The following is a 57,671-nucleotide window of genomic DNA, read 5'->3' on the forward strand; positions in this document are numbered from 1 at the left end:
TCGCACTCGGATTTGTGACCTGGTTGAACTATGAAAATCCCTATCTCTCGCCATTTGAAGAAATGCAGCGGTGGAAGCAACATCCGGAAGTTCGCAAGATCCTCGAAGGTGGCAAGCGCGTTTCCTATGGCGCGCGGGCGATCAATGACGGTGGTTTCCAGGCTGTTCCGAAATTATATTTCCCTGGTGGCGCCCTGATCGGCTGTTCTGCCGGCTTCGTGAATGTGCCGCGGATCAAGGGCACGCATACTGCGATGAAAACCGGCATGATGGCGGCTGAGGCTGCCTATGAAGCGATCGTCGCGGAGCGTGCAAATGACGAGCTCACTGCTTACGGAACCGCTTATGAGAACAGCTGGGTCCGCGAAGAATTGCGCGTTGTCCGCAACGTCCTGCCAGCAGTTGAGAAATATGGGGATTTCCTGGGTACCATATTGTCCGGAATTACGATGTGGGCAGAGCATCTCAAGATCAAAATGCCGTTCACGATGAAACTGCATCCAGACTGGTCGCGCCTGAGACGGGCCGAACATTGCGTGAAGATCGAATATCCGAAACCGGATGGCGTCATCAGCTTTGATCGCCTGTCATCGGTTTTCCTGTCGAACACCAACCATGAAGAAGACCAGCCGGTACATTTGCAGTTGAAAGACCCCAATATTCCGGTCGATGTCAATCTGCCGGTCTTCGCCGGTCCCTCGGCCCGCTATTGTCCAGCGGGTGTTTACGAATTTGTCGAAGACGAGGCTGGCAATCCGAAATTCCAGATCAACGCGCAAAATTGCGTGCATTGCAAAACCTGTGATATCAAGGACCCGTCCCAGAATATCAATTGGGTCGTGCCGGAAGGTGGCGGAGGTCCAAATTATCCGAATATGTAACCTCGGTTTAAGCGCGCTGCTTGTCGCAGGGCTGGCCGTATCTCCGGCTCTGGCCAGCCGCGGCGACAGTGCCTCAGCCTTGAATCGCTTCGTAGCGGCACGGCTCGCCGAATCGTCCAATGAATTGCAGGTCGCTGCCGCGATCTACGCCGAAGGCCTGAAAGAGCAGCCGGACAATGAACTGCTGGCCGGGAGAGCCTATATCAGTGCCATTGAAGTCGGTGATTTCGGTCTGGCGTTGAAAGCCGCCCAGGCCATGCAGTTGCGCGGCAAGGCGAACCCGGAAATGCCGCTATTGTCCTACGCGGACGCCTTTGCCTTGCGCGACTGGAGCGGAGCCGGTCTGGCGATTATAGAGCTTGAAGCGCTCAGGAATTTTTCTTTTCTGACACCGATTCTCGAAGCTTGGATGGAAAGCGCAAAAGGGGCTGATTCGACGGCTACGCTCTCGCGGATAATGGCAAATGAAACCGCCAAATATTATCTGGAAGAACAGCTCATATTGAGCAAGCTGGCGAGCCGTGAAGAAAGCGAGGCGATCGCTCTGCTTGCCGGACTGGTCGAACGCAACGAAGCCCGCATGGCGCCGCTGCGTGTTATCGCGGCGCAGCATTTCTGGGCGAAGAACGATGCGAAAACGGCAAAGGAAATTTTGAAATTCCAGTCGTCCGGACCCGAGCAAATTTTGCTGCGACTCATTGAGAGCGGCCAGAGGAAGGGCGTTGCGCAAAAAGTGACTCCAACCATCGGGCTGGCGTTTCTTTTTCAAAGACTCTCCAGCGATCTGAGAGAGCAGCAGGCCGACTTCCTGTCTCAGGTGATGGCGCAGGCCGGCGCAAGGGTCGCGGGCAAATCGGACTACGCAAGCCTGACGACTGGCCGAGCATATGCTGCCTCGGAAAACCACGACCTTGCAGCCGCTGAATTTGCGCGAATTCCGGTCGGGAGCCCCTATTTTCTGGTTGCACTGAGCTCGCACATTTCCAGTCTCGTTTCCAATGAACAATATGATCAGGCCATCGCGCGGCTCGATATCGCCCTTGAACATAATCCGGATGCACCGGAATTGCACATTTTGAAGGGCCAGTCCCTCCAGGCCCAGGGCGAAAACGGATCTGCCGTCAGTTCTTTTGAAGCTGCGATCGTGCTGGCTGAAAAGCTCGATCGCCCTGATGCGTTGCTGGCCAATTACTGGCTTGCCTTGGGCGGTGCCCAGGAGCAGGCCGGGCTCTGGCCGGCAGGTCTGAAGTCTTTGCAAAAGGCCAATGAATTGCAGCCAAACTCACCATCCATTCTCAATTATCTGGGTTATGCCCAGCTTGAGCGGCGCGAGAATCAGGCAGAAGCCGTCGCAGCAATCAAGCAAGCGCATGAGCTGCGCTCAGACTCACCTGCGATCACCGATTCGCTCGGATGGGCCTATTTCATTACCGGCGAGCATGACCGTGCCATAATCTATCTGGAAAGCGCACTCGACGCCCAGCCACAGGATCCCACGATTAACGAACATCTTGGCGACGCTTATTGGGCCGTAGGCCGTCTCTATGAAGCGCGTTACGCATGGAAATCGGCAAAATTATTTGCGGAGGGAGATGATGTGCAACGCCTTTCCAGCAAGATCGACCTGGGTCTCCGGCCCGATCTCATATCGCCCTGATGTCTGATCCAGATTTCGGCGAGACCGACAGTGAAACGGCTTTTGCAAAAATAAATCTGGCCCTTCATGTCCGCAAGCGACTTGCAAATGGCTATCATGAGCTTGAAACGATATTCGCCTTTCTCGATGCCGGCGATCTGATTTCGGTGCAGCCCGGTGACGGCGTTGCGCTGGAAATCAGCGGTCCTTTTGCACATGGGCTGAGCACGAGCGACAATCTGATCATGCAGGCGGCCAAACGGCTCGCAGAATTGTCAGACGTAAAACAGGGCGCACGCCTCCATCTCGACAAGCGGCTCCCGGTCGCATCGGGGATCGGCGGCGGCTCGGCTGATGCCGCGGCAACACTGCGTCTGCTCAACCGTTTCTGGGGGCTGGATCATTCGCTCGCCGAGCTAGCGGATATCGCAAAGCCGCTGGGGGCGGATGTCCCCGCCTGTGTGGCCAGCAACACCTGCCGCGGCACCGGTATCGGTCAGGACCTCGCCGCGATTCCAGATGATGATTTGCTGGGCCGCGCTGCACTTCTGATCAATCCGCTAATTCCGGTATCGACAGCGGACATATTCGCCGCCTGGGATGGTGTCGATCGCGGTCCGCTGGAGAATAGCCCGGTCATCACAGCCGCCCGGAACGGAAGAAACGACCTTCAGAAACCCGCCGTTGCCCTGGTCCCGATATTGACAGATCTGCTGCAACTGCTGGAAAATTGCCAGCCGATCATTGCCCGTATGTCCGGGTCCGGCGCGACATGTTTCGCGCTGTTTGAAACGATGGCAGAAGCCGAAAAAGCTGAACGCAACTGTCGGCAGGCAATGGAAAATGTGTGGACGATGACTGGGAAAATTAGATGACCGAAGCTTTTGAAATATCTGGCGTGCCCTCGGAAGGCGGCGTGCTGATCGTCGTCGATCATGCGTCCAGCCATGTCCCTGATGACATTGATCTTGGTATCTCTCCGCAATATCAGCAGGATCATATCGCTTATGATCCCGGCATCGCGCCGATTGCGCGCCTGATGACGGAGCATGGCGGCTATCTTGCCATTCTCAGCACCGCTTCCCGGCTGATCGTCGATCTCAATCGCTATCCCGATGAAGCAGCAGTTATTGTGGAATGCAGCGATGGCGTGGAAATTCCGGGCAACCATCTGTCGGCCGAAGGCAGACAAGCCAGGCTCGATCGCTTCTTCACCCCCTATCACAACCGGGTAGCGGCGTTGATCGCCGATTTGAAACCAGTGCTCGTGGCGTCGCTGCACAGCTTCTCGCCGACGCTACGTTCCAAGCCGGAGATGCAACGTCCGTGGGACATGGGTATCATGTATAACCAACATCAGACCGCCCCGCGACTGGCGCTGCAGTTTCTCGGCGAGGAGGATGGATTGATCATTGGCGATCAGCTGCCTTATTCGGGCAAGGATCTGAACGCGACGATGAACCGCCAGTGCGAAGCCATTGGCCAGCCCTATATCGGCGTCGAGGTCCGTCAGGATCTGATCCGCGAAGAGGCAGGACAACGTCGTTTCGCTGATATTTTATTGCGTAGTTGCGATAAAATAAGAACGGCTCTTGCTTAACCGGTAGAGTTTTGGAAGGACGATCCGGAAATTGCCATATTGGAAGCCAGAATGACCCAGAGATTCGACAAGTCCCACCTGCCCAGCCGTCACGTCAGCGTCGGACCGGAGCGCGCACCGCAGCGCAGCTATTATTATGCGATGGGGATGACCGAAGAGGATATTGCAAAACCTTTCGTCGGTATCGCCTCTGCCGGCAATGACAGCGCGCCGTGCAACACTTTGCTCGATGGCCAGGCCGATATCGCGCGCGAAGGCGTGATCGAGGCGGGCGGTACGCCGCGCCGGTTCAACACGATCACCGTCACCGACGGTATTGCCATGGGCCATCAGGGCATGAAAGCCTCGCTGGTGTCCCGCGAAGTCATCGCCGACAGCGTCGAACTCAGCGTCCGTGGCCACTGCTATGACGCGGTCATCGGCTATGCCGGCTGCGACAAGAGTCTGCCCGGCATGATGATGGCAATGCTCCGTCTCAATGTCCCGTCGATCTTTGTCTATGGCGGCTCGATTCTTCCCGGACGCTTCCACGGCCATGATGTCACCGTCGTCGACGTGTTCGAGGCCGTCGGCCAGCACAGCGCCGGCAATTGCCCGCTCCAGGAACTGATCGAACTGGAAAAAGTCGCCTGTCCGGGCCACGGCGCCTGCGGCGGCCAGTTTACCGCCAACACCATGGCCTGCGTCGCCGAAGCGATCGGCCTGTCGCTGCCGAACAGCAACATGGCTCCGGCACCTTATGAAACTCGCGATGACATGGCGCGGGCAGCGGGCCGTCAGATCATGAACCTGATCGAGCTCAATCTGCGGCCGCGCGATATCTGCACGCGGGATGCCTTCATCAACGCCGCCCGGGTGGTCGCCGCCACCGGTGGTTCGACCAACGCCGCCTTGCACTTGCCAGCCATGGCCAGCGAAGCAGGGATCGAATTCGACCTGTTCGACGTCGCCGAAATCTTCAAGACCACACCCTATCTGGCCGATCTGAAACCGGGCGGCAAATATGTCGCCAAGGATATGCACGACGCCGGCGGTGTCTACATGCTGATGAAGACGATGATGGACAACGGCCTGATCAACGGCGACTGCATCACCGTTACCGGCAAGACGCTGGGCGAGAATATCGAGGAAATCGTCTGGAACCCGGACCAGAAGGTCATATACGATGTCCAGCACGCGATTACCGCAACCGGCGGCGTTGTCGGCCTGCGCGGTTCGCTGGCGCCAGAAGGCGCGATCGTCAAAGTGGCGGGCATGGCCCGCCTGCAGTTCCGCGGCCCCGCTCAGGTTTTCGAATGCGAGGAAGACGCGTTCGAAGCCGTCGAAAAACGTGAAATCAAGGAAGGTGCTGTTGTCGTCATCCGTAACGAAGGACCAAAAGGCGGCCCCGGCATGCGCGAGATGCTGGCCACCACCGCTGCGCTCTACGGTCAGGGCATGGGCGAGAAAGTCGCACTGATCACCGATGGCCGTTTCTCTGGTGCAACCCGCGGATTCTGCATCGGTCATGTCGGGCCGGAAGCGGCTGATGGCGGTCCCATCGGTCTGATCGAGGAAGGCGACATGATCAATATCGATGCCGAGAAGGGCATCATCGATCTTGAGGTCGACGAGGCGATATTGGCCGAACGGCGGAAAAAATTTACACGACGCGAAACCGATTATGGTTCAGGAGCATTGTGGCGCTATGCGCAAAATGTGGGCCCGGCCTATCAGGGGGCGGTGACCCATCCGGGAGCCAAGGCTGAAAAACATGTCTATGCGGATATCTAGAGTTGTTGCCTGTACCTTGTTGCTGACCGCCTGCGAAAACAGGCCGGACAATGCTGTGCTCGCGGAAGCGGAACAGCGGGCAGCAGCACAGGCAGGTGGCGATGGAAAGATAGAATGCGCAATCAACGGTGACAGCAATTTCACCCGTGACTGTTTCACCGAACGGTTGAGCGGCGAAGGCAGGGTGACGATGATCATTCGCCATCCTGACGGAGGCTTTCGCCGGTTCAATATATTGACCGACGGTCACGGCCTGGAAGCTGCCGACGGCTTCGACAAGGCGCAGGTCTCGATCGTCGAGGATGGCAAGATCCTGGTCAGCGTAGGTCCCGACAAATATCTGCTGCCGGCACAGATCAAGGCCGGTGCCAATGCAAGCGCCGCATCCGCTGTTCAAAAAGATCCGGCACCAGCCGGAAACTAGAGGCGCGCATGATAAATCATGGGAATATACTGACCGCCGCTGAAATGAAGCTGGCGGAACAGTCGCTAATCGACAGCGGCGTGTCGGTGGAGCAACTGATGCACCGGGCCGGGCAGGGTGCCGCTCAGATGATCTGGCGGATAGCGGCCGATATGCCGACTCTGGTGCTCTGCGGCCCCGGCAATAATGGCGGTGACGGCTATGTCATCGCCCAGTGGCTGCTCGAAAAAGGTGTCGATGTCAGCGTTGTCGCGCCGCTTGACCCGACAACCGGGGCGGCGCAAAATGCAAAATCACTGTGGCGGGGCAAAACGGTCGCACTGGCCGATGCTCAGCCCGCTGCGCAATTTGTCGATTGCCTTTTTGGCACCGGACTGGCGCGCCCGGTCGGCGACCAATGGTTCGGCCATTTTACACGCCTGTTTATGGGAGCAAAGCGACGGGTCGCGATCGATCTGCCAAGCGGCGTCGAATCCGATCATGGCAAGCTGCTCAACGATATTCCGCAATTTGATACAACCATTGCGCTTGGCGCCTTCAAGCCGTCCCATTTTCTAGAACCGGCGCGATCGAAAATGGGCAATCTGGTCGGGATCGATATCGGGGTCACGGCGGACAGCGATCTCGCAATTCTGTCCAAGCCGCGGATTGCCGCTCCTACTTCACGAGATCACAAATATAGCCGCGGCCTAGTTGCGGTGGTCGCGGGTGCGATGCCCGGAGCCGCGCAACTCACGGCTATGGCGGCCCAGAAATCGGGGGCGGGCTATGTCAAAATCTTTGCATCCCCCGGATTCCCGTCTCCGCACCCCAGTATCGTGGTCGAGAATGTGCAGGACATGGCCGACCTGCAACAGAGGCTTTCCGACAACCGCATCTCCGCCATCATTGTCGGCCCTGGCCTGGGCCGGGACGACCGGGCGAAAGATCTTTTGACGACCGCATTGTCAGCGGATGCGCCACTGGTGATCGATGCCGATGCGCTCACCGTCGCGGGCTTACAATTTGCCGATCTTGTGAAAGTTCGATCTGCCGAGACCGTTGCCACGCCCCATGCCGGAGAATTTGCCGGTCTCACGCCGGATGCTCTGCAATATAAGCTCGATGATAGCCGCCAACTGGCGAGAGAGGCGGAATGCAATATTTTGCTGAAGGGCTCCGACACCGTGATCTTCAGTCCCGACGGTAAGGCATCGATATCGGCGCAAACCTGTCCATGGCTTTCTACAGCCGGCACCGGTGATATATTGGCCGGGATTATTGCAAGTCGCTTGGCAACGGGCATCAGTGCTTATAAGGCGGCGTGCGAAGGCCAATGGCTGCACAGCCGGGCCGGACAATTGGCCGGCCCTGCTTTCACGCCGGAAATGCTTATCGACCAACTCCCCACCACCTTGCAGGAATGTTTATGACCGCGACTGCCGATCCTGACCTGATCATTCGCGTTGCCGCGAAGGGCGATGGTGTGACCGCTGACGGGCGCCATATCGCCTTTTCCGCTCCGCTGGACCGGTTGAATGACGAAGGCGGCCTGATCAAGGGACCGCATCATGTCGAGCCTCCGTGCCAGCATTTTCAGTCCTGTGGCGGCTGCAGCCTGCAACATCTGGATGACGAGAGCTACACCCGGTTCCTCACCGAGCGCGTGGCCTACGCGCTGGAAGGACAGGGGCTGGAAGCAGAATTGCTGCATCCTCCCCAGGTCTCCAAACCGAAAACCCGGATCCGCGCCAGCCTGCGCGCGGCCAAGCTCGGCGACCAGTTCAAGCTCGGATTCAGCGGCGCCGGCAGTCACCGCATCGTCGATCTCCAGCAATGCGAGATCATGGCACCCCAACTGTTCGCTCTTCTCGCACCCTTGCGGGCATTTCTCAAAAAAGCATCGCGCCGCAAGCATGACATGAATATCGAAATGACGCTGGTCGATCAGGGCATTGATCTGCTGATCAGCAATTATGAGCCGGAGGGGCTGGAGCAGCGCGAAGCCCTGTCGGCCTTTGCCAAGGCCAACGGACTGGCGCGCCTGTCTGTAGACGGCGGCTATGGCCCGGAGACCCAGTGGGAACCGGAACCGCTGACGGTCACTTTCAGTGGAACCGCAGTCTCGTTCCCGCATAGCGCCTTTTTACAGCCCACCCGCGATGGCCAGCAAGTGCTGGTTGCGGCGATGCTGGAAGCCGTTGGTGACGCGCGGCTTGTCGCCGATCTGTTCGCCGGATTGGGAACTTTTACTTTGGCCTTGGGTGAAGACCAGAAAGTCTATGCCGCGGAAGGCGCTCGCGACACCATCGGCGCGCTTAAAATGGCGGCCAATCATTCCACCCGACAGATTTTCTGCGAGCATCGGGACCTTTTTCGGCGGCCGTTGAGCGTCGAGGAACTCAATCGCTTTGATGCCGTCATCCTCGACCCGCCAAGGGCGGGCGCGCGCGAACAGATTTTGCAGCTGGCACAATCGGATGTCGATAAGATCTGCTATATCAGCTGCAATCCGGCCAGTTTCGCGCGGGACGCCAAGCAGCTTTGCGACGCTGGATACAAGCTCCGGCAAGTCTGGCCGGTAGGGCAGTTCCTATGGTCGACCCATGTCGAGATCGTATCCAGCTTCAGCCGCTAGTCGGTTTCGGACTAATGGAATACGGCAATCGCCGCATGAATGGCCAAGGCTATGATGCACAGGCTCGACAGAGCGAATAGCGCAAATCGATAGAGCACCCGGTTGACTGTAACCTGGATCAGGCTGTGCAGGACGCGCAGACCAACATAGGCCCAGGCGATGGTCAGATTCAGTCCATAATCCTGTCCGGAAAGGATCAAAACGACACAGATTGCGTAAAAAAGCGTCGGTTCTGCAAGCAAATGGTTATAATTGTGCGCCTTCCACTGGACTTGCGGCGGAAGCAGTTCATCCAGATCACCGCCCTTGCTGCCGACCAGATTGGCGGAGTCGATCTTGGCCTTGTTCATTGCCGGGATCCGCGTGACATACATCCACAGCCAGATCAGCATGGTCCATAAAATGAGCGCAACCATCGGTTGCAGCAATGGGCTGTTATCCATCGTTATTAGTCCCCCTATATTGGCATGATTTTGGTAAAATGTGACCTTAAAAAAGCGTGACCCACAGGGCGTTGATCGCCATGATCAGCAGGCAGATGGTTGATGCTATGAAAAGCAGAAAGCGGACGTTGACCAGATTGACGGTCGCCTGCCAGATGCTGTGAATGATCCGGATGATCGCATAGGCCCAGGCAAGATAGAGGTTCAGTCCGTGCCCTGCACCGGCAAGCGCAAGGATCACCACCGTGGCGTAAAATAGCGTCGGCTGTTCCATCAAATGGGTGTAATTGTGGGATTTCCAGTTCACCTTGTCGGGGATCACCCCTTCCAGGTCGCTGCCACGCCCGCCGGGAGGCGCCTTGGAAAGGTCCGCTCCTGATTTTGCCATGGCCGGGAATCTGGTGGCGGCCATCCAGAACAACATGATCAGTGACCACAGGACAAGCACCGATGCGGGTGCCAAAATAGTAATATCCATGATTTTGTTCTCCCCAAAACTCGGGGGAAACTGCGTCAACTGTAAACGATTGTCAATTGCAACCTAGATTACGGCTCAGGCGCTCGGGAAAGACACCACATTGTCCCGGTCGGACCGGTCGAGATTGTCACCGACATAAAGGCTGGCCATCGGTTCGTCGGCAACATCATATTCGTCGCTGCTGCCATAGCCGTTGAACTTGGTCCGCATCGCCGAACCATAAGCTCCGATCATGCCGATCTCGATATAGTCACCGGCCTTGATGCTGTCGGGCAGGGCAAAGGGACCAGCCATGAAATCCATGTCGTCACAGGTCGGGCCGTAGAAGCTGAACCCGGTGGTGGGGCCCTCTTCCGAATCCGTACCAACCTGGCGCACCGGAAAGCGCCATCCGATATGCGCGGCGTCAAACAAGGTGCCATAGGCGCCGTCGTTGATGAACAGTTCGTTGCCACGCCGGCGTTCGACCTTGACCACCAGCGAGCTATATTCAGCCGACAGGGCGCGGCCCGGTTCGCACCATAGTTCGGCGGAATAGCTGATTGGCAAATCCTCGAACGTGCGGTCGATGGCAGAGAAATAATGGTTGAGCGAAACTGGTTCCAGATCCGGATAGATGGAAGGAAAACCGCCGCCGACATTGACGATGTCAACGGTCACCGACGCGCCGACAATCGCCGTACGAACCCGTTCCAGAGCGTGGACATAGGCAAGCGGGGTCATCGCCTGGCTGCCGACGTGGAAGCAGATGCCGAGGCAATCTGCCCGTTGCCGTGCACGCTGCAGCAATTCGGCCGATTCATCGACATCGACACCAAATTTCGAAGCGAGGCTGATTTCCGCAAATTCCGAAGCAACCCGGATCCGAACGCAAAGCGTCAGATCTTCGGCAAGCTCGGTTCCCAGCTCGATTTTTTCCAGTTCTTCAAGACTGTCGAGCGAGAAAATCCGCACACCATGGTCGCGATAGGCTTCTCGTACCGATGCCAGCTGCTTGACCGGATTCATGTAGCAGAGGGTCGCGTCCGGCAATGCCGCGCGAACGATGCGGACTTCGTCGATCGAAGCCACGTCAAAATGGGTTACGCCTTCTTCCCACAGCAGCTGCAGCAATGCAGGCGAAGGATTCGCTTTGACAGCGTAAAGTGATTTGCCGGGGAATTGCTCGACGAAATAACGCGCAGCGCGTCGGGCTGCATGTGGCCGGTTAAGCAAGACTGGAATATCGGGGCTGAGAGCCCTCGTTAGCTCCTCAGCATCATGGTAATAGTGCAACTCAAGGGACCCCCTATCGGCTAAGATCGATTGAGCTGCCTTGCGGATTCGCAAGCGGCCATGGGGCAGCGAAGCGCGGATATATGGCCGCTTTCCTGTTCTGTAAAGACCTGCAGTCACAGAAATTGTCGCAATCGGTCAATTTTCTAGCTCAACCGGTCTCTAAATGCCGTCCAATCGAAGTTTTTGACGCATTTTAGCGCGTCGCTTTCGCTGTTCCAGAGCCAGATTGAAGGCAGGGGAACACCGTTGAATGTGTTGGTCTTTACCATTGAATAATGCGCCTGATCAAGGAATGCGATGCGCTGACCGATATGCGGTTTGTCGGGCAGGATATAATCCCCGATAATATCCCCGGCGAGGCAGCTAGGACCGCCGAGACGAATGGCGGTGCCTTCGCTGCGCTCTCCCAGCATGGCCGGGCGATAGGGCGCCTCGATAACGTCGGGCATATGGCAGGTCGCGGAGATATCGGTAATCCCGACCGCCATGCCATTGTCGAAGACATCCAGTATCTCGCCGACCAAAATCCCCGCATCCAGCGCCACGGCTTCACCCGGCTCGAGATAGATTTCGCATCCCGATCTGGCTTTCAGCTGCTTCAGAAAAGCGACCAGCGCCTCGCGATCATAATCCTCACGCGTGATATGATGCCCGCCACCAAGATTGATCCATTTGAGCGAGCCGAAATGCGGCGCGATAACCGGTTCGACCTCTGCCCAAGTCTCCGCCAGCGCGTCAAAGCCCTGTTCGCACAAATTGTGGAAGTGGATTCCGGACAGATGCTCAAAATGTTCCGGCCGCAGCTGACTGAGCGGAAAACCGAGGCGGCTGTGGGGCTGGCTGGGATCATATTTTTCCGTTTCACCGAGCGCGATTTGCGGATTTATTCTTAAGCCAATTTCCGAACTATCGAGAGCAAATTTATGATTAGAATCATTTTTCCATCGCTCAATCTGCGCCGGATTGTTGAACGTGATATGCCCGGAAATCTCACTAATTTCGGCCAGATCGCCAGCTTTATAGGCCGGAGAATAGGTGCTGATCGGACCACGAAAATGCTCCCTGGCAAGCCGCGCCTCCCACAGCCCCGACGCACAATAGCCATCGAGATATTCGTCGATCAGCGGGGCAAGGGACCACATGGAAAAGGCCTTGAGCGCCAGCAGGACCTTCGCCCCGCTACGCTCCTTGATATCGGCCAGAATCTGCAGATTCCGGCGCACTGCCACTTCATCCACGACGAAGGCAGGCGAGGGCACCCGGCCCAGGTCAAATTGCGCAAAAGCGCCGGGATCGCCTGCCTTGGTCTCCATCCTAGAAGGCCAAAGGTGCTTCCAATTCTTCCAATGTCCACGGCAGGCCGTGCTCGTTCAGCATTGCCATGAACGGATCGGGATCGAATTCTTCCATGTTGAACACGCCGTCGCCCTTCCACTGGCCGGACAGCATCATAGCAGCGCCGATCATCGCCGGAACGCCGGTGGTATAGCTCACGCCCTGATTGCCGGTTTCCTCGAACGCCGCTTCATGACTGCAGATATTCTTGACGTATAGAGTCTTCTGAACGCCGTCTTTTACACCGGTCGCAATCACCCCGATATTGGTATTACCCTTGGTCGTTTCGCCAAGGCTCGCAGGCTCCGGCAATACGGCTTTCAGGAACTGCAGCGGAATGATCTCGCGGCCTTCGTACATCACCGGATCGATCCGGGTCATGCCGACATTTTGCAGCACTTCGAGATGGGTCAGATAGGCATCGCCAAAGGTCATCCAGAAGCGAATTCGTTGGATTTCCGGGAGATGCGTCTTCAGCGACTCGATTTCCTCGTGATACATCAGATACATATTCTTAGGGCCAACCGCCTCGAAATCGAATTCCTGCTTCTGCGTCAGCGGCGGACCTTCCACCCAGTCGCCATTTTCCCAGTGCCGCGAATTGGCGGTAACTTCCCGGATGTTGATCTCGGGATTGAAATTGGTGGCAAAATGCTGGCCATGATCGCCGCCGTTGCAATCGAGGATGTCGAGCGTATCGATCCGGTCGAAATGATGCTTCTTCAGCCAGCAGGTGAAGACGCTGGTCACGCCCGGATCAAAGCCGGAGCCGAGCAGCGCCATGATGCCAGCATCCTTGAACCGGTCCTGATAATCCCACTGCCATTTATACTCGAACTTGGCTTCGTCGCGCGGTTCGTAATTGGCCGTGTCTAGATAGTCGGTTCCGGTCGCAAGGCAGGCGTCCATGATCGGCAAATCTTGGTAAGGCAGAGCGAGGTTCACCACCAGATCAGGCTTTTCCTGCTTGATCAGGGCGATTAGCGCCGGAACATCATCAGCATCAATCTGCGCAGTCATGATCGCGACGTCGGTACGCTGCTTGACCGAATCCGCAATCGCTTCGCATTTCGACAAAGTGCGGCTGGCCAATAATATCTCGGTAAAAGGCCCGCTGCCCGCCGCTATCAGCTGCGCCATTTTATGCACCGCTACCGAACTGACGCCGCCTGCGCCGATCACCAATATTTTACCCATGATTTTCACTCTAAATGTTGGAGAAATTAGAAACCCGCATATAGGGAGAGACTATGACAGAGCAAGACCTGATAGACCCCGACCGGCAACCCACTTTGGCCGGAGTGGAGCGAGCAGCGCAAAAAATAGCAGCTATCTTGCCCCCCACGCCGCTGTTGCCTTTACAAATTGACGACACGACGATCTGGTGCAAGGCGGAATGCCTGCAACCGGTCGGCGCGTTCAAGATCCGCGGTGGCTGGCACCGTCTGACCGATCTGACCGAGGATCAGCGCAAGCGTGGTGTCATCGCATTTTCCAGCGGTAATCACGCTCAGGGCGTGGCATGGGCTGCCCGCAGGCTGCGCGTGCCGGCGACGATCATCATGCCGGAGGACGCCCCCAGAGCGAAACTGGAGAATACCAGAGCATTGGGTGCCAGGGTGATCACCTATGACCGGATGAGCGGCAATCGCGAGCAACTGGCCGCTGATATGGCGCAGGAAACCGGCGCCGTGGTGGTCCCCAGTTTCGATGATCCGTGGATCGTCGAAGGGCAGGGCAGTTGCGGAGTAGAAATACGCGAGCAAATGCTGGCGCGAACCGGATACCAGCCGGATCAATTGGTCATCTGTTGCGGCGGTGGCGGTCTTGCGAGCGGCACGGCTCTCGCCAATCCCGATGCAAAAATCATGGTCGTCGAACCGGAAGGCTGGGACGACATGAAACGTTCGCTGGAAGGCGGCGCGATCGTGCCGGTAGGGAACAACCCGCCCGCCACCGATTGTGACGCGCTGCAGACACTGACTGTCGCTCCAATCACGTTCAACATTTTGAAAGACCGCAACGCGACAGGGGTCGCCGTGTCCGCCGCCGAGGTGGATCACGCGATGCGGGTCGCATTTGAGAAATTGCGTCTGGTCGTCGAACCGGGCGGCGCCGTTGCGCTGGCTGCCATTCTTGCCGGTAAGGTTGGGCTGACCGATCGGACCGCCATCACCCTGTCCGGTGGCAATGTCGACCGTCAGCGGTTCGCGGACATCATCGCGGATGGCTAGGGGCTGATTCTTCTTTCCTACACCGAACCTGATGACATATCTTCTGGAGTTTCTGATTCAGGCTCTTTGACAATTTGGATAGATGATAGCGGCGCAGCCCGTCCGCGCGCGAAGCCATCCGAATTTTGATGCAGATCTGGAAGGTTACACTCGACAACAAGCGCCGAAACAAAAATGGCAGGAATTCTGCGGACTGGGGCCAAAGGTCACAGAAAAGAAAAGCGCGCGCTTGTGTAAAGTTCTGGCGGATTTTTATCGCGCGGCGAAAACAGTGAACATCAATCGGGAAATTGGCTCGATAATTTAACTGAAATGCGGAAAACCGATCCGGAAATTAGGCGGCGATCGCCCGTTCGAGATCCATCCGGCTCCAGATTTCCACCAGCGCCTTGGTCAGGTCAACCATCATCGCCTCGCTATGCGCCGGTCCGGGCGTGAAGCGCAGGCGTTCAGTGCCGCGCGGTACGGTCGGATAATTAATAGGTTGCACATAGACGCCATATTCGGCGAGCAATATGTCGCTGATTTTCTTGGCCTTGACCGGATCGCCCACCTGTAGCGGCACGATATGTGTCGAGGAGTCCATCACTGGCAGGCCCGCCTCGGCAAACAGGTCCTTGAGCTTCTGCGCAGCGGCCTGTTGACCATCGCGTTCCGCGCTCGACTGCTTAAGGTGACGAATGCTGGCCAGTGCGCCCGCTACAAGCACGGGAGACAGGCTGGTGGTGAAGATGAAACCGGGGGCATAGGACCGGATAACGTCGACGATCTTCTGGTCAGCGGTGATATAGCCACCCATGACGCCAACGGCCTTGGCCAATGTTCCCTCGATGATCGTGATCCGCTCGGCGGCCTTGTCACGTTCGGAAATACCGCCACCGCGCTTGCCGTACATGCCGACGGCGTGAACTTCGTCGCAATAGGTGAGGGCGTTATATTTGTCGGCGAGATCGCAAATGGCGTGCAATGGCGCGACATCCCCGTCCATCGAGTAGATGCTCTCAAAGGCGATGAGCTTGGGCACTTCCGGATCTTCGGCGGCGAGCAATTCCTCCAAATGTTCCAGGTCATTGTGCCGGAAAACCCGTTTCTCGCAGCCGCTGTTCTTGATCCCGGCAATCATCGAGGCATGGTTGAGCTCGTCGGAAAAAATGATGCAGCCCGGCAGAATCTTGGTCAGCGTTGATAGCGTCGCTTCGTTCGATACATAGCCCGACGTGAACAGCAATGCACCGGATTTGCCGTGCCAGTCGGCCAGCTCCCGTTCCAGCTGAATGTGATAGTGGGTGTTGCCGCCAATATTGCGCGTTCCGCCAGAACCGGCGCCGACATCGTGCAAGGCATCTTCCATCGCAGCGATAACATCGGGATGCTGGCCCATCGCCAGATAGTCGTTCGAGCACCACACAGTAACAGGTTGCGGACCATTATGATGCGCGAAACAGCGGGCATTCGGGAACGAACCCTTGTTGCGCAAAATATCGATGAATACCCGATAGCGGCCTTCGGCATGAAGCCGGTCAATCGCTTGCGAAAAAATCTTATCGTAGTCCACTATGCACCAAATCCTGCGTCAAATCTGTTTCAGCTGTTTTCTGAAAATGGCCTTTAGCGGCCTTTTCTCACAATTTCCAGCGCGAACCACTCGCAATAAGAGTTGTTCGCCATAGACTTACAGCTTTTCGAACCGTCTGATGCCATATTCCGCAAAGGCTGGGCGATAGGGTTCGATATCGGCAATATCGCCTGTTGTAACAAATATGCCGTCTCGTCTTTCGCTGGGCCAAATTGTGTTTTTTGTCAGATAGGCGATCCGGCGAGCGATGCCCTGGGCGCCGTCGATAAACTGAACAGGTCGTTGTGCCGCTGCGGCCAGTTCGTCCCGAAGCAGCGGGAAATGGGTGCAGGCCATAATGACCGTGTCCATATTTTTGCCTCCGGCCTGATCGATAAGTCCGAACATGGCTTCTTCGATAACCTGAACGTCTGGTTTTTCTCCGCGCAGCTTGGCCTCAGCGGCATAGACAAGTCCGGGAGCGGCGTGACGCAGCAAAATCTTATCGGCGGCAAAATCGGAGGCGAGTCGGTCAACATAGGGCTGGCGGATAGTTGCCTTCGTACCGAGAAGACCGATGACGCCGGTATTGGTCATCTCGCTCGCCGGCTTGATCGCGGGCACGGTTCCGACGACCGGGATATCCAGGGCGGAGCGGACGTGATCGAGAGCGATTGTCGACGCCGTGTTGCAGGCAATGGTAACCAATTGCGGTTTGTAACGTTCGACCAGACGGCCGAGAAGCGCCGGAACGCGGGCCGCCAATTCGGCTTCGGACTTCATGCCATAAGGCAGGCCAGCATAATCTGCAGCATAGACGATCGGTGCGTTGGGCAGCAATTTTATCGTCTCGCCCAATACCGACAGGCCCCCAACGCCGGTATCGAAAAATAACAAGGGAGGGCATTCGCCATTCTGCGCTTCGGTCATGATTTGCCCATAGCCAGAATAGCATGGCAACGGCAACCGCTTCGGTTCGTCTGACAAGCGTTTGGCCTTGGCCGTTTTTTCGGGCGAGATACTTGCTCATCATCCATGGTGAATATAGCGCGAACCGAAATAGGGGTATTTTTAGTGCAATCTATGTGGATAGAACCAATATTGGCGTTGTTGCTCGGTTATTTGCTGGGCTCGGTCCCGTTTGGGCTTGTGTTGACCCGCCTGTCTGGCGGCGGTGATTTGCGCCAGACGGGGTCCGGCAACATCGGCGCCACGAACGTATTGCGAACCGGCAACAAGGGACTGGCCGCGCTGACCCTGTTGCTCGACATGGGCAAAGGATATGCTGCGGTATTCATTGCATTGCAGATTTCTGGCGGATTGGGTGTTTTGGCTGGGCTGGGTGCCTTTCTGGGTCATCTCTACCCTGTCTGGCTAAAATTCAATGGTGGCAAAGGCGTTGCGACCCTGCTGGGTGTTGTTACAGCCTTGATCCCCACGGCGGGATTGATATTTGCGGTCACCTGGCTTGGCTCACTCGCGCTGTGGCGCTATTCATCAGTTAGCGGAATGCTTGCTGCCATTTCGGTGCCAATAGCGGCCTTCGTATTGGGAGAATATGCAATCATGCCGATGTTCATCGGTCTGGCTCTGCTGGTATTGTGGAAACACCGCTCCAATATTGAACGATTGATTGCCGGTGAAGAACCGAAAGTCGGAGCGTCAAAAAAGGCTTGAAGTGAATGGGAGAAAGCCAGGAAGCGTTTGACCGGCTCCGGCTTATCCGATCCGAGAATATCGGACCCGTTACCTACCGTCAGTTGATCCGAAGATTTGGTTCTGCAGCGCGCGCGCTGGAAGCTATTCCCGATTTGGCGGCGCGTGGCGGCGGACGCTCGCCGCGAATTGCCGGAGCGAGCCAAATTGCATCCGAAATGAAGGCGATCCAGGATCTTGGCGCGGGACTGCTCTTTATCGGCGACCCCGCTTATCCGGATTTGCTGGCCGAGCTGGGAAATCCGCCGCCGATATTGCTCTGGCAGGGGCGACTGGAACTGCTGCAACAGCCGATGGTCGCGATGGTCGGCGCGCGAAATGCGTCCGCTGCTGCCTGCCGCTTTGCCCGTGACCTGGCCAATAATCTGGTGGAGGCCGGCGTCTCGGTGGTTTCCGGGCTTGCCAGGGGCATCGACACTTCAGCGCACCAAGGCTCGCTGAAAAGGTCAACGATCGCAGTCATTGCAGGCGGATTGGATGTTTTTTATCCGCCGGAGAATGAAGATATCCAGCGGACAATAGCCGAACACGGATTGTTGCTGGCAGAACAGGCTCCGGGAACGGAACCGCGCGCGCGCCATTTCCCCTATCGCAACCGGATCATCGCCGGGCTCGCCAGAGGCACGGTGGTCATCGAGGCTGCGCCGCGTTCCGGGTCATTGATCACGGCAAGACTGGCCGCGGAGGCAGGCCGACAGGTAATGGCGGTTCCCGGCTCTCCACTTGATCCGCGATCCAGGGGTTGCAACATGCTTATCCGGGAAGGGGCAACCCTGATACAATCGGCGGACGATATATTGGAAATGATCCGCCATTTCGATGATCGGGCGGAATCCGCGAATCCAGGCCAAGAATTGCGGGATGATGGGGAAAATGCGAACATTCCAGAAATCCGCTGTGTGGATATTGACAACTCGGAACGGACACCGGTGATTGAGTTGCTCAGCGTCACGCCCGTTACGGTCGATGAATTGGTCAGACAATCGGGACTGGCCGCGCCTTTGGTGCAATTGGCGCTGCTCGAACTGGAACTCGCCGGTCGGCTGAACCGGCATGCTGGTGCTCGCGTAAGCCTTTTGAACTGATCGCTGGTGGACAGGCTAATTTTCAATCGCCATTGACAAAAATCTTCATTCAGGGCCTTGACCTAGACCCAATCCCTGCCACAGCCTCGCGCGTATACGTGAGAACAGAGAAAATCGGAACATATGCAGCTAGTTATTGTCGAGTCACCCGCCAAAGCCAAAACCATTGAAAAATATCTGGGATCGGATTTCAAGGTATTGGCTTCCTACGGCCATATTCGCGATCTTCCGCCCAAGGATGGATCGGTCGATCCGGACGAGGGTTTTGCCATGACCTGGCAGAATTATCCCGACAAGGCGAAGCAGCTCAAAGAGATTACCGCCGAATCAAAAAAAGCAACGCGTTTGATCCTCGCGACCGACCCTGACCGTGAAGGGGAAGCGATTAGCTGGCACGTTCAGGAAGTGTTGCGGAATAAGAAAGCGCTCCCGGAAAAGGTCGACCGGGTGACCTTCAACGCGATCACCAAGGCTGCGGTTACCGATGCAATGGCCCATCCGCGGGCGCTCGATGAGGATCTGATCGATGCCTATCGCGCACGCCGGGCGCTCGATTATCTGGTTGGGTTCACCTTGTCACCCGTACTCTGGCGCAAGCTGCCAGGTGCGAAGTCTGCTGGCCGTGTGCAATCGGTCTCGCTCCGGTTGATCGTCGAACGGGAACGGGAAATCGAGGCATTTAAGCCACAGGAATATTGGTCTGTCACTGCACAGATGGAGCAGGGCGGCCAGGCGTTTGAAGCGCGGCTGACGGTCCGTGATGGCAAGAAGCTCGGCAAAATGGATCTGGCCAATGAGGATCAGGCCATGTTGGCCAAAACCGCCGTCGAGAATGGCCTGTTCACGGTTGAATCGATCGAAACCAAACCGCTTACCCGCAATCCGCCACCTCCATTTACCACTTCGACTTTGCAGCAGGAGGCCGCGCGTAAACTCGGCTATTCCGCCAGTCATACAATGCGTATTGCCCAGCAGCTTTATGAAGATGGCGCGATCACCTATATGCGTACCGACGGTGTGCAGATGGATGGCAGCGCCATTTCAGCGGCGCGCAAGGCGATCGCCGATCGTTATGACGCAAGCTATGTCCCGGACAGCCCGCGTATCTACAAGTCCAAGGCCAAGAATGCGCAGGAAGCGCATGAAGCGATTCGCCCGACCAGTTTTACCAAGCGCACCGTCGGCACCGGCGACCATGCCAAGCTTTATGATCTGATCCTGAAGCGGGCAATGGCCAGCCAGATGGCATCCGCCCGGCTCGAGCGGACCACCGTGGAAATGCTAGATGGCACTGGGAAGACCGGCCTGCGAGCGAATGGACAAGTGGTAAAATTCGCCGGATTTCTGGCGCTTTACGAAGAAGGCAGGGATGACGACAAAGACGAGGACGGCGGATTGCTGCCAGCCATGTCCAAGGGCGATAGCCCGGCCAAAAAAGCCGTCGATGCGATCCAGCATTTTACCCAGCCGCCGCCGCGCTACAGTGAAGCCAGCCTGGTCAAGAAGATGGAAGAATTGGGCATTGGACGCCCTTCGACCTACGCATCGATCATCAAGACGCTGAAGGATCGCGCCTATGTACGGATCGAGAAAAACCGCTTCTTTGCAGAGGAAAGCGGGCGGCTGCTGACCGGATTTCTAGAGCGCTTTTTCGACCGTTACGTTGCCTATGATTATACCGCCGGTCTCGAAGATGAGCTTGATGAAGTCAGCGGCGGTCGCGCCCAATGGCAGGCCATTTTGGAAGCCTTCTGGCATGATTTCAAACCGAAGACGGTTGAAGTAATGGAGAAATTGCCTTCGGAAGTGACCGCAGAACTTGACACTTTCCTCAGCGATTATCTGTTCCCTGAAAAGGAAGATGGTACGGATCCGCGGCTGTGCCCGCGTTGCAACGAAGGCAAGCTCGCGCTGCGTGGTGGCCGCTTTGGCGCCTTTGTGGCCTGTTCCAACTACCCGGAATGCAAATTTACCCGGCGTTTCGCGCAGGGTGGCGGCGCCAATGCCGACGAGGATGAAGGTCCGCAGGAACTGGGTGTCGATCCGGACAGCGATGAAAAAATCACCAAAAAAGTAGGCCGTTTCGGACCTTATGTCGAAAAAGGGGAGGGCAAAGAAGCCAAGCGATCTTCTATCCCCAAGGATATTCCAGCGGAAGATTTCGGTCTCGAATGGGCCGTGAAGCTACTGTCCCTTCCCCGCGAAGTCGGCAAGCATCCGGAAACGGGTGAACCCGTGATGGCGCAAATCGGTCGCTATGGTCCCTATCTGAGCCATGACGGCAAATCGGCGCGCCTTGAAAATACAGCGGAAGTTTTCGAAATCGGCATGAATGCTGCTGTCGCGAAGCTGGCTGATGCCGCGAAAAATGGTGGTGGCCGTGGTCGCGGCAAGATGGAGCCGCTCAAGATCATGGGCAATCATCCGCGCACCGAATCCGAGATCAAGCTGATGGATGGCCGCTATGGTCCCTATGTCACCGATGGCACGACCAATGCCTCATTACCTAAAACGGTCGATAAAGATCAGTTGACTCTGGAAGAAGCCGCTCAGCTTATCGATGATCGTGCGGCTAAAGGTCCAGCCAAGAAGCGGGCAAAGAAGGCTGCTCCGAAGAAGAAACCTGCGGCCAAGAAAAAACCGGCTACGAAGAAAAAGCCAGCAGCGAAAAAGAAGCCTGCTGCCAAGAAAACTCCGGCAAAAGCCAAAGCAAAATAAAGGAAAGCTGCACTGGTAGCTCAGTCTTTCGCTACCAGTGCACGCATTTGCTCTCAGGCCGCTTTGGCTTTGACAATCATTGCAGCCACCTCGTCCAGAAGTAGCAGGCGCTGTTTTTTCAGATCATCGCTACGCTCGTCGGAAGCGGCTTCAACTTCTGATTCAATCCGGTGGATTTCTTTGTTGATGTCATGATAGCGGTCCGAGATTGTTCGGAAATGTGCGTCGGATATCTTCAGTTCATGAAGAGTGGTGCTGTCATCCGGAAATTCGGAATGGAGATCGTGCAATACGTGGCTCATCTATAATCCTTTGTTGTGATGAATTTTGTTTCTGAAACCGGAGTAGATCCAAGGTTAGGGAAGCAACCATTGGTCTTGCCACGCGGCGAATATTCGGAATCGAAGTTGCAGGAAATCAGGAAATCTACCTATGGTTCAACCAATTGATCCCCTGCGAAGGAAGACGTCTAATGGTTGAAATGCAGACTGAATGTCTGGAAGAAGCCAAATTATGCGGCAATTTTCAGGCGGTTTCTTCCATCTTCCTTGGCCGAATACAGCGCCCTATCTGCCAAGAGTAACATTGCTTTCAGATCGTGGGAGCCCGAGTTATCCGCCAGTCCCGCGCTTACCGTCACCCCGATGTCAGGGTCGGGTAAACGTGTTTCCATTATGGCAAGACGGAGTTTGTCGACTTGCATTTCCGCTTCAGCGATTGATGTGTTTGGCATTAAAATCAGAAATTCTTCACCACCGATACGTCCAATCAATTGGTTTTTGGACTTGGCTTTCTTGGCAATTTTGCCAATCATATGGAGTATGTCATCACCGACGGCATGGCCGAAACGGTCATTCACGCTCTTGAATTTATCCACATCAAAAATGGCGATGGATAGAGGGATAGCTCTGGTTTGCGCGCGATGCAGGGCCTGTTCACATTTTTCCATAATATGGCGCCTCGACGACAGACCAGTCAATTCGTCCCGTGCTAGTAAGCGCATTTTTTGCAGCTTGGCTTCTTCCGCTTTTTTATGCTCTTTCTCCGCCATGACTCGAAGTAATTTTTCGTTTTCAATGATTTTTTCGACCTTGCTCTGCCTATCCGCCAATAGCGAAGCAATCGGCAGCGCCAGCATCAGCTGGCTGGCAATATAGGCTTGCAGCACGAATATTTTGGTGATCTGGCTTGTATCGAGCGCGGCAATCGGACCGAAGCCGGAAAGAGTGAGGAACTCTGCTACGATCGCTACGATTAAGGTCGACGCGATGCCGCCGAGCGGTCCGAAACGAAATGCAGACATGAAAACCGGTATTGCCGTTAGGAATAACAGGGGAACGGCAGACTGGACAAGCGCAGCAGCGGAAAAGGCGAATACGAGAAACATGATTCCTGCAAACTCAAGCCATCTACTACCCGGCCAGATATATTTTTCTGTGCCGGTGAAAGTTGCATGAATGATATTGAAACAGGGCAGGAAGATAAGCAGCCCAAGCAAGTCCGACGCAAACCAGGATATCCAGGCATTACCATATTGCTCGATGTTATCTAATGACGCTGTAGTTGCCGAAATCGCAGTCACAACAACCGCAACTAACCCGAACTCAACCAACTGCGCCGGGTTATACAGGCCTGTCCGGGGAAATCCGAGCCGCACCAGGATGTGGAAAACCAGCACTGCCTCCAGCACGTTTGAAAATGAATAGAATATGGCGGTATTTAGGGTGAATCCCGAAAATAGATTGACCGTCAAACTCGCCAGAAAAACACTGGCGCAATATAATCGATGCTCTTTTCGTGGGAAAATCATCAGCATGAAAACAAGGCTGGCATTTGCGGACCAAAGCGCGGCAAAGCCTCCGGTATAGTTTGATGCTGTGATTACGATCAGAGAGTTAATGCAGAACACGGCTGCGACAGACGCAGAGCGCATAATTATATTTCGCATGCCGTTCAAATCAGAAGTCAAATGTTGCAAGATCGTCCTCAATTCGGAACGTCCTTTGTTCCTGCTGAAGACCATCGTCACGAAAGGCTAATTTATCGCTAACTTTACCTTTGTTTACAGTCTGATTGTAATCTATTCAGCGCCATATTTCCAGACACCGACATTCTGCTGGAAAACGTTCAAATCGAAAGATCGACGAATTGCTGATCAGGTGCCACCGCCTTGATGAGCCCATCATCGATCTATGACGTTACTTGACCCAATCGAGACCCATATCCTGATATAGACTGCGATCTTCATCCCAGTTCGCGCTGACCTTGACGTGGAGATACAGATGGACAGGCTTGCCTAAGATGCCGGACAGCTCGGCGCGCGCTTTCGCGCCGATTTCCTTGATCTGGTGGCCGCCTTTGCCAAGGATTATGGCTTTCTGGCTCGCTTTCTCGACAAGAATTTGCTGGTGAATCTCGAGCGAGCCATCGGGCCGCTCCTTATATTGTTCCATGGCAATCGCAGTCGCATAGGGCAATTCCGCATGCAGCTGCCGGAAAACCTGCTCGCGGGTGATTTCCGCCGCGAGAATGCGCTCGCTGGCATCCGAAACCTGATCAGCGGGGAAATGCCACGGGCCTTCCGGCATCGCGTTCACCAGATAGGATCGCAGCTCTTCGAGTCCATCACCGGTTTTGGCGCTGACAAAAAAGGTTTCGTCAAAATCGGCCAGTTCATGCAGTTTGACGACATGGCCGAGCATTTTGTCTTTTGCGGCGATATCGACCTTGTTCATTACCAGAATTGTCTTTTCGGATCGATGCTTGATCCGCTCCACAATCGAGGTAACCTTGGTTCCAAGTCCCGCGCGTGCATCGACGAGCAGGACAATAATATCAGCGTCTTCGGCGCCCTCCCAGGCAGCGGACACCATGGCCCGATCGAGGCGGCGGTGCGGTTCGAAGATGCCCGGCGTATCGACCAGCAGAAGCTGTGTGTCTTCCTCGATCGCTATGCCCAAAAGCCGCGTACGGGTGGTTTGCGGTTTGGAACTGGTGATCGCGACCTTCTGTCCGACCAAAGCATTGATCAGGGTTGATTTGCCGGCATTGGGCGCGCCAATCAATGCCACTACGCCGCATTTTTGAGTCATGTGAATTTTTCCAGAAATTTCTTTGCAGCTTCGGTCTCGGCTGCCTGAATGGCAGAAGCCGTAGCCTGGACCTCGCCTATATTGTTTACGCTCACCCGAACGGTGAATTTCAAATCGTGATGTGGGCCGCTTTTTTCGACGAGTTCGTAGGTCGGAACCTTGCGATTATTGGCCGCGGCCCATTCCTGCAAGGCCGATTTCGGGTGCCTGACATCAGCAACCGTTGCGGAAACGCGGCCCGCCCAATGACGGATTATGAAGTCGCGTGCAGCCTCCATTCCATGGTCGAGATAGACCGCGCCGATCAAAGATTCCATGACGTCGCCCAGAACTTTCACGCTTTTTCTTGCGCCATCGTCACGCGCCTGTTTGCCAAGCAGTATATGGCTGCCGACACCTATTTGCTTGGCGACATCGCCGCAAACCGGGCCCGACACCAACCCGTTGAGTCGCTGGGACAATTGTCCTTCCGGTTCCTCCGGAAACTGATGATAGAGATGATCTGCAATCACGAGCCCCAATATTCGGTCACCCAGAAACTCCAGACGCTGATAGTCTGCTTCGCCGTGGCTGCCATGAGTCGCGGCTCGGATATAAAGTTCTGGTGTCAAAGGCCGCTGGTTGGTGATCTCGGCAATCCAATCAAGAAATTCCGGACGACTCAAAATGTTTCTCCGATGCGGTCCCAGCGCGCTGCGGTAAACCAGGTCCAAGGCTTGATCCATTCAGCAGAACCGTCGGTTGAGAAGACAGAAATCAAAGCCCGTCCGACGAGGTTTTCCTGCGGCACCATTCCGATCGCCTGACCTTCTACGGCCGGGAACCGGCTGTCTGCGCTACGATCGCGATTGTCGCCCATCAAGAACATATGGCCATCCGGCACGACGAAAGCTTGCGTGTCGTCGCCTTCGGAATTTTCGTAGATGTCCAGAATGCGATAGGTAACTCCGTTTGGTAATGTTTCCTGAAACTGTGGATAGCGGCAAATAGACGTACCATTTCTTCCCGCCGATTGGAACTCGTCGCGGTAGCAGGGGCTGTTGGGTGTGACCGGATGCTCGAAATCTTCGATTCTTTTCCGCTCCACTGCCGTTCCGTTAATCGAGACTACGCCCTCGGTGACCTGAACGATGTCACCAGACAGGGCGATCACCCGCTTGATATAATCATCATGGGCGCTTGGCGGAGCCTTGAACACCACAACATCGCCCGGCTCGGGCGAATGTGGCAGTACCCGCCCTGGAAACAGGGGAATATTGAATGGAAGGCTATATTTTGAGAAGCCATAAGGCCATTTTGCGACCAGCAGATAATCACCAACAACCAGGCGAGGTTGCATCGACTCCGAAGGGATGTTGAACGGAGAGAAGATGAAACTACGTAATATCAGGATGAATAATGCTAGTTTTACAAGGAACGCGACAAAGTCGCGGGTTTCCGATCGTTCTGCTTTCTTTCGCGCCATGGCGCCCCTTCGCCGACTATGCCATTGGCGTCAAGAATTCTTGCGTTCTCTGGGCCGCAACGATTTTCAACTTGAGACGGGCTTGTTCGACCGATAGGGCAAGGGCCTGTCAACGCGGCCGCGCAAATTGGAATATAGAGATCGGATGATTGAATGACTTCAAGCCTTTGGCAAGCGATCAAGACGCTCCCCCAAGTTTCACTGACCAGTCTGTTCAATACTGATGAAAACCGTGTCCGTGATTTCGGATTAGAGCAGGCGGGTATCTATTTTGATTTTTCAAAAACCCATCTCGACAAGAATGTCGTGGAGAGCTTTCAAAAATTGACAGAAGATATAGGGCTGGCCGCAAAGATGAATGCTTTGGTTTCTGGCGAGCCGATCAACATCAGCGAAGGCCAGGCAGCGGAGCATTGCGCGGAACGCGGAACCGGTGACCCGGCAAGCGTCGAGAACGCCAAATCCCTGCACCGGCGTATGAAAAGCCTGGTTGAGGTAATTGACTCCGGAGCTCTGGGCGAATTTACGCAAATTATTCATCTCGGCATTGGTGGTTCGGCTCTGGGGCCCAAAATGCTGCATCAGGCACTGAAGCTCGGCGATGAAAAATATGAACTTGCGATTGTGTCCAATATTGATGGCGCAGCCCTTGAGCCGGTGCTGGAGCGGTTTGAAGCAAGCAAGACTTTGCTCGTCATTGCCTCAAAGACATTCACCACTGCCGAGACGCTGTTGAACGCGCAATCGGTGCTCGACTGGATGTCCGAACAGGGCGTTGCCGATCCGTTGGGTCAAGTAGTGGCCCTGACAGCGGATCCTGAGCAGGCAGTGCAATGGGGAGTCGATGAAACACGGATACTTCCCTTTTCCGGCACCGTTGGCGGACGCTATTCCTTATGGTCCTCGATAGGCTTCAGCGTCGCTCTGGCGCTCGGCTCCGATGTTTTTGAAGATTTGCTGGTCGGCGCGGCTGCTATGGACCAGCATTTTCTGGATAGCCCATATGATCGGAATATTCCGGTTCTCGCGGCCTTTGCCGACCAATATTATGCTCAGGTGCGCGAATGCGAAACCCGGGCGGTCTTTGCCTATGACGAGCGTCTCAGCCTGGTGCCCGACTATCTTCAACAACTGGAGATGGAGAGCAATGGCAAATCGGTGACTCTGGATGGTCAGCCGCTCTCGCTGCATTCCAGTCCGATTGTCTGGGGTGGCGTCGGCACAGATGCCCAACATGCTGTTTTTCAACTGCTCCATCAGGGCAGTCATCTGGTGCCGGTGGAGTTTCTCGCCGTCATCCAACCGGGCGATTCGCTGAGCCCGGCTCACCATAATGGCCTGCTGCTAAACTGTTTCGCCCAGGGGGCGGCGCTGATGACTGGTAAAAAATCCGATGACAGTCATCGAAACTATCCGGGTGACAGGCCGTCGGTCACGATCTTATTGAAAGATGTGGAAGCACGTTCACTGGGTGCGCTGCTCGCCTTCTACGAGCACCGGACTTTCGTGAATGCGGTTTTGCTAGATATCAATCCATTCGATCAATTTGGCGTCGAACTCGGCAAGCAAATGGCAAACAAGCTGGCGGCCGAGGATGGTAGCCGATTGGATGCATCGACCGAAGAACTGAAAAAGCGGGCCTTCGGAGCCTGACAACAAGGAATTATAAATGGCTGAATATGATTATGACCTGTTCGTTATTGGCGCAGGTTCCGGAGGGGTTCGGGCCGCGCGTGTATCGTCTTCCTATGGCGCAAAAGTCGCGGTAGCCGAGGAATATCGGGTTGGCGGGACTTGTGTGATCCGGGGATGCGTGCCGAAAAAACTGCTGGTTTATGGCTCGCATTTCTCGGAAGAACTGGAGGACGGCAAGAATTTTGGCTGGACCTGGGAAAATGCCAAATTTGACTGGACCAGATTGCGCGACCACGTCCTTAAGGACGTCGACCGGCTGAACAATGCCTATACCGATACGTTGAAAAACCATGGGGTTGAGATTATTCTTGAGCGAGCCGAACTGACCGGGCCGCATGAGATCAAATTGGCTAGCGGCAAGACCGTGACGGCCAAATATATATTGATCGCGGTTGGTGCATGGCCTGCGGTAGCCGATTTCCCGGGCAGTGATCTTATGTCGACTTCCAACGACATGTTCCATCTCGAGAAGCTGCCGGAGACTATCATCATTGCGGGTGGTGGCTATATCGCCAATGAATTTGCTGGTATTTTCAATGGCTTGGGTAGCGATGTCACGGTCGTTAACCGGTCGGATATCATCCTCCGCGGCTATGACGAAAGCGTGCGCGACCGGCTGATCCAGATCTCGCTCGCCAAGGGCATCAATTTCAAATTCAACTGCGCCTTCGACAAGATTGAAAAACGCGAAGACGGCGCGCTGGATGTGTATATGGATGGTAAAAAAGAGCCCATTCGTGCCGATGTTGTGCTCGCAGCGACCGGAAGGCGACCAAAAATCGACGGTTTGGGGCTGGAAAATGCCGGCGTCGCGACCAATGACAGAAATGCCATCAAAGTCGACGAATATAGCCAGACCAATGTCGACAATATCTACGCCGTTGGTGATGTGACGGATCGGGTCCAGTTGACGCCGATCGCCATTCGCGAGGGACAGGCTTTTGCCGACACCGTGTTCGGCGATAACCCGCGCACGGTCGACTATGACAATATCCCCTCGGCGGTATTCTCTCAGCCGCCCATTGCTTCCGTTGGCCTGACCGAGAGCGAAGCGCGCGAACAATATGGCAATATCAAGGTCTATTCTTCCGATTTCCGGGCAATGCGCAATGTATTTGCCGACCGGGCTGAGCGGAGTCTCTACAAGATGATTGTCGAGCATCCGACCGAGAAGATACTCGGCTTGCATATGATTGGCCCCGATGCACCGGAAATATTGCAGGCTGCGGCGGTAGCGGTAAAAGCAGGCCTGACCAAACAGGCTTTTGACGATACGGTTGCCCTGCACCCCAGCATGTCGGAGGAGCTGGTACTGCTTAAATAGATAACGTTACGGCACGCGCGGCCAAAGCTCAGGTTTAATCGCGCGATTAATTACTATTGACGATTGCCTAACCGGCTGTGCATTGACTAGGGCATATCGCACCAAGTGATTCACAGCCGGGGGTTTAATGTCAGACATTATCGCACAATTGGAAGCCAAGCGCGCCGAAGCCATGCTCGGCGGCGGGCAAAAGCGGATTGATAGCCAGCATGCCAAGGGCAAGCTGACCGCGCGGGAACGGATCGAGATATTGCTCGACCATGAATCGTTCGAAGAAATCGACATGTATGTTGAACATAATTGCGTCGATTTCGGCATGGATGACCAGCATATTCCCGGTGATGGTGTGGTCACCGGATCCGGCACGATCAACGGCCGCCTGGTCTTTGTCTTCTCTCAGGATTTCACCGTATTCGGCGGTTCACTTTCCGAACGCCATGCCGAGAAAATCTGCAAGGTGCTCGACAATGCGATGAAAGTCGGCGCTCCGGTCATTGGTATCAACGACAGCGGCGGCGCGCGTATTCAAGAAGGCGTGGCATCGCTTGGCGGCTATGCCGATGTATTCCAGAAAAATGTTCTTGCCAGCGGTGTCATTCCGCAGCTCAGCCTGATCATGGGGCCTTGCGCCGGCGGCGCGGTCTATTCACCGGCGATGACGGATTTCATCTTCATGGTGAAGGACAGCAGCTACATGTTTGTCACCGGCCCCGATGTGGTCAAGACCGTCACCAACGAGATAGTGACGCAAGAAGAACTGGGCGGGGCGGTAACGCACACGACCAAGACCAGCGTCGCCGATGTCGCTTATGAAAATGATATCGAGGCGTTGCTCGCGGCACGCGATTTCATCGATTTCATGCCGCTTTCTAACCGCGAAGAAGTGCCGGAGCGCCCGACCGCCGATCCGTGGGACCGGCTCGAGGAAAGCCTCGATACGCTGATACCGGACAATGCCAACCAGCCTTATGATATGCACGAAGTCATCCGCAAGATGGTCGACGAAGGCGATTTCTTTGAAGTCCAGCCGGCCCATGCCGGCAATATCATCTGCGGCTTTGGCCGGATGGAAGGCTCCACCGTCGGTGTCGTCGCCAACCAGCCAATGGTGCTCGCCGGTTGTCTCGATATCAATGCATCTAAGAAGGCTGCGCGCTTTGTCCGTTATTGCGATGCGTTCAACATTCCGATCATCACTCTGGTCGATGTGCCCGGCTTTCTGCCTGGTACCAGCCAGGAGCATAATGGGATCATCAAGCACGGCGCGAAGCTGCTCTTCGCCTATGCCGAAGCGACGGTGCCGAAAATCACCATCATCACCCGCAAGGCCTATGGCGGCGCTTATGACGTGATGGCGTCCAAGCACCTGCGCGGCGATCTCAACTATGCCTGGCCGACCGCCGAAATCGCCGTGATGGGCGCCAAGGGCGCGGTCGAGATCATCTTCCGCGGCAAGACACCGGAAGAAATTGCCGAGCGTACGGCGGAATATGAAGCCCGCTTCGCCAACCCGTTCATCGCGGCGCAAAAAGGCTTTATCGACGAGGTAATCCTGCCACATTCGACTCGGCGGCGGGTGGCTCTGGGTCTCCGCAAGCTGCGCAACAAGCAGCTCGAAAACCCGTGGAAAAAACATGACAATATTCCGTTGTGAGGATGTGAAGTGAAAGTCATTCTCCGTCATTGCGAGAGAAGCGAAGCAATCCAGGGCGGTGTGTGTGGCTCTAGATTGCCGCTTCGCTTTCGCTTCTCGCAATGACGGTGGTGGAAGAGCGTGAAGCAGCCCGCGGTCTATATTATGACAAACAAGCGCAACGGCACGCTCTACACCGGGGTTACTTCAAAGCTTCCGCAGCGAGTTTGGCAGCATCGGGAGGGCATAGCGGACGGTTTTACGAAACGTTATGGATGCAAAATGCTGGTTTGGTTTGAAATGCACGAAACTATGGAAGCCGCGATATTGCGAGAAAAGCAGATCAAGGCTGGTTCAAGGAAGAAGAAATTGGCTTTGATAGAGGCGTTCAATCCGCAGTGGCGGGATTTATACGAGGATATTGCCCATGGTTGAAGGTCGTTCCGTCATTGCGAGGAGCGAATGCGACGAAGCAATCCAGAGCCGCGAGCGACGCACTGGATTGCTTCGCTGCGCTCGCAATGACGGTGGAAACTGATGCCAACAGGATTAGTAGCCCTTCTCGACGACGTCGCAGCCATTGCGAAAGTTGCGGCCGCGTCGGTTGACGATATCGGTGCCGCTGCAGCGCGCGCTGGGACCAAATCCGCCGGTGTGGTGATCGATGATGCGGCGGTTACGCCGACCTATGTCACCGGTTTTGATCCGTCGCGCGAATTGCCGATGATCTGGAAGATCACCAAGGGATCGTTCAAGAACAAACTGGTCTTCTTGCTACCCGCAGCGGTCCTTTTGGGACAATTTGCGCCCTTTTTGATACCGATCATCCTGATTTTCGGCGGATTGTTTCTCTGTTACGAAGCCGCCGAGAAGGTGCTCGAATTTTTCCACGTCGACGAGTCCACCAAGCATGAACAGCCCGCGATTATCGAGGGGCCGGGGCGGGAGAAAGAAATGGTCTCGGGCGCGATCCGTACCGACCTGATCCTGTCCGGCGAGATCATGGCGATTGCCCTGTCGGAGCTGACCGACCAGGTCTGGTGGGAACAGGCGATCATCCTCGCGGTCATCGGCATAGCGATTACCGTGGCGGTTTACGGCGCGGTCGCGCTGATCGTGAAGATGGATGATATCGGCCTGCATATTGCCCAGAATAACGAAGGCGCGTTGCGCTCCTTTGGTTGCAGCCTGGTCAGGCTGATGCCGAAACTGCTCGCCGCCCTGTCGATCATCGGCACGCTGGCCATGGCCTGGGTCGGTGGCGGATTGCTGGTGCATAATGTTGCCGCGCTTGGCTGGCACGGGCCGGAACATCTGATCGAATGGCTGTCGCATCCCTTGCTCGGCCTGTTCCCGACTTCGGCCAAGCTGATGGTCGGCGGGATAGCCTTTGCGCTCTTGTCGGGCATATTGGGCGTCCTTGTTGGGGCAGGCATCGCGCCGCTGGTCCATAAATTCATTCCGCACGGAGAAGCACATTGAAACTAGGTCGTCTCAATCACATCGGCGTAGTGACGCCATCGATCACCGACAGCATCGCCCATTGGCGCGATGTCATGGGCGCTACTTCGATTTGCGAGCCATTTGACCTGCCGGCGCAGGGCGTGAAAGTCTGTTTCGTCGATACGCCGGCCGAAGGTCTGACCAATGGCACCCAGATCGAACTGATCGAGCCGCTCGGCGAAGATAGTCCGATCCATGGCTTTCTCGCCAAGAACCCGCTCGGCGGCCAGCATCATGTCTGTTTTGAAGTGCCCGATATTCACGCCGCCAAGGCCGAATTCGAAGCGATGGGCAAGCGAGTGCTTGGTGAACCGCGCATCGGTGCACATGGCACGCTTATCTTTTTTGTGCATCCCAAGGATATGGGCGGGATGCTAACCGAAATCATGGAAACGCCCAAGGGGCATTAATCTTACGCTCGTCATCCTGAATTTGTTTCAGGATCTCATGCGGTCCTGAAACAAATTCAGGATGACCAGCCATACAAAGGGATCAATTATGGAATTCGAAAATATCAAGCTCGACATCACCGATCAGGTTGCAACGATCACGCTCAACAAGCCGGAAAGGCTGAATGCCTGCTCGCTGGGCATGGCGGATGATATATTCATCGCGCTCGACAAGCTGGAAGACGCGCGCGCTCTGGTAATTACCGGCGAAGGCCGTGCCTTCTGTGCCGGTGCCGACTTGCAAGCCAAGAATGACAGCGCCTTGTCCGGCGGGCAGGGGAGCTATGCGGCGCTGCTCCAGCATTATAACCCGTTGATGCTGAAACTGGCGAAGCTGGATATCCCGACAATCACCGCGGTCAACGGCCCGGCGGCGGGCGTCGGCTGTTCCATAGCCTTGGCCAGCGACTTCGCGATTGCCGGGAAATCAGCCTATTTCCTCCAGGCTTTCGTCAATATCGGCCTTGTGCCCGACGGTGGTGCATCGTGGATGCTGACTCGCCTGGTCGGCAAGGCCCGGGCAACCGAGATGATGTTGCTCGGCGAGAAAATTCATGGCGAAAAAGCCGCAGAATGGGGATTGATCTACAAATGTGTCGACGATGATGCGCTGATGGACGAAACCGGCGCTCTGGCGAAACGCCTGGCGGGCGGACCCACTGTGGCATTGGGCGTGATGCGCCAGAATCTGGCGGCGGCACTCGAAAGCGATTATGCTACTGCGCTGGTGCGGGAAGCAGAAGGCCAGCGGATTGCCGGCGACAGCAAGGATGCGCGGGAAGGGGCGATTGCGTTCCTGCAGAAGCGCAAGACGGAATTCAAGGGCGAGTGAAGACCACTGGTTCCGGGCTTGTCGAAGGGCACCTCTCGTTCGGGTGGCCTGGTTCGACAGGCTCTTCACGAACGGCTGATATATTCGAATATTCATTTGCAGGGCAGATATGACCGATAAACCGACTATCAAAGACTGGCAGGAACTGGCTGACAAGGAAGTCAAAGGCCGTGACCTGACCTGGGAAACACCCGAGGGCATTGCCGTCAAGCCGCTCTACACGGCGGAAGATGCCGGCGATCCGGGCTTGCCGGGCTTCGGTCCGTTCACCCGCGGCGTAAAGGCGTCGATGTACGCCGGACGGCCCTGGACAATCCGTCAATATGCCGGTTTCTCGACCGCTGAGGAATCAAACGCCTTTTATCGTCGCAATCTGGCGGCGGGGCAAAAGGGTCTTTCAGTCGCCTTCGATCTCGCCACGCATCGCGGTTATGACAGCGACCATCCGCGCGTCGTTGGCGATGTCGGCAAGGCGGGCGTGGCGATTGACAGTGTCGAGGATATGAAAATCCTGTTCGACCAGATTCCACTCGACGAAATGTCGGTGTCGATGACGATGAACGGCGCGGTGATCCCGTGTCTGGCTTTCTATATCATTGCGGCGGAAGAGCAGGGCGTTTCGCAGGAGAAGCTTTCCGGCACGATCCAGAATGATATTCTGAAAGAGTTCATGGTGCGGAATACCTATATCTATCCGCCGGCGCCCTCGATGCGGATCATTTCCGACATTATCGGTTACACGTCCGAACATATGCCGAAGTTCAACAGCATCTCGATCAGCGGCTATCATATGCATGAAGCCGGCGCGACGGCGGTGCAGGAACTGGCCTTCACCATCGCCGATGGCCGCGAATATGCCAAGCAGGCAATGGCGACCGGTCTGGATATTGATGCCTTCGCCGGGCGTCTGAGCTTCTTCTTCGGGATCGGCATGAATTTCTTCATGGAAGTGTCCAAGCTGCGCGCGGCGCGGACCTTGTGGCACCGGGTGATGACCGATCTCGGCGCGCAATCCGAGCGATCCAAGATGCTGCGCACCCACTGCCAGACGTCGGGCGTGTCGCTGACCGAGCAGGATCCGTATAACAATGTGATCCGGACGACGATCGAGGCAATGGCGGCAACGCTGGGCGGGACCCAGTCGCTGCATACCAATGCGCTCGATGAAGCGATTGCGCTGCCGACCGATTTCTCCGCTCGGATCGCCCGCAACACCCAGATTGTGTTGCAGGAAGAGGCGGGGATTACCAAGGTCGTCGATCCGCTCGGCGGCAGCTATTATGTCGAGGCGCTGACCGACGAGCTGGTCGAGAAAGCCTGGGAGATTATCGAACGCGTCGATGCCGAGGGCGGCATGGCCAAGGCGGTTGCCGATGGCTGGCCCAAGGCGATGATCGAGGAAGCTGCTGCCGGTCGTCAGGCCGCCGTGGACAAAGGCGATGCGGTGATCGTCGGGGTGAACAAATATCGGCTTCCCGAAGAAGACTCGATGGAAACGCTGGACATCGACAATGCCAAGGTTCGTCAGGGGCAGATTGCCCGGCTCGAGAAGATGCGCGCCGATCGCGACGAAGCGGCCTGTCAGGCTGCGCTCAAGGCGCTGACCGAAGGCGCGAAGGGTGGCGGCAATGTGCTGGCGCTCGCAGTTGACGCCGCGCGGCAACGGGCTTCACTCGGAGAAATTTCCGATGCAATGGAAACGGTATTCGGCCGCTACGAAACCCGCCCGACACCGGTCAAGGGCATTTACGGCAAGGCTTATGAGGGCAATGCCCGCTATGCGATGGTCATCGAAGGCGTCGATGCCGTGTCGCAGCGGCTTGGCCGCAAGCCGAAAATCCTTGTCGCGAAAATGGGGCAGGATGGCCATGATCGCGGTGCCAATGTGGTGTCCAGTGCCTTTACCGACATGGGCTTTGACGTGATTTCCGGGCCGCTATTTCAGACGCCCGGAGAGACGCGCGATCTGGCTCTTTCCGAAAATGTCGATGCGGTCGGCGCGTCCAGCCTTGCCGCGGGCCACAAGACGCTGATCCCCGAACTGATCAACCTGCTGAAAGAAGCAGGCCGCGGCGATATCAAGATATTTGCCGGCGGTGTTATCCCGGCCAAGGATTACGAATTCCTGCGCAAGAGCGGTGTGGTCGGAATCTATGGACCGGGCAGCAATATTGTGGAATGTGCCGCGGATATATTGAGATTGCTGGGCCATAATATGCCCCCCGAAGAGGAAGCTGCGGAATGAGTGAAAATGGAACAGTAAAACCGTTCGCTTCGAGCGAAGCCGACAAGCGTCCAGACCAAAATGTCTCGCATTCGCTCGACACGAACGGCGAGCATATAGTCCGCAATGACTGGACCCGCGAGGAGATCGCCGCGCTGTTCGACCTGCCGTTCGACGAACTGGTTTTTCAGGCGGCAACCGTCCATCGCGCCAACCACAAGCCCGGCGAGGTCCAGCTTTCGACCCTGCTTTCGATCAAGACCGGCGGTTGCCCCGAGGATTGCGGCTATTGCAACCAGTCTGCGGGCGCAAAATCGGGGCTCAAGGCAGAGAAGCTGCTCGACGTTCGCACCGTGCTGCAAACCGCGGCGCAGGCGAAGGATCGCGGTTCCTCGCGCTTCTGCATGGGTGCAGCATGGCGCAATCCCAAGGATCGCGACATGCCGGCGATCATAGAGATGATCAAGGGCGTCCGGCAGATGGGCATGGAAACCTGCATGACCTTGGGCATGCTGACCAAGGAACAGTCCGAAATGCTGTCCGAAGCAGGCCTCGATTATTATAATCACAATATCGATACCTCGCCCGAACATTATGAGAAGGTGATCACTACGCGCACCTTCGGCGACCGGCTCGAAACCCTCGAGAATGTTAGGAACAGAGGCATCAACGTCTGTTCCGGCGGCATCGTCGGCATGGGCGAAACCCGCGAAGACCGGGTCGGCTTTGTCCATGCTCTGGCGACTTTGCCGCGGCATCCGGAAAGCGTTCCGGTCAATGCGCTGGTCCCGGTCAAGGGCACCGTGCTCGGCGATATGCTCGCCGATACGCCGCTGGCGAAGATCGACGATATCGAATTTGTCCGCACAATCGCGGTGGCACGGATCACCATGCCCGCTTCGATGGTGCGCCTGTCCGCTGGGCGCGAGAGCATGAGCGAAAGCACGCAGGCTCTGTGTTTCCTTGCTGGCGCCAACAGCATCTTCACCGGCGACAAATTGCTGACCACCGGCAATGCCGGCGATGATGCGGACGAGACATTATTTGCGAAGCTCGGGCTGGTGCCGATGGAAGCCGAGCAGCGGGAATGCAAGCTGGAGGCGGCGGAGTGATTGTCCTTCCACTATTGTTTCTCCTTCAGCCACAAGTCGATTGCAACGAACCCATCACGCAGCGTGATATGAACTTCTGCTCTCATCAGGAGTTTGAGGCGGCCGATAAAGCTTTGAACGAACAGTGGCGCAAAGTTGCTGCGCACAAAAAGCGGGACGATGAGGCGGCAGCAAGAAATGAGGCCGAAGGAGGCTATTTCCAAAAACTGCTGGACGCCCAGCGGGCATGGCTTGCCTATCGTGACAACCACTGTGAAGCGGTCTCAGATGTCTATCGGGGTGGCTCCATTCGCCCGTTAATCCACAATCTTTGCATGGCGGAGCTGACTGCGCAAAGAACCGATCAACTTCAAAAAATGATTGAGCCAAATTAATGTTCAAAAAAATTCTAATCGCCAACCGTGGCGAAATCGCCTGCCGGGTTATCCGTACTGCCCAGAAAATGGGGATCAAGACGGTCGCCGTCTATTCCGACGCTGATGCGCGCAGCCCCCATGTCAAAATGGCGGACGAGGCTGTGCATATCGGCCCGTCTCCTGCCGGCGAATCCTATCTGATCGCGGACAAGATTATCGCGGCCTGCAAGGAAACCGGCGCGGAAGCTGTGCATCCCGGCTATGGCTTCCTGTCCGAGCGGACCAGCTTTGCGCAACAGCTCGATGACAATGACATTGCCTTTATCGGCCCGCCGATCAACGCCATTGCCGCGATGGGCGACAAGATCGAGTCAAAGAAACTGGCCGAAAAGGCAGGGGTCAGCGTTGTTCCCGGCCATATTGGCGAGATTGACGATACCGAACATGCGGTGAAAATCGCTGGCGAAATCGGCTATCCGGTGATGATGAAGGCCAGCGCTGGCGGTGGCGGCAAGGGGATGCGGCTTGCGTGGAACGAGAAAGACGTCCGCGAAGGCTTTGAGGCGACCAAGCGCGAAGGGCTGGCCAGCTTTGGTGATGACCGCGTGTTTATCGAGAAATTCATCGAACAGCCGCGCCATATTGAAATCCAGGTGCTCGGTGACAAGCATGGCAATGTGATTTATCTGGGCGAACGCGAATGTTCGATCCAGCGGCGGCACCAGAAGGTTGTCGAAGAAGCGCCTTCACCATTTGTCGACCCTGAGATGCGGAAGAAAATGGGCGAGCAAGCCGTCGCGCTGTCGCAGGCTGTGGGCTATTACAGCGCTGGTACGGTCGAACTGATCGTCGGGGCGGACAAGAGCTTTTATTTCCTCGAAATGAACACCCGGCTGCAGGTGGAACATCCGGTCACCGAATATATCACCGGCCTCGATCTCGTCGAACAGATGATCCGCGTTGCTTATGGCGAGAAACTGCAGCTGACGCAGGACGAGGTCAAGCTGACCGGCTGGGCGGTTGAAAACCGCGTCTATGCCGAAGATCCCTATCGCGGCTTTCTGCCTTCCACCGGTCGTCTGGTCAAATATCGGCCACCGGAAGCTGAAGAAGGTATTCGCGTCGACGATGGCGTGGCCGAAGGCGGCGAAGTGTCGATCTTCTACGATCCGATGATCGCCAAGCTGATCACTTATGGCGAGACCCGCATCGAAGCGATTGACCGCCAGATCGACGCGCTGAACCGGTTCGAGCTGCAGGGCCCCGGTCACAATATCGACTTCCTCTCGGCGCTGATGCAGCACGAGCGTTTCCGCGAAGGCAATATCACCACCAATTTCATCGCTGAGGAATATCCGGACGGCTTTCAGGGCGCTCCGGCATCCGACGATCTGCTCCGCAATCTCGCCGCCATCGGCGCCTTTGCCGCGACAGCCCATGCCGACCGCGCGCGCCGCGTCGACAATCAACTCGGCAAGCGGCTTGATCCGCCATCGGAATGGCAGGTCAAGATTGGCGACAAGGTGATGGAAGTTTCTATTTCCGAAGAAGAAATCGTGGTCGACGGTCAGGATGTCGATCTGTCGATGGAATATACGCCGGGCGACAGCCTGATCCTTGCCGAGGTGGCAGGCAAACCGCTATCTGTGAAAATCGCGAAGACTGCCAACGGCTTTGCGCTCAACAGCCATGGTGCGACCCACAAGGCTCGTGTCCTGCCGGCTCATGTTGCGCAGCATGCCGTCCACATGATCGAGAAAATTCCGCCCGATTTGTCGAAATATCTGCTTTGCCCGATGCCCGGCCTGCTGGTCGCGCTGCATGTTGGCGAAGGCGATACTGTCGTCGAAGGGCAGCCGCTGGCCGTGGTCGAGGCCATGAAAATGGAGAATATTCTCCGGGCCGAGAAAAATGGCGTGGTGAAATCGGTCGAAGCCGCGCAGGGTGATAGTCTTGCCGTCGACGCCGTGATACTCGAACTGGAATAAGAATTTTCGCCTTGGGGAGGGTAAGATATGGCCAGTGAAGTAGCAATGGCGGGGCAGCGCGAGCCGACGCAAAAGGAAATCCGCCTGGTTATCGCGGCGTCCTCCGCCGGCACCATTTTCGAATGGTATGACTTCTTCATCTATGGCACATTATTCTATATTATCGGGCCCACCTTTTTCCCCAGCGGCAATCCGACGCTTGAAATTCTGATGGTCTGGGCGACCTTTGCCATCGGCTTCGGCTTCCGTCCTGTCGGTGCCATTCTGTTCGGTTTTCTGGGCGACAAGCTGGGGCGCAAATATACGTTTCTTGTCACGGTCACGCTGATGGGCGTTGCCACCGCGGGCGTCGGATTCATTCCCAGCGCCGAGACAATCGGCCTGGCAGCTCCCTTGATCGTGATCTTCCTGCGAATATTGCAGGGCCTTGCGCTTGGCGGTGAATATGGTGGCGCAGCAATTTACGTGGCCGAACATGCTCCCACCGAAAAGCGCGGATATTATACGAGCTACATCCAGGCGAGCGTTGCCGGAGGGTTTGTCTTGTCAATCGGCGTCATATTGGCCTGTCGCTTCCTGATCCCAGAACAGGCGTTTAACGACTGGGGCTGGCGAGTGCCTTTTCTGCTGTCGATCATCCTGCTCGCCATATCACTCTGGATGCGCCTGAAGCTCAATGAAAGCCCGGTCTTCCAGGCGATGAAAGAGGCGGGAGAAACCGCAGGCAATCCCTTCGTCGAAAGCTTTACCTATCCCGGCAACAAGAAGCGTATTTTCGTTGCCCTTTTCGGGATCACGGGCGTGCTGACAACCATCTGGTACACGGCCTTTTTCTCCGGCATGTCCTTCCTGCGCGGACCGATGAACATGGAGGCGCGCACCGTCGACATCATATTGTTCGTCTCCGGCCTGATCGCCATGTCATTCTATCTTGTCGTCGGCAAATGGTCCGACCGGGTGGGACGCAAGAAACCGATTGTCGTCGGCGCTCTGCTATCCCTGTTGTTGCTGTTCCCGGCATTTTGGGGGCTGGGCCATTTTGCCAACCCTGGGCTGACAGCAGCAGCGGAAGCGAATCCGGTGCGGGTCGAGGGCAGTGCCTGCAGCACGGATCCATTCGCCGAACTGTTCAGCCGCGAGCAGAGCGATTGCGGCAAGATACTGGAGACGCTGACATCCGCGGGCGTTTCCTATTCGTTGACTGACGCCAGTGAACTGAAACTGAGCGCCGGCAGCAATGCTATCGCCATTGATTCCGCATGGCTGGAAGATGGCGCTGCCCGCAGCAGCGGCATTCGTGATGCGCTTGCCGCTCATGGTTATGATTTTGCCAAACAGCAGCCGGACATGATCAGCATTTTGGGCATAGTCGCGATCCTGCTGGTTCTCGGTGCCCTGAGCGCCCTGACTTACGGGTCGGTTGCCGCCCTGCTGTCGGAAATGTTCCCGGCCAAGATCCGCTACAGTTCGATGTCGATACCCTATCATATCGGGGCCGGATATCTCGGCGGCTTCCTGCCGCTGATCGCCGGATATATTGTGGCGCGATCGGGCGATATATATGCCGGTCTCTGGTACACATGGGTCGTCGTCGCATTCGGTGTCATCGTTGCCTGGTGGGGCATCCCCAATGATCCCGAAGCGGCTCTCGACGAAGACCGATAAAGGTCCTATCGCTCGGTTCATGAGTGACGTGAAGCCGAACATACCGCCGACCGCGACAGTTAAGCTGGATTCCGATGCGCTGGTAGCAAACTGGCGCGCGCTTGACCGGCTGTCGGGGAAAGCCAGTGCGGGAGCGGCCGTCAAGGCCAATGCTTATGGTCTTGGCGTGCGCGATGTCGTGCACCGGTTGATGGCAGCGGGGTGCACGGATTTTTTCGTCGCCAACTGGCGGGAAGCGCAGGAAATTGAAGACCTGACCGCGGGCAGAGCCGGAGTGTCCGTGCTCAATGGTGTGCGAGCGGCAGATATGCCCTTTGCGCGCCAATCTCCGGCAAAGCCGGTGCTCAACAGTTTGCAGCAATTGCAGCGCTGGAAAAGCTCCGGGAAGAGCTGCGATATCATGATCAACAGCGGGATGAACCGGCTCGGTATCGATGTGGACGATCTCGATGCCGCACTATTCGACGGCATGACGATTGATATGGTGATGAGCCATCTTGCCTCCGCCGATGAAGATGTTCCTCAGAACGCAGAGCAGCTGCAACAGTTTAAAGCCGGGCTCGAAACCGTGCCGGCCAAGCGGAGGAGTCTGGCCAATAGCGCGGGCATAGCATTGGGCAGTGAATATCATTTCGATGTAACACGCCCGGGCCTGTCACTCTATGGCGGGATTCAACGTCCGGCTTTGGAAGATGTCATCAGACAAGTGGCGTTCCCGCAAGCGGAAATCATTCAGGTTCGATCGCTTCGTGCGGGTGAAAAGCTTGGTTACAACGCGCAATATATCGCGGATGATTCCCACAAGGTTGCTATATTGGCGATGGGCTATGCCGATGGATATTTGCGGGGTTTCTCGAATAGCGGTATGTTCATGCATGAGGGCATTGTGCTGCCAGTATTGGGCCGGGTTTCAATGGACCTGATCGCGATCGATCTGTCAGACGAACCGAATCTGAAAGAGGGCGACTGGGTTGATTGCGAATATGATCTTGGGATAGCTTCGGGGCAATCGGGCATGTCGCAATATGAATTGATCACCGGTCTGGGTAACCGTCTCGCTCGAGAGTGGACATAGGGTCACTGAAACCATTGCCGTCAACGCAGCTGCACAAAATAAAAATGCTGCGCAAAAATCCAGCATAACAACAGAAGTTGCGGCAATGCACAAATAGGTTTAGTGCTTGTGCAACATTTAATAATTGATGGTTAGAAGAGTTTGAGAACTTCAACAATTCCAACCCATCGGGAGCTGACATGGCCAAGTCCAAGAATATCAATCCAGGCGATCCGATCACGATAAAAAAATATGCCAATCGCCGACTCTATAATACCCAGACATCGAGCTACATCACGCTCGACTTTCTCGCAGAAATGACCCGCAATGATCAGGACTTCATCGTCGTCGATGCCAAGACCGGTGAGGATATCACCCACAATGTTCTGACCCAGATCATCGTTGACGAGGAAAGCAGCGGCAAGCAGATGCTGCCGGTCAAGTTCCTGCGCCAGCTGATCTCGATGTATGGCAACAGCATGCAGACGTTGATGCCATCCTATCTGGAGGCGTCGATGGACAATTTCCGCAAGAACCAGAAACAGTTTCAGGAAGCCGTCGAGGGCGCACTCAACAAAAACCCGCTTGGCCAGATGGCGGTCAAGAACCAGAAGCAGTTTCAGGAAGCCGTCGAAAATGCCCTGAAGGCAAGTCCGCTGGCCGGTGTCTTCGAAAAGGCATTGAGTCTTGGTCAGAATGATCATGCGAAAGCGGGCGATTCATCGCAAGAGACTGCGTCGGAGAAAGACGCTGAGATCCTGGCGCTGAAACAACAGCTGGCGGATATCCAGTCCAAGATCGACAAGCTCGACAGCTGACTACCGGAACCTAATAATCCGCAGGAAAAACAAGTGAAGAAAAATGCCCTTTCAATCAGCCGCGAACAGGATTTTGCGGCCTGGTACCAAGAAGTAATTAGCGAAGCCGACATGGCCGAAGAATCCGGCGTACGGGGAAGCATGATCATGCGGCCCTGGGGCTATGGCATCTGGGAACGGGTGCAATATCTGATGGACCAGCGGATCAAGGCGTCCGGCCATGAAAATTGCTATTTTCCGCTGTTCATTCCGCTGAGCTATTTCTCGAAAGAAGCCGAGCATGTCGACGGATTTGCCAAGGAAATGGCGGTGGTCACGCATCACCGGCTGATCAAGGGCGAAGATGGCGGTCTGGTTGTTGATCCGGATGCCAAGCTGGAAGAACCACTGGTCGTTCGCCCTACCTCCGAAACGGTTATCGGCACCGCCTTTGCCCGCTGGGTGCAAAGCTGGCGTGACCTTCCGGTGATGATCAACCAGTGGGCCAACGTGGTGCGCTGGGAAATGCGCACCCGGATGTTCCTGCGGACCACCGAATTTCTCTGGCAGGAAGGCCATACGGCCCACGCCACTAAGGCCGAGGCGATGGAAGAAACGCTCAGCGCGCTGGAAATGTACCGCGAATTTTCCGAAAACGTGCTGGCCATGCCGGTCATTGCCGGAGAAAAGCCGGAGAATGAACGTTTCCCCGGCGCCGATGCGACTTACTCGATCGAAGCGATGATGCAGGACGGCAAGGCTTTGCAGGCCGGCACCAGTCACTTCCTCGGCCAGACGTTCAGCAAGGCGCAGAATATCCGCTTCCAGGACAAGGAGGGCGTGTTCCAATTTGCCTATACCACCAGCTGGGGCACTTCGACCCGGATGATCGGCGGCGTCATCATGACCCATGGTGATGATGACGGCATGCGCGTGCCGCCACTGATCGCGCCTTATCAGGTCGTGATCGTGCCGATGCTGCGCGACAAGCCGGAAGACGAAGAAGTGCTCGATTATTGCAAGGCGCTGGCCAAGGATATTGCCCAGCTGAGAGCCTTTGACGAGCCGGTCCGGGTGAAGCTGGATATCAGTGGCGCCAAGACCCAGACCAAACGCTGGTCCTGGGTCAAGAAGGGCGCGCCGATCATTCTTGAAATCGGTCCGCGGGACATGGCCGAGGACAAGGTAGCGATGATCCGGCGCGACGCGCTTTATCAGGACAGCGGCAAGCTCGACACGAAATTTCTCGCCAAGGCGGATTTCATCCCCGAAATCCCGGCCCTGCTTTCCGATATCCAGACAGCATTGCATGAAGAAGCCAAAGAGCGTCTCAGCGGCAACATCAAGCGGGGCGTTGAATATTGGTCCGACGTTGAACGTTTCTATGCGGCGAAAAAGAAACATCCGGGATGGCTGGAAGTGCAATGGTGCAAGGCGACCGGTGAAGAGCTGGAAGCAATCGAAGAGCGGCTCAAAAAACTGAAGCTGACCTTCCGCAACGTGCCGGTTGACGCGGCAGTCGCCGATGGCAAATGCATCTTTACCGGCAAACCGGCGGTCGAGCGCATAATCATAGGTAAAGCTTATTAATGTCCCTATGAACTCCTTCACCAACTTCGAGAATTTCCTAACAGGAACTGCTGTCATCGCAGTTATCCTTTTTGTGCTACGAGAAATTATCGAAGCAGTTAAGAAATGGAAATCTGATCAGAGAAAACTGAGTGCTCTCAAGAAAATATTGTCTCGCGAAATCGAACTTAACTTTACGTCATTGGCCTCGCTGGAGGACGCTCTAACTCAAGCTTCAAAACAACTAAAAAGTAAACCGCGAGGCGAGTTTCGAGTTGTTAGCGAGCCAAGCGGAAAAGAGACTTGGCAAACTTGGAAAAACAATGGAGAGCGTGATCGCGGTGGGATGCTAAGGCGTACTCACAAAGCGGCTTCGGACAAAACTCTGCTAACAATAGCTGAAATTTCTCCCAAGCTTTTACGTCCGCTAGAAGAGTATATCGATTCCACCTCGGAGATAGAACACCTGCGTTCAAGTTTGATTGATTATGCTCACCCCGAAGCCAGCGATCAAAACCTATTTCCTGGCTTTACCGATTGGGCATTAGATCAATTAGAAAGTATTCGGAATCAACAGAAGCAGCTTTTTATACTGTGCGCGGGTAAAGAACTGTCGAAAGGACGGCTTAGGTAGAATGACCAACAAATTTCAAAGTGCATCGCATGCCAAAATCCAGATTTCGAAATGAAAAAACACAAACCGAAACAGGTTCCTACTCGCCAGCAGATACTGGATTTTATCGAGCGATCGGAGCGGCCTGCAGGACGGCGGGAGATATCAAAAGCCTTTGGATTGCGGGGGCCGGACAAGATCGCGCTCAAGGCTTTGCTCAAGGACATGACCAAGGAAGGGCTGCTGGCCGGAGATCTGGGGCGGGCTTTGCATAAGGTGGGCGGCCTGCCGAAGGTAACCGTGCTCAAGATTGTCGAGATTGACGGCAATGAAGCGGTTGGCATTCCTGAAAAATGGGAAGACGAAGGTGGGCCTGCGCCGAAGATCAGGATCAAGGAAAAAGGCCGCCGTGCCGCATTGGCCATCGGCGACCGGATTCTCGCCCGGACCGAAGAGCGCGGGCAGGGCCATATTGCCTTCCTGATGAAGAAACTCGCCCAGAGCAACGAGATGCTTCTGGGTATTGTCGAAAAGGACGAACGGGATCGCTATTGGCTGAAGCCGGTTGATCGCAAGATCCGGCGCAGCACGCCGATCTTCGAACTGGGCGATGCGCAGCCGGGCAATCTGGTGCTGGCCGAACCGCTCAAGCGCGGCTCCGAAATCAAGGCGCGGGTGAAGGAAATATTGGGTGATCCGTTTGCGGCCAAGTCATTCAGCCTGATCGCGATCCACAAATTTGAAATTCCGCTGCATTTCCCCGATGCCGTGACCGAGGAAGCCGAACAGGCGACCAAGCTCGAGATATCCAAAGAGCAGCGGGAAGACCTGCGCCATCTGCCGATTGTCGCGATCGATCCGGCCGATGCCCGCGACCATGATGATGCGATCTGGGCCGAGCCGGATGACAATCCGGATAACAAGGGCGGCTTCAAGGCGCTGATCGCTATCGCCGATGTCTCTTATTATGTCCGTTCAGGCAGCAAACTCGACCGGGAAGCCTATAAGCGCGGCAATAGCGTCTATTTCCCCGACCGGGTTGTGCCGATGCTTCCGGAAGCCTTGTCCACCGATGTCTGCTCGTTGAAGCAGGGCGTTGAGCGGGTGGCCTTGGTATGTCATGTCACGATCAATGCGAAGGGGCAGGTGACCGGTTCCCGCTTCACCCGCGCGATTGTCAAACTGGCCGGCAATATTGCCTATGAGGACGCGCAGGCGGCAATGGACGGCAAGCTCGACCACCCGCTGAAGAGCAAGGCTCTGGAGCCTTTATGGTCATGCTGGAAGCTGCTCGCCAAGGCGCGTGACGAGCGCGAGCCGCTCAATCTCGACCTGCCCGAAAAGCGGGTGGTGCTCGATGATCAGGGAAAGATTGTAGAGATTGCGATCCGCGAACGGCTCGACGCGCACCGTGTGGTCGAGGATTATATGATCGTCGCCAATGTCGCGGCGGCGAAGATGCTGGAATCGAAAAAATCTCCGGTCATTTATCGGGTGCACGAAACACCGTCCCGTGAAAAGCTGATCGCGCTGAAGGACTATCTCAAGAGTTTCGACATGAGCTTTGCCATGGGGCAGGTGATCAAGCCGTCAGTATTTAACCGCCTGATCGAGCAGGTCGATGACGACTTGCTGCTGCCGCTGGTCATGGAACAGATTTTGCGCAGCCAGACCCAGGCTTATTATGGCCACACCAATATGGGCCATTTCGGCCTGTCGCTCGGCAGCTACGCCCATTTCACCAGCCCGATCCGGCGCTATGCCGATCTCGTTGTGCACCGTGCCTTGGTTAGCGCCTGCAAGCTCGAACAGCCGGCGCCGAAAAACAGCGCCATTCCGGAACATTCGGGGCTGAGCAATGAAGAAGCGGGCCGCCTTGAACTGATCTCGGAAAAAATCTCCAAGCTGGAACGCCGTGCGATGAAGGCGGAATGGGAAACCATCGACCGCTATATCTCCGCCCATCTCGCCGACCGGGTCGGCGAGGTCGTCAAATGCCGGATCACCGGTGTGCAGAATTTTGGCTTTTTTGCCACGGTCGAGGAACTGGGCGGCGACGGGCTGGTTCCGGTTCGCACGCTGGGCGCCGAACGATTCGACTATGACGAGTCGAAACAGCAGCTCACCGGCATGGACAGCGGCACCAGCTATAATGTCGGCCAGAAGATCGAATTGCGTCTGGTCGAGGCCAATGCCGCCACCGGCAGCCTGCTGTTCGAACTGGCCGAAGGCGCCAATCATATGCCGGGTCGTCAGGCTCCGTTCCGGGCTGGCAAGGGCAAGCCCCATCGCAAGGGCAAGCCCGGCCGTCCCGCCAATATCCGTGGCAACAAGGGCAAGGTCCGGCGAAAATAATAGTTGGTGGTGGCACAGCAACCATTCGGATTGAATCAGGGTATATATTGTTCATCAAAAAGGAATCCCCCCGATGCCCAAACTTCTGCCAGCCAAAACCGTACCCGAATTCACCGTGCCGCTGATCGATGGCGGCAAGTTTCAGCTGAGCCAACGCCTCGGCGATAATTTCACCCTGCTATTATTCTACCGCGGGGCCCATTGCCCGATCTGCAAGATGCAGGTTCGCGAATTGCAGCGCAAAGTGGATGATTTTGCCAAGCGCGGCGTTACTGTTGTCGCGATCAGCATGGATGACAAGGAGCGGGCGCAGAAATCGGCGGATGAATGGGAAATCGACGAGCTTTTGCTTGGCTACGGACTGAGCGAAGAGCTGGCTCGCAATCTCGATCTCTATATTTCATCCGGACGTCCGGGAAGCAAGGAACCGAAGACTTTTTCCGAACCCGGGATGCTGCTTATCAAGCCGGATCAGACGCTGTATTTTGCCAGCATCCAGAGCATGCCGTTCACTCGGCCCCCGTTCGATCAACTGCTGCAGGGCATCGATTATGCGCTGGAAAATGCCTATCCTGCGCGCGGAGAACTGGCGAAATCGCGCTAACTCAGCCGATCAATCTCTTCCTTGCTCAGTGACCCGGGAACAACCATCACCGGGCAGGGAAGCGAGCCCGCTTCGGTAGCGGCAAAATGGCTGACCAGCGGGCCGGGCGCGCCATTGGCTGCCGCCCCGAGCACCAACGCCGCCAGGCCGTCCACATCATCCATCATCGCCCGTACGACTTTTGGTCCCTTGCCCTGTTTTACCGTGATGGAAGGCCGGATACCGGTTTCCTCGAATAAAGTCCCGGCGGCACCGGACACCAGCGCCTCGGCCCGGCTCTTTGCTTCTTCCTCGAGCGTGGCCTGAACCCCGCCCCAGGCAACAAAGCCCTCGCTTTCGACCAGTGCCAGAATGTGCAGCGCACTATCCGTTTTCATCGCTCGGCGTGATGCAAAGCGCAGCGCCAAGCTGGCCTCATCGGTCTCGTCGATCACCACAAGATATGTACGCATGAACCCTCCTCGCCCTGTCAGAAATACCTGTTGCGATAAAAATGCCCACAAGGCAAGCGACCGCCCTTGACGCCAATGGCGCAATGTTGGACAGCTTTAAGCGAAAACAGGACTTATTCAGGAAAGATCATCGGCCATGCCCATCAACCTCCAAATGCCTGCGCTCTCCCCGACTATGGAAGAAGGAACGCTTGCCAAATGGCTGGTGAAGGAAGGCGACAGCGTTTCGTCCGGTGATCTGCTGGCAGAAATCGAGACCGATAAAGCGACGATGGAATTCGAAGCGATTGACGAAGGCGTGATCGCCAAGATCCTTGTCTCCGAGGGGACCGAAAATGTTAAGGTCGGTGCAGTGATCGCGATAATTGCCGAAGAAGGCGAAGATGTTGGCGATGCAAAGGCTGCTCCTGTAGCGAAAGCGGAAAATGCCGCGAAGCCCGCACCCGAGAAAGAAGAGCCCGCTCCGGCCCCTGCGCCTGCGCCAAAGGCCAGCCCCGCACCTGCCGCAAAGGCCGCAGAGGATTCCGGCAACGACCGTTTAAAAATAAGCCCGCTGGCACGCCGTCTGGCCGAGCAGAAAGCTGTCGACCTGTCCGCTGTGTCCGGATCCGGTCCCGGCGGCAGGATCATCAAGGCGGATATTGACGCAGCGGAAGGCGGCTCGGCCCCGGTCAAGACCAAAGCGGCCGCCCCGGCACCAAGCGCTGCACCTGCTGCGAAAGCTGCGCCAGCGAACGAATTCGATATTCCGCACACGTCGGAAAAACTCTCCGGCATGCGCAAGACCATCGCCCGGCGCCTGACCGAGGCCAAGCAGACCATCCCGCATATCTATCTCACCGTGGATATCCAGCTCGACAAGCTGCTCAAACTGCGTGGCGAACTCAACAAGTCGCTGGAACCACGCGGCATCAAGCTGTCGGTCAATGATCTGCTGATCAAGGCGCTGGCGGTCAGCCTGATGCAGGTGCCGAAATGCAATGTCTCGATCGAGGGAGATCAACTCAAGAAATTCGAACGCGCCGATATTTCGGTTGCGGTCAGCATCGAAGGTGGCCTGATCACCCCGATCATCAAGAGTGCCGACAGCAAATCGCTCAGCGCCATTTCAACCGAGATGAAGGATCTCGCCGACCGTGCCAAGGCCGGCAAGCTGAAGATGCACGAATATCAGGGTGGCACCGCCAGCATCTCCAACATGGGCATGTTCGGAATCAAGAATTTTGACGCCGTGATCAACCCGCCGCAAGCGATGATCATGGCAATCGGCGCGGGCCAGAAGCGACCGCATGTCATTGACGACAGTCTGCAGATTGCGACGATCATGAGCGCCACCGGCAGCTTCGATCACCGAGCGATTGACGGCGCGGATGGTGCGCAACTGATGAAAGCGTTCAAGGAATTGTGCGAGAACCCGCTGGGGATGCTCGCTTGACTGATCTTGCCAACAAAGTGCCTGCCATCCGCACCATCGTCATGCCCACCGAAGGCAATCCCTATGGCGTGGCTTTTGGCGGCTGGCTGATGGGGCAAATGGCGCAGGCCGGCGGCGCCCTGGCGGCTAAACACAGCAAGCACCAGTCGGTGGTCGTGGGGGCCAATGACTTGCGCTTTGGACATCCGGTCGGGATTGGCGATGAATTGTCGGTTTATGCCGAATTCACCAAAATCGGCCGCAGTTCGATGACCGTCCAGGTCGAAGCCTTCCGCCGGGATCGCCATGAGGATGAGATGATGAAAGCGGCCTCCGGCATCTATATATTTGTGGCGGTGGATGGCAATGGGAAGCCGGTGCAGGTACCGGCACTCGACTAGAGATTATCGAAAAGGAATAACATGGCAGACACTTATGACCTTATCGTTCTCGGCTCCGGCCCCGGCGGCTATGTAGCCGCGATCCGCGCCTCGCAACTGGGGCTGAAGACCGCCATTGTCGAACGCGAAAATCTGGGTGGCATCTGCCTCAACTGGGGCTGCATCCCGACCAAGGCAATGCTGCGCTCGGCGGAAGTGTTTCACAATATGAAACATGCCAGCGACTATGGTCTGGTCGCGGAGAAGATCAGCGCTGACCTTGATGCGATTGTCAAACGCTCGCGCGGGGTGGCAAAACAGCTCAATCAAGGTGTCACCGGCCTGATGAAGAAGAACAAGATTGATGTCGTGATGGGCGATGGCAAGATCACTGCGCCGGGCAAACTGACCGTCACCACGGACAAGGGCGAGGAACAGCTGACTGCGAAGAATATCATCATCGCCACTGGCGCCCGCGCCCGCGATCTGCCTTTTGCCAAGGCGGACGGCAAGCGCATCTGGACCTATCGCCACGCGATGACGCCAAGCGAAACGCCGACCAAATTGCTGGTCATCGGTTCCGGGGCAATCGGCATCGAATTTGCCAGCTTCTACAATGACATCGGCGTCGATGTAACTGTCGTCGAAATGCTCGATCGGATCGTCCCGGTAGAGGATGAGGAAATCTCCAAGTTCCTCGAAAAGTCTTTGAAAAAACAGGGCATGACGATCATGATCGGCGCCGGTGTCAAGAGCATCGAGACCGGCGACAAGGGCGTCAAGGCGGAGATCGAGGACAGCGAGGGCAAGAAGGAGGTGCACGATTTCAGCCATGTCATCGTCGCCGTTGGCATCATTCCCAATATCGAGACCATTGGCCTCGATCAGCTTGGCGTTGAACCCGACAAGCGTTTTCATATCAAGACCGACGACTATTGCCGGACCAATATCGACGGCATTTACGCGATCGGTGACTGTACCGCTGGCCCGTGGCTGGCGCACAAGGCGAGCCATGAAGGCGTCATTGCGGCAGAAACCATCGCCCAGTCGATGGGCAAGGACGGTCATCCGCATGTCATGGACGTCAACAATATTCCCGGCTGCACCTATTGCCACCCGCAGATCGCCAGCGTCGGCCTGACCGAAGCCAAGGCGAAAGAAGCAGGCCATGACGTCAAGGTCGGCAAATTCCCCTTCATCGGCAACGGCAAGGCGATTGCGCTTGGCGAGACCGAGGGTTTCATCAAGACGGTATTTGACGCCAAGACGGGCGAATTGCTCGGCGCCCATATGATCGGCGCGGAAGTGACCGAACTGATCCAGGGCTATACAATCGGCAAGACTCTGGAAACCACCGAGGCGGAACTTATGAACACCGTCTTCCCGCATCCGACGCTGAGCGAAATGATGCACGAGAGCGTGCTCGATGCTTATGGGCGTGTCTTGCATATGTGATTTCCTTCTCCCGTGAGGGAGAAGGATAGGAAGGCTTATCCGACAGGATTAGCCGCAGTTGGATGAGGGCGTTCTGCACTCTGAAGCGAAGTACACCCTCACCCAGCTCCGGCTAGGCAACAAGTTGCCAAGCCTGCGCAACCCTCTCCCGCACGGGAGAGGGTACTCAGCGATCAACTGCATGTCCCCTGCCGAAGAGTAGGGCACAGAATTATCCTGAACTCTCGTCTGGATACCGCCCGTTCGCGGGGTACAAATCCCTTTCCTACATGCCCCCATTTGCGCTATCCTGAGCGCCATGAACCACTCTGTTGCAAGACCAGTTACACCCGCAAAAATAGCGTTTTCCGCGGCAATCCGGTTTTTTACTTTTAACACTGTAAACTTTGTAAAGTTCAAAGCGTTTTTCACTAAATCAGAAGGTTGATATCCATGGCCAAGGGCACGCACGACTTTACCGCTGATCCGCGCAACGAGACTATTCTGATCAACGTCAACGGCGTTATGACGCCGCGAGCCGAGGCTGTGGTATCCGTTTTTGACAGCGGCTTCATGCTCGGCGACGGCGTCTGGGAAGGGCTGCGCGTGCACAAGGGCAGGATCGCATTTCTTGACGCTCATCTGGATCGCCTGTTTGAAGGTTCAAAGGCGATTGCCATGGACATAGGTATCACGCGGGAAATATTGATCGAGCGGCTTTATGAAACGATCAGTGAAAATGGTATGGCCGATCAGGAGGGTGTCCATATTCGGCTGATGGTGACGCGCGGCATCCGCTCGACGCCCTATCAGGACCCGCGCGTGGTGATTTCCTCTGCGACCATCGTGATCATTCCCGAATATAAGGAAGCGCTGCCGAGCACGGTCGAAAACGGTATCCGCCTGTTCACCGTCCATGTCCGGCGCGGCGATCCGGCGGTGCAGGACCAGAAGCTCAACTCGCACAGCAAGCTCAACTGTATCACCGCCTGCATCCAGGCAACGCAGGCCGGAGCGGACGAGGCACTGATGCTCGACCCGCATGGCTTTGTCGCAACCTGCAACAGCACCCATTTCTTCATCGTCCGCAAGGGTGAGGTCTGGACCTCGACCGGGAACTATTGCCTCGGCGGGATCACCCGGGCCAATGTAATCCGGATCTGCCGGGAGAATGATATCCCGGTGTTCGAGAAGAATTTCTCGCTGACCGACGTCTATGGCGCGGACGAAGCCTTTGTCACCGGGACTTTTGCCGGGGTGGTGCCTGCGACCGAAGTCGATGGCCGGATATTGACCGAGGGCAGGGGACCGATGGTCGAGCGGTTGCAGGGGCTGTATAAAGAGCTGATCGAGCGTGACGTTGCCTGATCCCGTTCGTGTCGAGCGCAGTGGCGACACTGTGTCGGTTCTCCGGCATCTCGACTTCGCTCGATTCGAACGGTTTGCGATGACGATATTGCCGGATCGTCTACGCGCTATATCAAGCCGACCGCAGGTCATTCCCAATAGGTTTCTCGCGCGAAGCCGCGAAGACACGAAGAAGGTATTTAAAGCGGCAACAGCTTCGCGCCTTCGCGTCTTCGCGCGAGTCCATAATGCACTCGAGAATAAACGCTTCGCGGCGATCCAGGAGACACAGGTGATACAATCATGACTATCCGCATTGCCATGTGGTCCGGCCCGCGCAATATTTCTACCGCGATGATGCGCAGCTTTGGCGGGCGCAGCGATTGCGCGGTCAGCGACGAACCTTTTTACGGGGCGTTCCTGAAAACCACTGGCCAGCGGCAGCCGATGGCGGATGAAGTCATTGCGTCAATGGATTGCGACTGGCAGTCGGTGGCGGAGGATATGCGCGGACCTGTACCGAACGACAAGGCGGTCTGGTATCAGAAACATATGCCGCACCATATGGTTTCGGACGTGTCGATTGATGACTTTCCCGATCATCGGCACGCCTTCCTGATCCGTGACCCCGAGCGGGTGGTGGCCAGCTATGCAGCCAAAAGAGTTGAGGTTACGGCTGACGATCTCGGCTATGGGCGGCAGCTGGAATATGTTGATCGTGCGGCGCAACTGACCGGCAAGCCGCCGGTGGTGCTTGATAGCGCGGACATATTGCGCGATCCCGAGGGGTATTTGCGGGCGATTTGTGCTGTTCTGGATATCCCGTGGGACCCCGGTATGCTCTCATGGCAATCGGGTCAGCGTGAAACGGATGGTATCTGGGCAAGTCACTGGTATGGGCGCGTCATCGAGACAACCGGTTTCGGGCAACCGGAAAGCACCGCGCCCAGGCTGGGAGAACGGGAGCAGGCGATCGCGGACCAGTGCCGCGATGCCTATTCCCGCCTGTCGGCTTTGCGGATCCAGCTATAAGGCAATCAGCCTTGTGGGCTAGCCGACTTTCCGATCCGTTCGAATATAGTGCCGTCGAGAACCATGTAGAGGAGACCAAGGCCGGCGAACCACAGCATGTCGTTCTGCGCGATCATCCAGACGATGGCCGGCGAAAAATTCTCGACGCCGCCAAGGACCGTTGCTGCGGCAAGCAGCAGCGCTTCGTAGGCAATGAAGCCCGCGACAAAGGACAGGCCGAGCGACAGCAACGAGCGATCGCCGCGAATGTCCAATATGGTCTTCGCTACGAACAGGGTCGCGATGGCAGTCGCGCCCATGGCGAGACCGTGACCAAAACTGTTCGCGGTTTGCGGATAGCCGAGGATAAGATAGCCAACCAGCTGATTGGCAAACCAAACCGCGCCCATCCAGACCGCTGCCTTGCGGAACGGCAAGGTCGCCGCCAGCAAGGTCGCGATCGCGGCAAAAGGGAATATGCAGGCCAATGCAAGGCTGCCCAGAACCGACGAAGTTGCCAGTACACCGGCCCAGATATTCTGGACGGACGATGAAGATTGACGGATTTGCATGTGATCATATTCCCTTTTGCTATTGGATATCAGAAACGCGCGCGCGCGCCAATGTACGCCGAACGCCCCGGAGAGCCAAAATCTGTGGCTGTTTCATAGGTTACATCGAACAGATTGTCGATACGTCCAAAGACTTCAAACGCATCGCTCAGCGGGATGCTCGCGCGTGCTCCGGCGAGTATATAGCCGTCGATACGGCGGCTGTTGGCGAGATCGTCGAAACTGTCACCCACCATCTGCATATCCGCGCCCAGTTTCAGACCGAAACCGGTCTCGTAGCTGGCGTTGAGATAGAGGCTGCTCGCCGGACGACGCGCCAGTTCATTGCCGAAATTGGCGCCAGTCGACCGGTTCTCGGTGTCGAGCCAGGTGTAATTGGCGTCAAATCGCAGTCGCTCAACCGGGGTGATAGACAAGACCGCCTCGACGCCTTTGGTGCGGTTGCGTTCAATGTTCAAAGTCGTGCCGAACGGACGACTGCCATTGGTGCACACTTCTGGTGCGGGATCAGGCGCTACCGGACAGGCAGCAAAGGCGATCTGATTGTCGGTGTCGCGCTGGAACAGGGTCACGGCCACTTGCACCGCTTCGTCGATCAGCGAATGATCGATTCCGATTTCGTAGGATTTTGCGGTTTCCGGCACCAGGTCTGGCGTGCCATAACCGAATGGGCGATCATCAAGATCGATCAGGGAAGGGGCCCTGAAGCCCTCGGCATAGCTGGCACGGATTGTCGGTCCATCTTCACTAATGCGATAGGCGAGATTGCCGGCCAGGCTGGTATTGCCGCCAAAATCATCATGTTCGTCGTGCCGGATTCCGCCGGTCAGCGTGAGCCCGTCGACAGGCTTGAACACCGCCTGGAAATAGACGGAATCGATGCCGGTTGAATCACTCACTCCGCTATTTTCATAGCGGCTGTCTTCGGTCTCAGCGCCGAATATGAAGCGCAATTGATCGACTACGGCAAAGTCGCCCCGATATTCAAATCGTTCCGTCCGTCCTCTGGGCAGCGAGTTGAAAAATGGGCTTATGATATCCCGGTTGATGTCGGAAATGCTGAAGGCGAACCGGTTCTGGAAACGCCCGTCAAATGCCTGGGCCTGAATGGCGGCGTTGCCGTAGATTTCCTTCGCCAGCGAAAACTGGCTGTTGTCCGAACTAAAGGGCGGGAAGACGCTGTCATTGTCGACCCGGCTGTCGGCATAATAGCCGCTGGCTTCAAAACGGATCGTATCGGTCAGGTCGACCTGCAATTGTCCGGAAGCAGAATATTGGCGATAGCCGTCCAGTTCAGTTCCGCCGGAATAGACGCTGATACCGTCGGTGCGGACATAGCCGCCGCCGATGCTCAGGCCGACAGGCCCGACCTTGCCAGAGGCATTGCTGACCAGTCGCACCGTATCATGCGCGCCATATTCGCCCTGAACGAATAAAGTGAGATCCTCGGTCGGGCGTTTGGTGGTGATATTGACCACGCCGCCGACGGCCTGGCTGCCCCAGGTAACGCCACTGGCACCGCGCAAAACTTCCACGCGCTCGATATTGCCGGCCAGCAGATTGCCGAAATCAAAGGCACCATCGGGCGAGGACGGGTCGTTGACCCTGATGCCATTGATCAGCACCAGTGTCTGATCGCTTTCCGCGCCGCGGATACGGACCGAGGTCTGTGACCCCAGTCCGCCGCTCTGGGTGACATTGACACCCGGCAGCTCCTGCAGAATGTCGGCAATCGAAATGATCTGCTGGTCGAGAATATCTGTTACATCGACAACGGATATAGCGGTGCCGGTGTCTTCGATATCCTGTTCAATACCGGTGGCGGTGACGATGATCTCGGAATCGTCGGCGGCCAGCGCAGGCACGGCGTAGCAATATGCGGAAGACGCCAAAAGCGTGGCTAAGGTTCGGAATTTATACATAGGTAGTCCCTTTTGTTAACGACATAGATTGCCGCTACGCAGGGGAAAACCCCGTTCACCCGACACACCCCGTCCGGCTGAAGAACGACGATATAGGGCAGGTCTCCTGACTTGCGGATCGCTGTCGAACATGCCGCCTTCCCAGATCGGGTGATCCAGTGGCATTTGGCATATCGGCTAGCCGCTTACAGTTGCGGGGGCAGTACCGGATTTGAATAGGGCCGAAGCCTTTTTCTCACCGATTTCCCTTTGAATTCTCGATTAAGAGAAACCCAATATCTGGCGCCCCATTCGTCGAAAATGATTCGAGTTGCAAGCCCAAATGTAAATTTGCCGTCCGTAGAAAAGCTTCTCATTATTCAGTGTATCAATAACCGCCAAGTTCTTGATTAACCGATTTCGCCGGTTAAATTCCGTCGGGGTGAGTGCAGAATCTACTTCGCTCCTGAATTCCAATCATGCTATAGGATGTTTCTCAATTTAGGAATGATAGTCATGATTGCATTTTTGAGTATTGCCTTGTTCAGCACCGTATCAGCCGCCGCACTCGATGATGCGGAAACCGCGCGCGTCGCTTATTCCAACTGCCTCGTTGATTTCACAACGGCGCAACTGGACGAGAAAACCGGAACGAGCGCTTTCAAGAAAGCCGCTACAACTGCCTGTTCTGACGAGCGCAACGCAATGATCTCTGCGTTGAAAAAAGACGAAATGGAATTTGGCAGTTCGGATAGCGAGGCGACAAGCTTTGCAACGGAAGAAGCCGATGGTGTGCTCTTTTCCTTTACTGACGGTTACGCGGGATATGCGAGTTCCAGTACGCGACCTGTCAAAGAGGAATGATTCACTAACTGCAATGTGCCGGCGATTCTTGGTTTCTGGCTTTATTTAGGCTTATGCGTAGGATGGGCGCTAGAAGCGCAATCCTACCTGGATATTGATCTTGGGAGATTGGTCTCCGCTCTCAAAGCGATCGTTGCCGACCGGAGCAGCAGCTTCGAAGCTGAAATCCAGCCTGCCTATCTGAGAGCGAATT

53 protein-coding genes and 1 riboswitch (2 of these 54 only partly in view) are annotated in these 57,671 nt (G+C 56.1%); of the genes, 37 read left to right on the forward strand and 16 right to left on the reverse strand.

The genetic code is table 11. From position 1 onward, the window contains the following. The 8 genes from AZE99_RS07565 to AZE99_RS07600 all read left to right on the forward strand — a co-directional run. Nucleotides 1-881: the 3' portion of an electron transfer flavoprotein-ubiquinone oxidoreductase gene (locus AZE99_RS07565; protein ID WP_067199446.1), read on the forward strand. Its footprint begins 775 nt before the window's first position; the window shows 881 of its 1,656 coding nt (coding positions 776-1,656); the start codon falls outside the window, past its left edge; it ends in the stop codon at nt 879-881. 79 nt (nt 882-960) lie between these two features. Next, nucleotides 961-2,538: a tetratricopeptide repeat protein gene (locus tag AZE99_RS07570; RefSeq protein ID WP_067199448.1), complete on the forward strand. Its 1,578-nt coding sequence runs from the start codon at nt 961-963 to the stop codon at nt 2,536-2,538. Next, nucleotides 2,538-3,392: a 4-(cytidine 5'-diphospho)-2-C-methyl-D-erythritol kinase gene (locus tag AZE99_RS07575; RefSeq protein WP_067199450.1), complete on the forward strand. Its 855-nt coding sequence runs from the start codon at nt 2,538-2,540 to the stop codon at nt 3,390-3,392. Before AZE99_RS07570 ends, AZE99_RS07575 begins: the two co-directional genes overlap by 1 nt. Beyond that, a complete protein-coding gene (locus AZE99_RS07580) occupies nt 3,389-4,117 on the forward strand; it encodes an N-formylglutamate amidohydrolase (protein WP_067199452.1) in 729 nt (242 codons plus the stop codon). The genes AZE99_RS07575 and AZE99_RS07580 overlap by 4 nt, the downstream gene beginning before the upstream one ends. Nucleotides 4,118-4,168: 51 nt before the next feature. After that, nucleotides 4,169-5,890: a dihydroxy-acid dehydratase gene (gene ilvD, locus AZE99_RS07585; RefSeq protein WP_067199455.1), complete on the forward strand. Its 1,722-nt coding sequence runs from the start codon at nt 4,169-4,171 to the stop codon at nt 5,888-5,890. Further along, nucleotides 5,871-6,314, forward strand: a complete 444-nt coding sequence (locus AZE99_RS07590) for a hypothetical protein (RefSeq protein ID WP_156472152.1) — start codon at nt 5,871-5,873, stop codon at nt 6,312-6,314. Before ilvD ends, AZE99_RS07590 begins: the two co-directional genes overlap by 20 nt. A gap of 8 nt (nt 6,315-6,322) precedes the next feature. Continuing rightward, nucleotides 6,323-7,726 carry a bifunctional ADP-dependent NAD(P)H-hydrate dehydratase/NAD(P)H-hydrate epimerase gene (locus tag AZE99_RS07595; RefSeq protein WP_067199460.1) on the forward strand — a complete coding sequence of 468 codons (1,404 nt, stop codon included), beginning with the start codon at nt 6,323-6,325 and terminating at the stop codon, nt 7,724-7,726. After that, the gene (locus AZE99_RS07600) at nt 7,723-8,931 is read left to right on the forward strand and encodes a class I SAM-dependent RNA methyltransferase (RefSeq protein ID WP_067203413.1); all 1,209 of its coding nucleotides are present in this window, start codon (nt 7,723-7,725) and stop codon (nt 8,929-8,931) included. Before AZE99_RS07595 ends, AZE99_RS07600 begins: the two co-directional genes overlap by 4 nt. Nucleotides 8,932-8,942: 11 nt before the next feature. Here AZE99_RS07600 and AZE99_RS07605 read toward each other — a convergent pair whose 3' ends face one another. From AZE99_RS07605 to AZE99_RS07625, 5 genes are all read right to left on the reverse strand, one after another. Next, complete coding sequence (locus AZE99_RS07605) at nt 8,943-9,374, reverse strand: MAPEG family protein (RefSeq protein ID WP_067199462.1); 432 nt, start codon at nt 9,372-9,374, stop codon at nt 8,943-8,945. A gap of 46 nt (nt 9,375-9,420) precedes the next feature. Continuing rightward, entirely contained in the window at nt 9,421-9,852 is a 432-nt protein-coding gene (locus AZE99_RS07610) for an MAPEG family protein (RefSeq protein ID WP_067199464.1), read from the reverse strand. A 75-nt stretch (nt 9,853-9,927) separates the two neighbouring features. Then, a complete protein-coding gene (locus AZE99_RS07615) occupies nt 9,928-11,127 on the reverse strand; it encodes a type III PLP-dependent enzyme (RefSeq protein ID WP_067199466.1) in 1,200 nt (399 codons plus the stop codon). A 146-nt stretch (nt 11,128-11,273) separates the two neighbouring features. Continuing rightward, entirely contained in the window at nt 11,274-12,443 is a 1,170-nt protein-coding gene (locus tag AZE99_RS07620) for a carboxynorspermidine decarboxylase (RefSeq protein ID WP_067199469.1), read from the reverse strand. A 1-nt stretch (nt 12,444) separates the two neighbouring features. Continuing rightward, on the reverse strand, nt 12,445-13,662 hold the full coding sequence (locus AZE99_RS07625; protein WP_067199472.1) for a saccharopine dehydrogenase family protein: 1,218 nt from the start codon (nt 13,660-13,662) through the stop codon (nt 12,445-12,447). Between the two features lie 53 nt (nt 13,663-13,715). On the opposite strand from AZE99_RS07625, the gene AZE99_RS07630 reads away from it, so the two are divergent. Next, on the forward strand, nt 13,716-14,699 hold the full coding sequence (locus AZE99_RS07630; RefSeq protein WP_067199475.1) for a threonine ammonia-lyase: 984 nt from the start codon (nt 13,716-13,718) through the stop codon (nt 14,697-14,699). An 82-nt stretch (nt 14,700-14,781) separates the two neighbouring features. Continuing rightward, nucleotides 14,782-15,006, forward strand: a complete 225-nt coding sequence (locus AZE99_RS16385) for a hypothetical protein (protein ID WP_067199478.1) — start codon at nt 14,782-14,784, stop codon at nt 15,004-15,006. A gap of 27 nt (nt 15,007-15,033) precedes the next feature. On the opposite strand, the gene hemA is transcribed toward AZE99_RS16385, so the two are convergent. Beyond that, a complete protein-coding gene (gene hemA, locus AZE99_RS07640) occupies nt 15,034-16,254 on the reverse strand; it encodes a 5-aminolevulinate synthase (RefSeq protein ID WP_067199479.1) in 1,221 nt (406 codons plus the stop codon). 117 nt (nt 16,255-16,371) lie between these two features. Next, nucleotides 16,372-17,184, reverse strand: coding sequence for a glutamate racemase (murI, locus tag AZE99_RS07645; RefSeq protein ID WP_067199482.1), 813 nt, complete (start codon nt 17,182-17,184; stop codon nt 16,372-16,374). A gap of 153 nt (nt 17,185-17,337) precedes the next feature. On the opposite strand from murI, the gene plsY reads away from it, so the two are divergent. From plsY to topA, 3 genes are all read left to right on the forward strand, one after another. Beyond that, nucleotides 17,338-17,931, forward strand: a complete 594-nt coding sequence (gene plsY, locus AZE99_RS07650; protein ID WP_067199484.1) for a glycerol-3-phosphate 1-O-acyltransferase PlsY — start codon at nt 17,338-17,340, stop codon at nt 17,929-17,931. A gap of 5 nt (nt 17,932-17,936) precedes the next feature. Continuing rightward, entirely contained in the window at nt 17,937-19,055 is a 1,119-nt protein-coding gene (gene dprA, locus AZE99_RS07655) for a DNA-processing protein DprA (RefSeq protein WP_067199486.1), read from the forward strand. A 123-nt stretch (nt 19,056-19,178) separates the two neighbouring features. Beyond that, entirely contained in the window at nt 19,179-21,773 is a 2,595-nt protein-coding gene (gene topA / locus AZE99_RS07660; RefSeq protein ID WP_067199489.1) for a type I DNA topoisomerase, read from the forward strand. Nucleotides 21,774-21,826: 53 nt separating this feature from the next. On the opposite strand, the gene AZE99_RS07665 is transcribed toward topA, so the two are convergent. The 5 genes from AZE99_RS07665 to lepB form a co-directional block, all read right to left on the reverse strand. After that, the gene (locus tag AZE99_RS07665) at nt 21,827-22,075 is read right to left on the reverse strand and encodes a YdcH family protein (protein WP_067199491.1); all 249 of its coding nucleotides are present in this window, start codon (nt 22,073-22,075) and stop codon (nt 21,827-21,829) included. A 209-nt stretch (nt 22,076-22,284) separates the two neighbouring features. After that, nucleotides 22,285-23,763, reverse strand: a complete 1,479-nt coding sequence (locus AZE99_RS07670) for a sensor domain-containing diguanylate cyclase (protein ID WP_231862717.1) — start codon at nt 23,761-23,763, stop codon at nt 22,285-22,287. A gap of 208 nt (nt 23,764-23,971) precedes the next feature. Continuing rightward, a complete protein-coding gene (era, locus tag AZE99_RS07675) occupies nt 23,972-24,865 on the reverse strand; it encodes a GTPase Era (protein ID WP_067199496.1) in 894 nt (297 codons plus the stop codon). Continuing rightward, nucleotides 24,862-25,530, reverse strand: a complete 669-nt coding sequence (rnc, locus tag AZE99_RS07680) for a ribonuclease III (protein ID WP_067199498.1) — start codon at nt 25,528-25,530, stop codon at nt 24,862-24,864. The genes era and rnc overlap by 4 nt, the downstream gene beginning before the upstream one ends. Further along, nucleotides 25,527-26,330: a signal peptidase I gene (lepB, locus tag AZE99_RS07685; RefSeq protein WP_067199500.1), complete on the reverse strand. Its 804-nt coding sequence runs from the start codon at nt 26,328-26,330 to the stop codon at nt 25,527-25,529. The genes rnc and lepB overlap by 4 nt, the downstream gene beginning before the upstream one ends. 153 nt (nt 26,331-26,483) lie before the next feature. On the opposite strand from lepB, the gene pgi reads away from it, so the two are divergent. From pgi to AZE99_RS07775, 18 genes are all read left to right on the forward strand, one after another. Next, nucleotides 26,484-27,983, forward strand: coding sequence for a glucose-6-phosphate isomerase (pgi, locus tag AZE99_RS07690; RefSeq protein ID WP_067199503.1), 1,500 nt, complete (start codon nt 26,484-26,486; stop codon nt 27,981-27,983). A gap of 16 nt (nt 27,984-27,999) precedes the next feature. After that, on the forward strand, nt 28,000-29,349 hold the full coding sequence (gene gor, locus AZE99_RS07695; protein WP_067199504.1) for a glutathione-disulfide reductase: 1,350 nt from the start codon (nt 28,000-28,002) through the stop codon (nt 29,347-29,349). Nucleotides 29,350-29,476: 127 nt separating this feature from the next. Further along, nucleotides 29,477-31,003, forward strand: a complete 1,527-nt coding sequence (locus tag AZE99_RS07700; protein ID WP_067199507.1) for an acyl-CoA carboxylase subunit beta — start codon at nt 29,477-29,479, stop codon at nt 31,001-31,003. A 144-nt stretch (nt 31,004-31,147) separates the two neighbouring features. Further along, nucleotides 31,148-31,417: a GIY-YIG nuclease family protein gene (locus tag AZE99_RS07705; protein ID WP_082788472.1), complete on the forward strand. Its 270-nt coding sequence runs from the start codon at nt 31,148-31,150 to the stop codon at nt 31,415-31,417. A gap of 102 nt (nt 31,418-31,519) precedes the next feature. After that, the gene (locus tag AZE99_RS07710; protein ID WP_067199511.1) at nt 31,520-32,464 is read left to right on the forward strand and encodes a DUF808 domain-containing protein; all 945 of its coding nucleotides are present in this window, start codon (nt 31,520-31,522) and stop codon (nt 32,462-32,464) included. Beyond that, nucleotides 32,461-32,895, forward strand: coding sequence for a methylmalonyl-CoA epimerase (gene mce / locus AZE99_RS07715; RefSeq protein ID WP_067199513.1), 435 nt, complete (start codon nt 32,461-32,463; stop codon nt 32,893-32,895). Before AZE99_RS07710 ends, mce begins: the two co-directional genes overlap by 4 nt. Nucleotides 32,896-32,983: 88 nt before the next feature. Then, nucleotides 32,984-33,766: an enoyl-CoA hydratase-related protein gene (locus AZE99_RS07720; protein ID WP_067199515.1), complete on the forward strand. Its 783-nt coding sequence runs from the start codon at nt 32,984-32,986 to the stop codon at nt 33,764-33,766. A 109-nt stretch (nt 33,767-33,875) separates the two neighbouring features. Next, the gene (gene scpA, locus AZE99_RS07725; RefSeq protein ID WP_067199518.1) at nt 33,876-36,011 is read left to right on the forward strand and encodes a methylmalonyl-CoA mutase; all 2,136 of its coding nucleotides are present in this window, start codon (nt 33,876-33,878) and stop codon (nt 36,009-36,011) included. After that, nucleotides 36,008-37,102, forward strand: coding sequence for a biotin synthase BioB (bioB, locus tag AZE99_RS07730; protein WP_082788284.1), 1,095 nt, complete (start codon nt 36,008-36,010; stop codon nt 37,100-37,102). Before scpA ends, bioB begins: the two co-directional genes overlap by 4 nt. Further along, on the forward strand, nt 37,099-37,476 hold the full coding sequence (locus AZE99_RS07735; RefSeq protein ID WP_197460274.1) for a lysozyme inhibitor LprI family protein: 378 nt from the start codon (nt 37,099-37,101) through the stop codon (nt 37,474-37,476). Before bioB ends, AZE99_RS07735 begins: the two co-directional genes overlap by 4 nt. Next, nucleotides 37,476-39,446, forward strand: a complete 1,971-nt coding sequence (locus tag AZE99_RS07740) for an acetyl-CoA carboxylase biotin carboxylase subunit (protein ID WP_067199522.1) — start codon at nt 37,476-37,478, stop codon at nt 39,444-39,446. The genes AZE99_RS07735 and AZE99_RS07740 overlap by 1 nt, the downstream gene beginning before the upstream one ends. 27 nt (nt 39,447-39,473) lie before the next feature. Continuing rightward, a complete protein-coding gene (locus tag AZE99_RS07745; protein WP_067199523.1) occupies nt 39,474-41,111 on the forward strand; it encodes an MFS transporter in 1,638 nt (545 codons plus the stop codon). 19 nt (nt 41,112-41,130) lie between these two features. After that, nucleotides 41,131-42,186 carry an alanine racemase gene (gene alr, locus AZE99_RS07750; RefSeq protein ID WP_067199525.1) on the forward strand — a complete coding sequence of 352 codons (1,056 nt, stop codon included), beginning with the start codon at nt 41,131-41,133 and terminating at the stop codon, nt 42,184-42,186. 179 nt (nt 42,187-42,365) lie between these two features. Then, nucleotides 42,366-42,983, forward strand: a complete 618-nt coding sequence (gene phaR, locus AZE99_RS07755) for a polyhydroxyalkanoate synthesis repressor PhaR (protein WP_067199527.1) — start codon at nt 42,366-42,368, stop codon at nt 42,981-42,983. 33 nt (nt 42,984-43,016) lie between these two features. Then, nucleotides 43,017-44,552 (forward strand): proline--tRNA ligase, encoded by a 1,536-nt coding sequence (proS, locus tag AZE99_RS07760; RefSeq protein ID WP_067199528.1) that lies wholly within the window; start codon nt 43,017-43,019, stop codon nt 44,550-44,552. A 7-nt stretch (nt 44,553-44,559) separates the two neighbouring features. Beyond that, nucleotides 44,560-45,165 (forward strand): hypothetical protein, encoded by a 606-nt coding sequence (locus AZE99_RS07765; protein ID WP_067199530.1) that lies wholly within the window; start codon nt 44,560-44,562, stop codon nt 45,163-45,165. Between the two features lie 51 nt (nt 45,166-45,216). After that, on the forward strand, nt 45,217-47,499 hold the full coding sequence (gene rnr / locus AZE99_RS07770; RefSeq protein WP_067199532.1) for a ribonuclease R: 2,283 nt from the start codon (nt 45,217-45,219) through the stop codon (nt 47,497-47,499). A gap of 73 nt (nt 47,500-47,572) precedes the next feature. Beyond that, nucleotides 47,573-48,103: a peroxiredoxin-like family protein gene (locus AZE99_RS07775; RefSeq protein ID WP_067199534.1), complete on the forward strand. Its 531-nt coding sequence runs from the start codon at nt 47,573-47,575 to the stop codon at nt 48,101-48,103. On the opposite strand, the gene AZE99_RS07780 is transcribed toward AZE99_RS07775, so the two are convergent. Further along, the gene (locus AZE99_RS07780) at nt 48,100-48,555 is read right to left on the reverse strand and encodes a universal stress protein (RefSeq protein WP_067199536.1); all 456 of its coding nucleotides are present in this window, start codon (nt 48,553-48,555) and stop codon (nt 48,100-48,102) included. The two genes, AZE99_RS07775 and AZE99_RS07780, sit on opposite strands and share 4 nt — an antisense overlap. Nucleotides 48,556-48,691: 136 nt before the next feature. Here AZE99_RS07780 and AZE99_RS07785 point away from each other — a divergent pair, with 136 nt between their 5' ends. The 5 genes from AZE99_RS07785 (at nt 48,692) to AZE99_RS07805 (ending at nt 54,162) form a co-directional block, all read left to right on the forward strand. Further along, nucleotides 48,692-49,990 carry a pyruvate dehydrogenase complex dihydrolipoamide acetyltransferase gene (locus AZE99_RS07785; RefSeq protein WP_067199538.1) on the forward strand — a complete coding sequence of 433 codons (1,299 nt, stop codon included), beginning with the start codon at nt 48,692-48,694 and terminating at the stop codon, nt 49,988-49,990. Then, entirely contained in the window at nt 49,987-50,370 is a 384-nt protein-coding gene (locus AZE99_RS07790; protein ID WP_231862718.1) for an acyl-CoA thioesterase, read from the forward strand. Before AZE99_RS07785 ends, AZE99_RS07790 begins: the two co-directional genes overlap by 4 nt. Before the next feature lie 21 nt (nt 50,371-50,391). After that, entirely contained in the window at nt 50,392-51,804 is a 1,413-nt protein-coding gene (lpdA, locus tag AZE99_RS07795; protein ID WP_067199543.1) for a dihydrolipoyl dehydrogenase, read from the forward strand. A gap of 432 nt (nt 51,805-52,236) precedes the next feature. Further along, nucleotides 52,237-53,151, forward strand: a complete 915-nt coding sequence (locus AZE99_RS07800) for an aminotransferase class IV (RefSeq protein WP_067199545.1) — start codon at nt 52,237-52,239, stop codon at nt 53,149-53,151. A gap of 282 nt (nt 53,152-53,433) precedes the next feature. Then, the gene (locus AZE99_RS07805; RefSeq protein ID WP_067199547.1) at nt 53,434-54,162 is read left to right on the forward strand and encodes a sulfotransferase; all 729 of its coding nucleotides are present in this window, start codon (nt 53,434-53,436) and stop codon (nt 54,160-54,162) included. 5 nt (nt 54,163-54,167) lie between these two features. Here the strand turns inward: AZE99_RS07805 and AZE99_RS07810 are convergent, their stop codons facing one another. Both AZE99_RS07810 and AZE99_RS07815 read right to left on the reverse strand, forming a co-directional pair. After that, nucleotides 54,168-54,713, reverse strand: coding sequence for a hypothetical protein (locus tag AZE99_RS07810; RefSeq protein WP_067199550.1), 546 nt, complete (start codon nt 54,711-54,713; stop codon nt 54,168-54,170). 29 nt (nt 54,714-54,742) lie between these two features. Continuing rightward, nucleotides 54,743-56,635 (reverse strand): TonB-dependent receptor plug domain-containing protein, encoded by a 1,893-nt coding sequence (locus AZE99_RS07815; RefSeq protein ID WP_067199552.1) that lies wholly within the window; start codon nt 56,633-56,635, stop codon nt 54,743-54,745. Between the two features lie 79 nt (nt 56,636-56,714). Next, a riboswitch (cobalamin riboswitch) is annotated at nt 56,715-56,926 on the reverse strand. Nucleotides 56,927-57,130: 204 nt separating this feature from the next. Between AZE99_RS07815 and AZE99_RS07820 the strand changes: the two genes are divergently transcribed. Next, the gene (locus AZE99_RS07820) at nt 57,131-57,478 is read left to right on the forward strand and encodes a hypothetical protein (protein ID WP_067199554.1); all 348 of its coding nucleotides are present in this window, start codon (nt 57,131-57,133) and stop codon (nt 57,476-57,478) included. Nucleotides 57,479-57,547: 69 nt separating this feature from the next. Here AZE99_RS07820 and AZE99_RS07825 read toward each other — a convergent pair whose 3' ends face one another. Further along, nucleotides 57,548-57,671, reverse strand: the 3' portion of a protein-coding gene (locus AZE99_RS07825; RefSeq protein WP_197460275.1) for a ShlB/FhaC/HecB family hemolysin secretion/activation protein. 1,397 nt of this gene lie beyond the right edge of the window; the window shows 124 of its 1,521 coding nt (coding positions 1,398-1,521); its start codon lies off the right edge, out of view — the gene reads right to left on this strand; it ends in the stop codon at nt 57,548-57,550.

This window comes from Sphingorhabdus sp. M41 (assembly GCF_001586275.1).
Classification (GTDB): domain Bacteria; phylum Pseudomonadota; class Alphaproteobacteria; order Sphingomonadales; family Sphingomonadaceae; genus Parasphingorhabdus.

Bases quoted from the DNA above. Each gene is read 5' to 3' on its own strand.
- AZE99_RS07575 (WP_067199450.1), top strand. From the start codon at position 2,538: ATGTCTGATCCAGATTTCGGCGAGACCGACAGTGAAACGGCTTTTGCA.
- AZE99_RS07580 (WP_067199452.1), top strand. From the start codon at position 3,389: ATGACCGAAGCTTTTGAAATATCTGGCGTGCCCTCGGAAGGCGGCGTG.
- ilvD (WP_067199455.1), top strand. From the start codon at position 4,169: ATGACCCAGAGATTCGACAAGTCCCACCTGCCCAGCCGTCACGTCAGC.
- AZE99_RS07590 (WP_156472152.1), top strand. From the start codon at position 5,871: ATGTCTATGCGGATATCTAGAGTTGTTGCCTGTACCTTGTTGCTGACC.
- AZE99_RS07595 (WP_067199460.1), top strand. From the start codon at position 6,323: ATGATAAATCATGGGAATATACTGACCGCCGCTGAAATGAAGCTGGCG.
- AZE99_RS07600 (WP_067203413.1), top strand. From the start codon at position 7,723: ATGACCGCGACTGCCGATCCTGACCTGATCATTCGCGTTGCCGCGAAG.
- AZE99_RS07605 (WP_067199462.1), bottom strand. From the start codon at position 9,374: ATGGATAACAGCCCATTGCTGCAACCGATGGTTGCGCTCATTTTATGG.
- AZE99_RS07610 (WP_067199464.1), bottom strand. From the start codon at position 9,852: ATGGATATTACTATTTTGGCACCCGCATCGGTGCTTGTCCTGTGGTCA.
- AZE99_RS07620 (WP_067199469.1), bottom strand. From the start codon at position 12,443: ATGGAGACCAAGGCAGGCGATCCCGGCGCTTTTGCGCAATTTGACCTG.
- AZE99_RS07625 (WP_067199472.1), bottom strand. From the start codon at position 13,662: ATGGGTAAAATATTGGTGATCGGCGCAGGCGGCGTCAGTTCGGTAGCG.
- AZE99_RS07630 (WP_067199475.1), top strand. From the start codon at position 13,716: ATGACAGAGCAAGACCTGATAGACCCCGACCGGCAACCCACTTTGGCC.
- AZE99_RS16385 (WP_067199478.1), top strand. From the start codon at position 14,782: ATGATAGCGGCGCAGCCCGTCCGCGCGCGAAGCCATCCGAATTTTGAT.
- murI (WP_067199482.1), bottom strand. From the start codon at position 17,184: ATGACCGAAGCGCAGAATGGCGAATGCCCTCCCTTGTTATTTTTCGAT.
- plsY (WP_067199484.1), top strand. From the start codon at position 17,338: ATGTGGATAGAACCAATATTGGCGTTGTTGCTCGGTTATTTGCTGGGC.
- dprA (WP_067199486.1), top strand. From the start codon at position 17,937: ATGGGAGAAAGCCAGGAAGCGTTTGACCGGCTCCGGCTTATCCGATCC.
- topA (WP_067199489.1), top strand. From the start codon at position 19,179: ATGCAGCTAGTTATTGTCGAGTCACCCGCCAAAGCCAAAACCATTGAA.
- AZE99_RS07665 (WP_067199491.1), bottom strand. From the start codon at position 22,075: ATGAGCCACGTATTGCACGATCTCCATTCCGAATTTCCGGATGACAGC.
- era (WP_067199496.1), bottom strand. From the start codon at position 24,865: ATGACTCAAAAATGCGGCGTAGTGGCATTGATTGGCGCGCCCAATGCC.
- lepB (WP_067199500.1), bottom strand. From the start codon at position 26,330: ATGGCGCGAAAGAAAGCAGAACGATCGGAAACCCGCGACTTTGTCGCG.
- pgi (WP_067199503.1), top strand. From the start codon at position 26,484: ATGACTTCAAGCCTTTGGCAAGCGATCAAGACGCTCCCCCAAGTTTCA.
- gor (WP_067199504.1), top strand. From the start codon at position 28,000: ATGGCTGAATATGATTATGACCTGTTCGTTATTGGCGCAGGTTCCGGA.
- AZE99_RS07700 (WP_067199507.1), top strand. From the start codon at position 29,477: ATGTCAGACATTATCGCACAATTGGAAGCCAAGCGCGCCGAAGCCATG.
- AZE99_RS07705 (WP_082788472.1), top strand. From the start codon at position 31,148: ATGACAAACAAGCGCAACGGCACGCTCTACACCGGGGTTACTTCAAAG.
- AZE99_RS07710 (WP_067199511.1), top strand. From the start codon at position 31,520: ATGCCAACAGGATTAGTAGCCCTTCTCGACGACGTCGCAGCCATTGCG.
- AZE99_RS07720 (WP_067199515.1), top strand. From the start codon at position 32,984: ATGGAATTCGAAAATATCAAGCTCGACATCACCGATCAGGTTGCAACG.
- scpA (WP_067199518.1), top strand. From the start codon at position 33,876: ATGACCGATAAACCGACTATCAAAGACTGGCAGGAACTGGCTGACAAG.
- bioB (WP_082788284.1), top strand. From the start codon at position 36,008: ATGAGTGAAAATGGAACAGTAAAACCGTTCGCTTCGAGCGAAGCCGAC.
- AZE99_RS07740 (WP_067199522.1), top strand. From the start codon at position 37,476: ATGTTCAAAAAAATTCTAATCGCCAACCGTGGCGAAATCGCCTGCCGG.
- AZE99_RS07745 (WP_067199523.1), top strand. From the start codon at position 39,474: ATGGCCAGTGAAGTAGCAATGGCGGGGCAGCGCGAGCCGACGCAAAAG.
- alr (WP_067199525.1), top strand. From the start codon at position 41,131: ATGAGTGACGTGAAGCCGAACATACCGCCGACCGCGACAGTTAAGCTG.
- phaR (WP_067199527.1), top strand. From the start codon at position 42,366: ATGGCCAAGTCCAAGAATATCAATCCAGGCGATCCGATCACGATAAAA.
- AZE99_RS07765 (WP_067199530.1), top strand. From the start codon at position 44,560: ATGAACTCCTTCACCAACTTCGAGAATTTCCTAACAGGAACTGCTGTC.
- rnr (WP_067199532.1), top strand. From the start codon at position 45,217: ATGAAAAAACACAAACCGAAACAGGTTCCTACTCGCCAGCAGATACTG.
- AZE99_RS07775 (WP_067199534.1), top strand. From the start codon at position 47,573: ATGCCCAAACTTCTGCCAGCCAAAACCGTACCCGAATTCACCGTGCCG.
- AZE99_RS07780 (WP_067199536.1), bottom strand. From the start codon at position 48,555: ATGCGTACATATCTTGTGGTGATCGACGAGACCGATGAGGCCAGCTTG.
- AZE99_RS07785 (WP_067199538.1), top strand. From the start codon at position 48,692: ATGCCCATCAACCTCCAAATGCCTGCGCTCTCCCCGACTATGGAAGAA.
- lpdA (WP_067199543.1), top strand. From the start codon at position 50,392: ATGGCAGACACTTATGACCTTATCGTTCTCGGCTCCGGCCCCGGCGGC.
- AZE99_RS07800 (WP_067199545.1), top strand. From the start codon at position 52,237: ATGGCCAAGGGCACGCACGACTTTACCGCTGATCCGCGCAACGAGACT.
- AZE99_RS07805 (WP_067199547.1), top strand. From the start codon at position 53,434: ATGACTATCCGCATTGCCATGTGGTCCGGCCCGCGCAATATTTCTACC.
- AZE99_RS07810 (WP_067199550.1), bottom strand. From the start codon at position 54,713: ATGCAAATCCGTCAATCTTCATCGTCCGTCCAGAATATCTGGGCCGGT.
- AZE99_RS07815 (WP_067199552.1), bottom strand. From the start codon at position 56,635: ATGTATAAATTCCGAACCTTAGCCACGCTTTTGGCGTCTTCCGCATAT.
- AZE99_RS07820 (WP_067199554.1), top strand. From the start codon at position 57,131: ATGATTGCATTTTTGAGTATTGCCTTGTTCAGCACCGTATCAGCCGCC.